The sequence below is a fragment of the Acinetobacter portensis genome, from assembly GCF_009372215.1.
GTDB classification, from domain to species: domain Bacteria; phylum Pseudomonadota; class Gammaproteobacteria; order Pseudomonadales; family Moraxellaceae; genus Acinetobacter; species Acinetobacter portensis.
This window is the reverse complement of the sequence record NZ_LWRV01000038.1, coordinates 1-57,671: the sequence shown is the minus strand read 5'-3', so window position 1 is coordinate 57,671 and position 57,671 is coordinate 1. Positions and strand designations below refer to the sequence as shown.

The 57,671-nt window shown below is 36.2% G+C and carries 54 protein-coding genes (1 of these 54 running past the window's edge); 21 read left to right on the top strand and 33 right to left on the bottom strand.

Features of this window, described 5'->3' with window-relative positions; translation table 11 throughout:
• Both A6M14_RS03595 and A6M14_RS03590 read right to left on the bottom strand, forming a co-directional pair.
• A protein-coding gene (locus tag A6M14_RS03595) for an NAD(P)H-dependent glycerol-3-phosphate dehydrogenase (RefSeq protein WP_152873648.1) crosses the window boundary here: on the bottom strand, window positions 1–144 show its 5' portion. Its footprint begins 930 nt before the window's first position; 144 of the gene's 1,074 nt are visible here — the first part of the coding sequence; the start codon lies at window positions 142–144; the stop codon falls past the left edge of the window.
• Window positions 145–169: 25 nt separating this feature from the next.
• Window positions 170–745, bottom strand: coding sequence for a nitroreductase family protein (locus A6M14_RS03590; RefSeq protein ID WP_152873647.1), 576 nt, complete (start codon window positions 743–745; stop codon window positions 170–172).
• Window positions 746–972: 227 nt separating this feature from the next.
• Here A6M14_RS03590 and A6M14_RS03585 point away from each other — a divergent pair, with 227 nt between their 5' ends.
• Entirely contained in the window at window positions 973–1,353 is a 381-nt protein-coding gene (locus tag A6M14_RS03585; protein WP_152873646.1) for a putative periplasmic lipoprotein, read from the top strand.
• Between the two features lie 71 nt (window positions 1,354–1,424).
• Here A6M14_RS03585 and rhlB read toward each other — a convergent pair whose 3' ends face one another.
• Together rhlB and A6M14_RS03575 are read right to left on the bottom strand one after the other, a co-directional pair.
• Entirely contained in the window at window positions 1,425–2,576 is a 1,152-nt protein-coding gene (gene rhlB / locus A6M14_RS03580) for an ATP-dependent RNA helicase RhlB (protein ID WP_152873645.1), read from the bottom strand.
• A 101-nt stretch (window positions 2,577–2,677) separates the two neighbouring features.
• Window positions 2,678–2,893 carry a cold-shock protein gene (locus tag A6M14_RS03575; protein WP_004280099.1) on the bottom strand — a complete coding sequence of 72 codons (216 nt, stop codon included), beginning with the start codon at window positions 2,891–2,893 and terminating at the stop codon, window positions 2,678–2,680.
• Window positions 2,894–3,271: 378 nt separating this feature from the next.
• Here A6M14_RS03575 and A6M14_RS03570 point away from each other — a divergent pair, with 378 nt between their 5' ends.
• The 5 genes from A6M14_RS03570 to A6M14_RS03550 all read left to right on the top strand — a co-directional run bounded on the left by A6M14_RS03570 (window position 3,272) and on the right by A6M14_RS03550 (window position 6,016).
• Window positions 3,272–3,505: a sulfurtransferase TusA family protein gene (locus tag A6M14_RS03570; protein ID WP_152873644.1), complete on the top strand. Its 234-nt coding sequence runs from the start codon at window positions 3,272–3,274 to the stop codon at window positions 3,503–3,505.
• Between the two features lie 125 nt (window positions 3,506–3,630).
• Window positions 3,631–4,500, top strand: coding sequence for an RNA polymerase sigma factor RpoH (gene rpoH / locus A6M14_RS03565; protein WP_152873643.1), 870 nt, complete (start codon window positions 3,631–3,633; stop codon window positions 4,498–4,500).
• Window positions 4,501–4,633: 133 nt separating this feature from the next.
• Entirely contained in the window at window positions 4,634–4,999 is a 366-nt protein-coding gene (locus A6M14_RS03560) for a DUF423 domain-containing protein (RefSeq protein WP_152873642.1), read from the top strand.
• 21 nt (window positions 5,000–5,020) lie between these two features.
• On the top strand, window positions 5,021–5,218 hold the full coding sequence (gene thiS, locus A6M14_RS03555; RefSeq protein WP_163123823.1) for a sulfur carrier protein ThiS: 198 nt from the start codon (window positions 5,021–5,023) through the stop codon (window positions 5,216–5,218).
• Between the two features lie 12 nt (window positions 5,219–5,230).
• The gene (locus A6M14_RS03550; RefSeq protein WP_152873641.1) at window positions 5,231–6,016 is read left to right on the top strand and encodes a thiazole synthase; all 786 of its coding nucleotides are present in this window, start codon (window positions 5,231–5,233) and stop codon (window positions 6,014–6,016) included.
• 125 nt (window positions 6,017–6,141) lie between these two features.
• Here A6M14_RS03550 and A6M14_RS03545 read toward each other — a convergent pair whose 3' ends face one another.
• On the bottom strand, window positions 6,142–6,753 hold the full coding sequence (locus A6M14_RS03545) for a glutathione binding-like protein (RefSeq protein WP_152873640.1): 612 nt from the start codon (window positions 6,751–6,753) through the stop codon (window positions 6,142–6,144).
• A gap of 218 nt (window positions 6,754–6,971) precedes the next feature.
• Between A6M14_RS03545 and A6M14_RS03540 the strand changes: the two genes are divergently transcribed.
• Together A6M14_RS03540 and trmB are read left to right on the top strand one after the other, a co-directional pair.
• A complete protein-coding gene (locus A6M14_RS03540; RefSeq protein WP_163123820.1) occupies window positions 6,972–8,411 on the top strand; it encodes a SulP family inorganic anion transporter in 1,440 nt (479 codons plus the stop codon).
• Window positions 8,412–8,549: 138 nt separating this feature from the next.
• Window positions 8,550–9,266: a tRNA (guanosine(46)-N7)-methyltransferase TrmB gene (gene trmB / locus A6M14_RS03535; protein WP_152873638.1), complete on the top strand. Its 717-nt coding sequence runs from the start codon at window positions 8,550–8,552 to the stop codon at window positions 9,264–9,266.
• A gap of 73 nt (window positions 9,267–9,339) precedes the next feature.
• Here trmB and A6M14_RS03530 read toward each other — a convergent pair whose 3' ends face one another.
• From A6M14_RS03530 to A6M14_RS03510, 5 genes are all read right to left on the bottom strand, one after another.
• On the bottom strand, window positions 9,340–10,113 hold the full coding sequence (locus A6M14_RS03530) for a Rossmann-like and DUF2520 domain-containing protein (RefSeq protein WP_152873637.1): 774 nt from the start codon (window positions 10,111–10,113) through the stop codon (window positions 9,340–9,342).
• 96 nt (window positions 10,114–10,209) lie between these two features.
• Complete coding sequence (locus A6M14_RS03525; RefSeq protein WP_152873636.1) at window positions 10,210–11,262, bottom strand: DUF1311 domain-containing protein; 1,053 nt, start codon at window positions 11,260–11,262, stop codon at window positions 10,210–10,212.
• A gap of 131 nt (window positions 11,263–11,393) precedes the next feature.
• Entirely contained in the window at window positions 11,394–12,161 is a 768-nt protein-coding gene (locus A6M14_RS03520; protein WP_152873635.1) for a hypothetical protein, read from the bottom strand.
• A gap of 143 nt (window positions 12,162–12,304) precedes the next feature.
• Window positions 12,305–13,540: a dihydroorotase gene (locus A6M14_RS03515; RefSeq protein ID WP_152873634.1), complete on the bottom strand. Its 1,236-nt coding sequence runs from the start codon at window positions 13,538–13,540 to the stop codon at window positions 12,305–12,307.
• A gap of 9 nt (window positions 13,541–13,549) precedes the next feature.
• Window positions 13,550–14,566 (bottom strand): aspartate carbamoyltransferase catalytic subunit, encoded by a 1,017-nt coding sequence (locus tag A6M14_RS03510; RefSeq protein WP_152873633.1) that lies wholly within the window; start codon window positions 14,564–14,566, stop codon window positions 13,550–13,552.
• A 542-nt stretch (window positions 14,567–15,108) separates the two neighbouring features.
• Here A6M14_RS03510 and A6M14_RS03505 point away from each other — a divergent pair.
• The gene (locus tag A6M14_RS03505; protein WP_152873632.1) at window positions 15,109–15,900 is read left to right on the top strand and encodes an rRNA large subunit pseudouridine synthase E; all 792 of its coding nucleotides are present in this window, start codon (window positions 15,109–15,111) and stop codon (window positions 15,898–15,900) included.
• 30 nt (window positions 15,901–15,930) lie between these two features.
• Here A6M14_RS03505 and A6M14_RS03500 read toward each other — a convergent pair whose 3' ends face one another.
• From A6M14_RS03500 to A6M14_RS03490, 3 genes are all read right to left on the bottom strand, one after another.
• Window positions 15,931–16,434, bottom strand: a complete 504-nt coding sequence (locus A6M14_RS03500; protein WP_152873631.1) for a hypothetical protein — start codon at window positions 16,432–16,434, stop codon at window positions 15,931–15,933.
• A 69-nt stretch (window positions 16,435–16,503) separates the two neighbouring features.
• Window positions 16,504–16,704, bottom strand: coding sequence for a hypothetical protein (locus tag A6M14_RS03495; RefSeq protein ID WP_152873630.1), 201 nt, complete (start codon window positions 16,702–16,704; stop codon window positions 16,504–16,506).
• A 90-nt stretch (window positions 16,705–16,794) separates the two neighbouring features.
• Window positions 16,795–18,498 carry a M61 family metallopeptidase gene (locus A6M14_RS03490; protein WP_152873629.1) on the bottom strand — a complete coding sequence of 568 codons (1,704 nt, stop codon included), beginning with the start codon at window positions 18,496–18,498 and terminating at the stop codon, window positions 16,795–16,797.
• A 179-nt stretch (window positions 18,499–18,677) separates the two neighbouring features.
• Here A6M14_RS03490 and A6M14_RS03485 point away from each other — a divergent pair, with 179 nt between their 5' ends.
• Window positions 18,678–19,982, top strand: a complete 1,305-nt coding sequence (locus A6M14_RS03485; RefSeq protein ID WP_152873628.1) for a D-alanyl-D-alanine carboxypeptidase PBP6B — start codon at window positions 18,678–18,680, stop codon at window positions 19,980–19,982.
• Window positions 19,983–20,136: 154 nt separating this feature from the next.
• On the opposite strand, the gene A6M14_RS03480 is transcribed toward A6M14_RS03485, so the two are convergent.
• Window positions 20,137–20,511 carry a hypothetical protein gene (locus A6M14_RS03480; RefSeq protein WP_152873627.1) on the bottom strand — a complete coding sequence of 125 codons (375 nt, stop codon included), beginning with the start codon at window positions 20,509–20,511 and terminating at the stop codon, window positions 20,137–20,139.
• 250 nt (window positions 20,512–20,761) lie between these two features.
• Between A6M14_RS03480 and rlmKL the strand changes: the two genes are divergently transcribed.
• On the top strand, window positions 20,762–22,978 hold the full coding sequence (rlmKL, locus tag A6M14_RS03475) for a bifunctional 23S rRNA (guanine(2069)-N(7))-methyltransferase RlmK/23S rRNA (guanine(2445)-N(2))-methyltransferase RlmL (protein ID WP_152873626.1): 2,217 nt from the start codon (window positions 20,762–20,764) through the stop codon (window positions 22,976–22,978).
• 123 nt (window positions 22,979–23,101) lie between these two features.
• Here rlmKL and clpB read toward each other — a convergent pair whose 3' ends face one another.
• The gene (gene clpB / locus A6M14_RS03470; protein ID WP_152873625.1) at window positions 23,102–25,681 is read right to left on the bottom strand and encodes an ATP-dependent chaperone ClpB; all 2,580 of its coding nucleotides are present in this window, start codon (window positions 25,679–25,681) and stop codon (window positions 23,102–23,104) included.
• A gap of 333 nt (window positions 25,682–26,014) precedes the next feature.
• A complete protein-coding gene (locus A6M14_RS03465; RefSeq protein ID WP_152873624.1) occupies window positions 26,015–26,437 on the bottom strand; it encodes an OsmC family protein in 423 nt (140 codons plus the stop codon).
• Window positions 26,438–26,583: 146 nt separating this feature from the next.
• On the opposite strand from A6M14_RS03465, the gene crp reads away from it, so the two are divergent.
• Both crp and A6M14_RS03455 read left to right on the top strand, forming a co-directional pair.
• Window positions 26,584–27,285 carry a cAMP-activated global transcriptional regulator CRP gene (gene crp, locus A6M14_RS03460; protein ID WP_152873623.1) on the top strand — a complete coding sequence of 234 codons (702 nt, stop codon included), beginning with the start codon at window positions 26,584–26,586 and terminating at the stop codon, window positions 27,283–27,285.
• Window positions 27,286–27,465: 180 nt separating this feature from the next.
• Window positions 27,466–28,515 (top strand): NADP(H)-dependent aldo-keto reductase, encoded by a 1,050-nt coding sequence (locus A6M14_RS03455; RefSeq protein WP_152873622.1) that lies wholly within the window; start codon window positions 27,466–27,468, stop codon window positions 28,513–28,515.
• A 156-nt stretch (window positions 28,516–28,671) separates the two neighbouring features.
• Here the strand turns inward: A6M14_RS03455 and A6M14_RS03450 are convergent, their stop codons facing one another.
• The 5 genes from A6M14_RS03450 to A6M14_RS03430 form a co-directional block, all read right to left on the bottom strand.
• Entirely contained in the window at window positions 28,672–29,454 is a 783-nt protein-coding gene (locus A6M14_RS03450; RefSeq protein WP_152873621.1) for a M48 family metallopeptidase, read from the bottom strand.
• A 114-nt stretch (window positions 29,455–29,568) separates the two neighbouring features.
• Window positions 29,569–29,877: a hypothetical protein gene (locus tag A6M14_RS03445; protein WP_152873620.1), complete on the bottom strand. Its 309-nt coding sequence runs from the start codon at window positions 29,875–29,877 to the stop codon at window positions 29,569–29,571.
• Window positions 29,878–30,042: 165 nt separating this feature from the next.
• Window positions 30,043–31,362 carry an adenylosuccinate synthase gene (locus tag A6M14_RS03440; protein ID WP_152873619.1) on the bottom strand — a complete coding sequence of 440 codons (1,320 nt, stop codon included), beginning with the start codon at window positions 31,360–31,362 and terminating at the stop codon, window positions 30,043–30,045.
• 70 nt (window positions 31,363–31,432) lie between these two features.
• Window positions 31,433–32,599 carry an ATP phosphoribosyltransferase regulatory subunit gene (locus A6M14_RS03435; RefSeq protein WP_152873618.1) on the bottom strand — a complete coding sequence of 389 codons (1,167 nt, stop codon included), beginning with the start codon at window positions 32,597–32,599 and terminating at the stop codon, window positions 31,433–31,435.
• A gap of 268 nt (window positions 32,600–32,867) precedes the next feature.
• Window positions 32,868–33,323, bottom strand: coding sequence for an Lrp/AsnC family transcriptional regulator (locus A6M14_RS03430; RefSeq protein ID WP_152873617.1), 456 nt, complete (start codon window positions 33,321–33,323; stop codon window positions 32,868–32,870).
• Between the two features lie 152 nt (window positions 33,324–33,475).
• On the opposite strand from A6M14_RS03430, the gene A6M14_RS03425 reads away from it, so the two are divergent.
• Together A6M14_RS03425 and A6M14_RS03420 are read left to right on the top strand one after the other, a co-directional pair.
• Complete coding sequence (locus tag A6M14_RS03425; RefSeq protein WP_152873616.1) at window positions 33,476–34,225, top strand: AzlC family ABC transporter permease; 750 nt, start codon at window positions 33,476–33,478, stop codon at window positions 34,223–34,225.
• On the top strand, window positions 34,222–34,524 hold the full coding sequence (locus tag A6M14_RS03420; protein ID WP_152873615.1) for an AzlD family protein: 303 nt from the start codon (window positions 34,222–34,224) through the stop codon (window positions 34,522–34,524). Before A6M14_RS03425 ends, A6M14_RS03420 begins: the two co-directional genes overlap by 4 nt.
• 87 nt (window positions 34,525–34,611) lie before the next feature.
• Here the strand turns inward: A6M14_RS03420 and A6M14_RS03415 are convergent, their stop codons facing one another.
• Entirely contained in the window at window positions 34,612–35,637 is a 1,026-nt protein-coding gene (locus A6M14_RS03415) for a type I glyceraldehyde-3-phosphate dehydrogenase (RefSeq protein WP_152873614.1), read from the bottom strand.
• A 458-nt stretch (window positions 35,638–36,095) separates the two neighbouring features.
• Here A6M14_RS03415 and alaS point away from each other — a divergent pair, with 458 nt between their 5' ends.
• The 3 genes from alaS (at window position 36,096) to csrA (ending at window position 40,622) form a co-directional block, all read left to right on the top strand.
• Window positions 36,096–38,789: an alanine--tRNA ligase gene (alaS, locus tag A6M14_RS03410; RefSeq protein ID WP_188110846.1), complete on the top strand. Its 2,694-nt coding sequence runs from the start codon at window positions 36,096–36,098 to the stop codon at window positions 38,787–38,789.
• Window positions 38,790–38,852: 63 nt separating this feature from the next.
• Complete coding sequence (locus A6M14_RS03405) at window positions 38,853–40,133, top strand: aspartate kinase (RefSeq protein ID WP_152873613.1); 1,281 nt, start codon at window positions 38,853–38,855, stop codon at window positions 40,131–40,133.
• A 234-nt stretch (window positions 40,134–40,367) separates the two neighbouring features.
• On the top strand, window positions 40,368–40,622 hold the full coding sequence (gene csrA, locus A6M14_RS03400; protein WP_152873612.1) for a carbon storage regulator CsrA: 255 nt from the start codon (window positions 40,368–40,370) through the stop codon (window positions 40,620–40,622).
• Window positions 40,623–40,689: 67 nt separating this feature from the next.
• Here csrA and rnhB read toward each other — a convergent pair whose 3' ends face one another.
• On the bottom strand, window positions 40,690–41,271 hold the full coding sequence (gene rnhB / locus A6M14_RS03395) for a ribonuclease HII (protein WP_152873611.1): 582 nt from the start codon (window positions 41,269–41,271) through the stop codon (window positions 40,690–40,692).
• A 66-nt stretch (window positions 41,272–41,337) separates the two neighbouring features.
• Window positions 41,338–41,709, bottom strand: a complete 372-nt coding sequence (locus tag A6M14_RS03390) for a hypothetical protein (protein ID WP_163123814.1) — start codon at window positions 41,707–41,709, stop codon at window positions 41,338–41,340.
• 211 nt (window positions 41,710–41,920) lie between these two features.
• On the opposite strand from A6M14_RS03390, the gene A6M14_RS03385 reads away from it, so the two are divergent.
• Window positions 41,921–42,475, top strand: coding sequence for a cytochrome b (locus A6M14_RS03385; protein WP_152873664.1), 555 nt, complete (start codon window positions 41,921–41,923; stop codon window positions 42,473–42,475).
• Window positions 42,476–42,535: 60 nt separating this feature from the next.
• Here A6M14_RS03385 and A6M14_RS03380 read toward each other — a convergent pair whose 3' ends face one another.
• From A6M14_RS03380 to A6M14_RS03370, 3 genes are all read right to left on the bottom strand, one after another.
• Window positions 42,536–42,904: a hypothetical protein gene (locus A6M14_RS03380; protein WP_152873610.1), complete on the bottom strand. Its 369-nt coding sequence runs from the start codon at window positions 42,902–42,904 to the stop codon at window positions 42,536–42,538.
• Between the two features lie 59 nt (window positions 42,905–42,963).
• Window positions 42,964–43,968 (bottom strand): adenosine deaminase, encoded by a 1,005-nt coding sequence (locus A6M14_RS03375; protein WP_152873609.1) that lies wholly within the window; start codon window positions 43,966–43,968, stop codon window positions 42,964–42,966.
• Window positions 43,969–44,033: 65 nt separating this feature from the next.
• Window positions 44,034–45,356: an NCS2 family permease gene (locus tag A6M14_RS03370; protein WP_152873608.1), complete on the bottom strand. Its 1,323-nt coding sequence runs from the start codon at window positions 45,354–45,356 to the stop codon at window positions 44,034–44,036.
• A 687-nt stretch (window positions 45,357–46,043) separates the two neighbouring features.
• Here A6M14_RS03370 and A6M14_RS03365 point away from each other — a divergent pair.
• Window positions 46,044–47,158 (top strand): IS3 family transposase gene (locus A6M14_RS03365; protein ID WP_152873607.1). Its coding sequence is split into 2 segments (ribosomal slippage): window positions 46,044–46,296 and window positions 46,296–47,158, totalling 1,116 coding nucleotides; the frame shifts between segments, so codons are not numbered across the junction.
• A gap of 316 nt (window positions 47,159–47,474) precedes the next feature.
• Here the strand turns inward: A6M14_RS03365 and A6M14_RS03360 are convergent.
• Window positions 47,475–49,706 (bottom strand): NADP-dependent isocitrate dehydrogenase, encoded by a 2,232-nt coding sequence (locus A6M14_RS03360; RefSeq protein ID WP_152873606.1) that lies wholly within the window; start codon window positions 49,704–49,706, stop codon window positions 47,475–47,477.
• A 945-nt stretch (window positions 49,707–50,651) separates the two neighbouring features.
• Here A6M14_RS03360 and A6M14_RS14060 point away from each other — a divergent pair.
• A complete protein-coding gene (locus A6M14_RS14060) occupies window positions 50,652–50,789 on the top strand; it encodes a hypothetical protein (RefSeq protein WP_171500232.1) in 138 nt (45 codons plus the stop codon).
• 264 nt (window positions 50,790–51,053) lie between these two features.
• Here A6M14_RS14060 and tssH read toward each other — a convergent pair whose 3' ends face one another.
• The 5 genes from tssH to A6M14_RS03335 form a co-directional block, all read right to left on the bottom strand.
• Window positions 51,054–53,684 carry a type VI secretion system ATPase TssH gene (tssH, locus tag A6M14_RS03355; protein ID WP_152873605.1) on the bottom strand — a complete coding sequence of 877 codons (2,631 nt, stop codon included), beginning with the start codon at window positions 53,682–53,684 and terminating at the stop codon, window positions 51,054–51,056.
• An 18-nt stretch (window positions 53,685–53,702) separates the two neighbouring features.
• Window positions 53,703–54,686 carry a type VI secretion system baseplate subunit TssG gene (gene tssG, locus A6M14_RS03350; protein ID WP_152873604.1) on the bottom strand — a complete coding sequence of 328 codons (984 nt, stop codon included), beginning with the start codon at window positions 54,684–54,686 and terminating at the stop codon, window positions 53,703–53,705.
• A 9-nt stretch (window positions 54,687–54,695) separates the two neighbouring features.
• Window positions 54,696–56,567: a type VI secretion system baseplate subunit TssF gene (gene tssF / locus A6M14_RS03345; protein WP_188110845.1), complete on the bottom strand. Its 1,872-nt coding sequence runs from the start codon at window positions 56,565–56,567 to the stop codon at window positions 54,696–54,698.
• A gap of 11 nt (window positions 56,568–56,578) precedes the next feature.
• Window positions 56,579–57,052 (bottom strand): type VI secretion system baseplate subunit TssE, encoded by a 474-nt coding sequence (gene tssE / locus A6M14_RS03340; RefSeq protein ID WP_152873603.1) that lies wholly within the window; start codon window positions 57,050–57,052, stop codon window positions 56,579–56,581.
• On the bottom strand, window positions 57,045–57,671 hold a 627-nt coding region (locus tag A6M14_RS03335), incomplete at its 5' end, for a type VI secretion system accessory protein TagJ (protein WP_206669618.1). The genes tssE and A6M14_RS03335, both read right to left, overlap by 8 nt.

Below are 57,671 nucleotides of genomic sequence, written 5' to 3'. Positions count from 1 at the left end.
AATGATCGTATCGCAACCATTACGCACAGCCGTATTTGCCATTGCCGTTCCGAAACTACCACCACCTAAAATCGTTACACGCAACCCTGTTTGCTTATTCAGATTTTCTGTACCCGCTAAGCTCGCAAAATCCAATTCAGACATTTATTTACATCCTAAAATTTATAATTTATTTATTCCAAAAACGAACAAAATCATGCGTATTTATTTCTGTACGTGGCGGAATTGCTTTAACTGCCGTGCCAATATAAATAATGCCCGAAATTAAATCATTCTCACCCAACTTCAAAGCTTGTTTGAAATGTTTAGATTCAACAACAGCTCCACTACGCCACATGGTCGAAAAACCTTGTGATTGTAAAGAAAGTAAAAAGTTTTGAATGGCAGCACCCGTACTTAAGGTTTGCTCAAAATAAGGTACTTTTGCATGATCAACAAATTGAGTTAAAGCCAAAACCAATAAAGGCGCACGATATGGATGATGCTTAACACGCTCTAATTGTGCAACTTCAGTCTGTCCCATATCTGCCAAAGCTTGTGACAACAACTCACCAAAAGCATCTCGCTGATCTTCTGGAATAATGACAAATCTGGTTGGTTTGAGTCTATGATGATCTGGTGCTGTAAGTGCCGCAAGAAATGCTTTTTCTAATTGTTCTGAATTTGGTGCTGGCTCAACCAAGTGACCAATAGACTGACGTTGATGAATATTTTGATGAATGATATCGACCGCTGTATCCGTCATTGACTTCTTAATCTGCTTAAAAATTTAATTAAGATTAGCATAAACTCATCCATACGCCACATGAGTTAATTTTTATTTGATCACCCAATAATGCATTAAAATAAATGTAAATTTAACTCAACCACAGTTTTCTACCATAATGTTTATAATTTCATACAATTACTTCACTATAAACACTAAAATCTATGTTCAAATAAATGAATAACACCACTTCGAGATAAAACAAAATGAAAAAAATACTTACAATCAGCTCAGCATTTTTAGCCACTTTAGTATTAAGTGCTTGTAGCTCAAACCCAACAATGAACACGCTTGCGATACAAAAAGCAGATAATCAATACGAAGTGACAGGTTTAGGTAAGTCTGAAGTCCTTGCTAAAAATAATGCTGTTATTGCTGCAAATAAAACCTGCGGAAAATTAACCGCTATTATTTCAGATCAGAAAACAACATATAACGGTGCTTTAAAAAGCATCGTCGATGAGCAAACAGGTAAAATGATTCAAGCTGCTGCAAGCGTACTTGGCACAATTGCAGGTAAAAGCGCAGATATTTCTAAAGATGATGATTACCAAACAACGCTAACCTTTAAATGTGAAGCAAAATAACTTAGCCACATAAATTACAAACATAAAAAAACCGCTTATTAAAGCGGTTTTTTAAAGCTAATAATTCGAAATTAACAATAACCATCTAAACGAGTAAGTGGCAATTTTTGACCAATTGCTTTTTCAATTTCAGGAAGATAGAACGCATCATCTTCAGATAAGAAACTAATACTTACACCACTTGTTCCCGCACGACCTGTACGACCAATACGATGTACATAATCATCAGACTGTTCAGGTAAAGTAAAATTAATGACATGTGAAACACCATCAACATGAATACCACGCCCTGCAACATCTGTTGCAATCATAATATTATGCTGACCATTTTTAAATTGATCGAGCATTTTCAAGCGTTTGTCTTGTGCAATTTCACCCGACAACATCACCACTTTATAGCCATCACGCTTTAAATGATCATACAATTTACGCACTTGATCACGTCGATTTGCAAAAATCATGACTTTTTCAATGGGTTCATCACGTAGAATTTCCTCTAACAGTTTATATTTATCTGTTTTAGCAACCATATATACACGTTGTTCTACGTCTGCATTGGTTTTCTTTTCAGGTTCAATTTCAACCGTTACAGGATCACATAGCCATTGCTGTGCAAGATTTAAAACATCATAGCTAAATGTTGCAGAGAACATGAGTGTTTGACGTTGCTCTTTACGTGGCGAATAACGAACAATACGTTTTACCGATGGAATAAAGCCCATATCAAGTAAACGGTCTGCTTCATCAATCACCAAAAATTCAATCTGATCTAACCAAACTTCTTTTTGTTCAACAAAATCGATTAAACGACCTGGTGTGGCTACAATAATATCGACAAAGTTTTTACTTAATTCTGCTTTTTGCTTTTCAAAATCTACACCACCCAATAAAGTGACTAAATGTAGATCTGTATATTTTGTTAATTCTTTCGCATCACTTTCAATTTGCAATGCCAATTCACGTGTAGGCGCTAAAATAAGTGCACGTGTTTCACCACGAAATCGTTGTTCTTTAATCGGGTTATTTAATAAGTCATTAATTACACTTACAAGAAAGGCAGCAGTTTTACCCGTGCCTGTTTGTGCACGACCAATTGCGTCATGTCCTGCTAACGTGAATTTTAAAACCTTTTCTTGAATTGATGTCATTTTAGTGAAGCCTAATGCATCAATTGCCTTTTTCAAATTTGGATGTAAATTTAAGGTTTCAAAACCAGCTGACATATTAATGTGCACTCACTCATAAATAGAAATATTTTAATCATTATAAACAAAAAAACGCTCCAATAAACATTGGAGCGTTTTTTATTAGTCTAATTTTTCAATTAGTCTAACGGCTGAACTTCTTCAGCTTGGAAGCCTTTTTGGCCTTTAACAACACTGAATTCTACGCGTTGGCCGTCACGAAGTGAACGGTGGCCATCGCCTTGAATAGCGCGGAAATGAACGAATACGTCATCACCGCCATTGCGTTGAATAAAACCAAAACCTTTAGTGTCATTAAACCACTTAACTACGCCTTGTTCGCGAGCAGCTGTCATAAGTTAATCCTCATAGACTTAATTGAAGGACCACCCGGTGTTGCAAGCAGCAGACCAACAAAGCCTAAAAATTTCATTCTTTCTAAACTTATAATCATTCTGTGAAACTATTAACAAAATCCGGTTACATCCATTTCTAACTAGGTTGCCCAATAACTTTATAGTTACCGTAACCCCTAATTCATTTCGAGCTTATCATGGGTTTCTGACAAATAATAGAGTTTTTTCATATATCTTATTCAGATTTAAGCCTATTTATTTATCATGAATTAATTTAAGCATTTAATCTTGTTCAGAATAAATAAAAAAATCACACTTTCGCTTTTTTATGCCATTTATTAGTATAATTGAAGCGTTTTTAAACGGTTTTAAAACTTAATGGAAGATGTAAAACAAGCAATAGATATCATTGATGCCATGGGGAAACCCTGCCCAATGCCACTATTAATGCTAAAACGTGCCTTAAAAAGTGCTTCGAGTCAGCAGTTTTTACTCAAATCATCTGACCCACATAGCCAACAAGATGTTCTACGTTATTGCCAAATTAACAATCTAAAATGTGATATACAGTGTATTTCAAAGCACGAATTTCATTATATAATTACGCGTTAATTGCATTTTTTGATCTATTGGCATAAAAAATTACATTTCTTCACCATTTCCACTTAATTTAGTCGGTTATTCGCATTAATATGAATGTCATTGATATTTCATCGACACATCCTAAAGGAGTTCCTATGAGTGACAGCAGCAATCAGTTGATGCCCCTGTCATTATCAGCGCCAGGTTCAAACCTTGGGGCTTATATTAGTACTGTCAATCAAATTCCAATTTTAACTGCCGAACAAGAAAAAGAGTTGGCTGATCGCTATTTTTACGATCAAGATTTAGACGCAGCAAAAATGTTAGTGATGTCTCACTTACGTTTCGTGGTTCATATTGCCCGTAGTTATGCAGGTTATGGCTTACCACAAGGCGATTTAATTCAAGAAGGTAACTTAGGTTTAATGAAAGCTGTAAAACGTTTTGACCCAACTATGGGCGTGCGTTTGGTTTCATTTGCTGTGCATTGGATTAAAGCCGAGATTCATGAATATGTAATTCGTAACTGGCGTATTGTCAAAATTGCGACCACAAAAGCACAACGTAAATTATTCTTTAATTTACGCAGCTTAAAAAAATCGAGTAAAAAACTTACTTTAGCTGAAGCACAATCTATTGCGAAAGACTTAAATGTGACCGCAGAGCAAGTGCTAGAAATGGAAGGTCGTTTAACTGCCTACGATGCTGCATTTGAAGCATCTGGCGATGATGACGATGAAGGTTCTACTTATGTAGCCCCTGCACTTTATTTGGAAGATAACCGTTACGATCCTGCAAATTTAGTTGAAAATGAAGATTATGAAGAACAAAGTACTGCCGCGCTTCATGATGCCATGGGACAACTTGATGATCGCTCACGCACTATCCTACAACGTCGTTGGTTAGATGATGATAAATCTACCCTACATGAACTTGCTGCCGAATATAATGTATCAGCAGAACGTATTCGCCAATTAGAAAAAAATGCCATGGAAAAAATTAAAGTTGCAATGTCTTCGAATTAATTTTCTTCAAAATAAAAATGGGCTTCGTGCCCTTTTTTATTGTTTAAAATTTGTTTTGAGCATCTATACCATTTAATCAAATAAGAAAATTATGCTAAGGTTAAGCGCAAATTTTGTATAAGTGAGATGACTTATGTGGCTTGCTATTTCCGCTTTAAATTTAGCATTTGCAGTCATACTTGGGGCATTTGGGGCGCACGGACTAAAAGCACATGCAACAGAAGCTCAATTAAGTTGGTGGCAAACAGCAACTGACTATTTTTTCTATCATGCTTTAGGGTTGTTGGCTTTAGCGATTATTGCGAAAGTTGTGCCAAACTTACCTATTAAAACCAGTTTTCTACTCATCCAAATAGGTATTTTCTTTTTCTGTGGTTCTTTATACATCATGGCTTTAGGCTTACCACGTGGTTTAGGTGCAATTACCCCTATTGGTGGCGCGTTGATGATTGCAGGATGGTTAATTCTTGCATGGAATGCATTTAAATACGCCAAATAATGGCAAATTAGGGAAACCAAAGTGCAAATTTACTTAAATGGCGAACTTCAAAATACTGCATGTTCCAACTTATTAGAACTTATTCAGGAACTTGCTCTAGAGGGCAAACGCTTTGCTGTTGAACATAATGAAATGATTATTGCGAAAAGCAAATTACAGCAAAGTATCATTAACGATAAAGATCAAATAGAAATTATACATGCCGTCGGTGGCGGCTAAATTGGAGCTTCCATGGAAGATACCCCCCTTATTATTGGTTCACGTACGTTTAATTCTCGCCTGCTTGTAGGGACAGGTAAATACAAAGATTTAAACGAAACCGATCTTGCTATTCAAGCAAGTGGTGCAGAAATTGTGACTGTGGCAATTCGACGCGTGAATATTGGTCAACATCCAGATCAACCCAATTTACTTTCTGTTGTGCCTCCTGAAAAGTATACAATTCTCCCAAATACTGCAGGTTGTTTCGATGCAAATAGCGCTGTGCGTACTTGTATGCTTGCTCGTGAATTGTTAGATGGTCATAACTTAGTAAAACTTGAAGTTTTGGGTGATGAAAAAACCTTATATCCAAACATCACAGAAACCCTAAAAGCAGCGCGTACTTTAATTGACGATGGCTTCGAGATTATGGTGTATACCTCGGATGACCCGATTGTTGCGCAAGAACTTGAAAGCATGGGCTGTGTTGCGATTATGCCACTTGGTAGTTTAATTGGTTCTGGTTTAGGTATTTTAAACCCACATACTCTTTCTATTATTAAAGAAAATGCGAAAGTTCCTGTACTTGTAGATGCAGGTGTAGGTACAGCAAGTGATGCAGCTATTGCTATGGAGCTTGGTTGCGATGGCGTATTAATGAATACTGCTATTGCTGCTGCGAAAAACCCTATTTTAATGGCTTCTGCCATGAAAAAAGCGGTTGAAGCAGGTCGTGAAGCATTTTTAGCAGGTCGTATGCCACGTAAACGTATGGCAAATGCAAGCTCGCCTGAAACAGGTTATTTTTTTAAATAGCTTTTTTAAATAATCATTTGAATATTTAAATGAAGAATAAATAAAAAAGGACTCATCTGAGTCCTTTTTTATTTCACAATATTCAATAGATTTCTTTCGCAAGAAAATGAAAGATCTTGAATAGATTAAGGAATTAAACCTTCATCTCGCATTGCAATTTGCACAGACTGACGTGCAGCCACTTTATTACGCAGCGCAACAACATTTTGGTATGGCGTTAAATCATGATGAATTAAGTTTGACCAATTGGTAATCACAAATAAATACGCATCTGCAGGGCCAAAATTATCATCAACTAAATATTCATTGTCAGATTTCGCAATCGTGTCATCGATATATTTCAACAAACGATCAATTTCAGCATAGGCTTTTTGCTTCGCTTCATCATCTAATGTTGCACCAAAAAATACGGCATAAGCATCATGTAATTCTGAGTTTAGGTAGCCTAGCCACTCTAAAACTTTTGCTCGCCCCAAACCCGATGGTGGAATAAGGTCTTGTTTAGGATCATGTTGTGCTAAAAAAGGAAGAATTGCGACATTTTCAGTTAAAATTAAACCCGGATTAATTTCCAATGCAGGCACATAACCTTTCGGGTTAATGGTGTAATAATCTGTGCCTTTTTCTGTGATATGTGTTTTTGTATTAACGCGCTCTAAATCAAAATCTACATTAATTTCATTTAAAATAATATGTGATGCAAGTGAACATGCACCCGGTGAATAATAAAGTTTCATTCTTGATCCTTGTTATATCTCTATACTCTGTTTTAAATTGCTTCTGTCAAACTTTCAAGTGAAGAAACTTACTTATTTTTAGAAAATCGTAACTGTTAACTGCACATTTACATCTTCAATATTGTTCAATTGAATGAATTAATCAAGTCGAATATTCATACTTTTTTAAACAAAGTTGATTTAACATAAGCGACTTTAAAGTTTATTGAATATTGCACGTGATTAGCTTAAAAAAAGATGAATGGTTTTCCAACATACGCACCGATGTTTTGGCAGGTTTGGTGGTTGGCTTAGCTTTAATTCCTGAATCAATTGCATTTTCTGCTATTGCAGGCGTAGATCCTCAAGTCGGTTTATACGCATCTTTTTGTATTGCTGTTTCTATTGCATTTTTTGGCGGACGCCCTGCCATGATTTCAGCAGCAACAGGTGCGCTTGCCTTGTTGATGATTACACTTGTAAAAGAACATGGTTTGCAATATTTACTTGCCGCAACCGTACTTACAGGCATTATTCAAGTGATTGCAGGTTATTTTAGAGTTGCCAAACTCATGCGTTTTGTTTCGCAATCTGTGGTGTATGGTTTTTTAAATGCTTTGGCGATTTTAATTTTTGTCGCTCAACTTCCTGAAATCAGTAAAATGGATACCACAGCATATCTATTTGTGGGCTTAGGTTTAGCCATTATTTATTTATTCCCCTACCTGCCTAAAATTGGAAAAACTATTCCATCACCGCTGATTTGTATTGTAGTTTTAAGCTGTTTAGCACTTTTTTTAGGCGCAGATATGCGTACAGTAAGCGATTTAGGTACATTCCCAGATACTTTACCTATTTTCCTCATTCCGCAAATTCCACTCAACTTTGAAACACTCAGCATTATTTTTCCGTATTCCATAACTTTAGCAACTGTTGGCTTACTTGAAACCATGATGACAACAACAGTGGTGGATGAAGTTACCCAAACCGAAAGTGACAAACATAAAGAATGTCGTGGTCAAGGTTTTGCCAATATTGTCAGTGGCTTTATGGGCGGTATGGCAGGTTGTGCCATGATTGGTCAATCGATTATTAACGTGAGTTCGGGCGCACGTACACGTCTTTCTACACTTGTTGCAGGTATATTCCTACTTTGTTTGGTTGTATTTTTAAAAGATTGGCTTGCTTATATTCCTATGGCTGCACTTGTTGCCATTATGATTATGGTGTCATTTACCACTTTCCAATGGCATTCAATTCAGCAATTTAAAAACCATCCATTGTCTTTTAATGTGGTGATGATTGCTGTGATTATTGTAGTCATTGCGACACATAATTTGGCACTTGGTGTATTTGTTGGTGTTCTACTGTCTGCATTATTCATCATTAATAAGCTAGAAAGTTCGGTAAAAGTTGAATCTACACTTCGTAACAATGAACGTAAATATATTGTTTCAGGACAGATTTTCTTTAGCAGTTCAGATAAATTTTTCCAATTTTTCGACTTTAAAGAAAATGTTAAATCTGTAGAACTTGATTTAACCCATGCACATATTTGGGATGTAACTTCTGTGAACATGTTTAACAGCGTGGTGAAGAAATTCAATGAGAAAAATATTGAAGTGAATATTGTTGGATTAAATGAAGCAAGTAGCACCTTAATAGATAAATATAATTAGTTTGAAAGAAGAAAAGAGCCTATTTGGCTCTTTTCTTGTATTTTTTGTTCAATTTTTAGATAAAGCCATATAAAAGTTTGACTTGTCAGGCTCAGCACTTAAAATATCGCATTCGTAGTTTTTAACATTGCCAAAATTATGTCGAACGATCAATTAGACCAGCAAGTCGTAGAGCTGGAAAACCTGAATGAGAACCGTGAAATCGTAACTTTCATGCGTCGTTCATCTCCACTAAATACTTCTCAACGTACTGCGCTTGAACAATACGGTCAGCTAATTTTGGAATACCCAGTGGGTGATTTACGCCAACACTTTGAACATCCAGAACGCCCGCTAACTGTGGAAATTGGTTTTGGTATGGGACGTTCATTGGTACTTATGGCAAAAGCCAACCCTGAACGCAACTATGTGGGTATTGAAGTACACATTCCTGGTATTGCACAGTGCGTATATGAAGCAGGTATGGCAGGCTTAACAAATTTACGCTTACTTGATGCAGATGCAATTCAAGTATTACGTGAAATGCCTGATAACAGTATTAATGCTATTCAATTGTACTTCCCTGACCCTTGGCAAAAGAAACGTCATTTCAAACGTCGTTTTGTTTCACATGACCGCATGCCATTGGTTGAGCAAAAGTTAGAGATGGGTGGTACATTCCATTCTGCAACTGACTGGGAACCATATGCTGAATGGATGTTAGATGTTTTAGACAACCGTCCAAATCTTGAAAATATGGCAGGAAAAGGCAACAGCTACCCTCGTCCAGATTGGCGCCCACAAACGAAATTTGAGCGTCGTGGTTTAGAAGAAGGTCATAAAATTAACGACTTCCTCTTCAAGAAAATCAAATAAGATTTAAGGGCTCAATAAGAGCCCTTTTTCTTGGATAAATTTTGCTACAACACAACTAAAAGCAATCTAATCTCTATTGATGTCGTTGTAAAATTTGCTGACTGAGCAATTGATACACCGCTTTTAAATCTTCTCGTTGATCTTGCTTTAACATATTTGTATGCATGTGAATGATATTTTCATCGCCACGCATTGCAGGCCCTGTTTGCATATCTTTAGGGTCATTGACCAATGCTTTATGGGCTGTTTCTTCAATTAAGGGATACAACAAACTGAAATCGACATGTTTATCATCTACAATTTGTTTTGCCATGTCACAACAATAATTACTAAAGTTACAAGCAAAGACAGCGGCTAAATGTAAACTTAACCGTTGCTCTGAACTGTAAGAATACACTCTATTGCTTAGGCTATTTGCTAAATCAAGCAAACATGCTAAATCTTGCTCATTCATAGCTTCCACAAATAATGGTGTATTTTTCCAATCTATTTCACGTTCCAAACTAAAGGTTTGTAGCGGATAAAAAACACCTGATTTTTCATGTTTTTCACCCAATATGTTTAAATGCGTACTTCCTGAAGTATGCACAATACAGACATCTTTCAAATATGGGCTAATTTGTCCAATGACATCTGCAATCGATTGATCACTTACCGCAATAATCATTAAATCAATATTGGCATGGATCGATTTAAAATCTGCAATGGCCTCTGCCTGAACTTGGTTCGCAAGCCACTGTGCTTTCTCTAAGTTTCGACTAAAAATTTGCACAATTTGATGATGCTCACTTAAAACTTTCGCTAAATGATTTGCAACACGTCCTGCACCAATAAAACTAATTTTCATAATTTCTACACAACATTCCTTTGTTACAGCATGCCAATAAAAAAAGGCCGAATCAATTCGTCCTTTTTTTTATGTTTAAATATTAACTTGCAAATATTAATTAGAAATTTCATCCAATACATCTGCACGTTCACTGGTACGCTCAATAAAGCATTTGTTGTACTGCATTTGCGTGTTTTGAGCTTCTAAAGCTTCATCCCAATAACGTGAATGTTTCTGATAAGTTTCTTTTTCAGAATCTGATAATTGATATACAGACTTTTGTGAAATCACTTTACAGTCTACATCTCGTTTTTCAAACCAAGTTACTTGCTCTTGTTTATACTTTGCTTTTAATTCAACACTTAAATTATCCCAAGATTGATTTAATCGCTCAACTCCAGATAATTTCTCTTTATCTAATTCTTTTTTACGAATTTCGAGTGCTTTCTTGGCTAAATCTTTTTGTTCAGCTTGCTCTTTTTGGCTCTTTTCAATTTCACGGTTTCCTTCAGCATTTTCTTTTACATAAGCTTCATACTGAGCTGCAGTTTTCGCAACAAACGCAATTGCATTAATTACCGCACTTTGAGATGGAACCGTTAAACTCAAACCGTCTTTGTCTGTTTTGGTAATGCTATATTTTAAACTACCCACCAGTTGATCATTTGCAAGACTTAAATCATTTTCTCTATCTTCAAGATAATCATGAAGGTTTGTATAGCCATCCCCTTCATATCGACCACCACAATATTCACCCTCATCTGCACATGGCATTTCTTTATATGCATTTTCAGAGCGCTTTTGTAAACCTTTGGGCAAATGAACAACCAACTGACTTGAGCACTCTAAAATATTGGTATTTTTAATATCTTGAGTAAGCGTGGTCACACCTTTTAGTTCAAATTTAATACCCTTTTGAATCGTCGCTAAAATATCTTGATTGGCTTCGTAATGAGAGTTTCGAAGACTACGATCTAATTCTTTTAAATAATCTTCTTTTAAACGGTTTTGAATTTGATCGATATTCGCCTGAGCTGTACAACTCCAATCTGAAACTTCTTCTTTTACCTCACTTGCAGCAACTTCCTTTTCTTTTGGTGTCGATTTATTACAACCCACCATTAAACTTGTTGAAATAGCTAAGCTATAAATTAAAAATTTATTCATTTTGATTTTCAACCATGATTGTCATTATTTTCATGCGCATTTAAGCAAACAATTGATTAAAAAACGAGTCATAGATATCAATAATTAACAAACTTTATTAAGATGCATTAATCAAAATTCAATAAGTCATTCTATTCTATAATTTTTTCTATTTCAGAACTTGATGCAGGTTGAACCGCTTTTTCTATTTCAGGTAATGGATTTTTAACCAATACTGTTGAAGCTGCTTGCTCATCTATTTTAGGTGCATATGGTTGAGATAAAACCTCAGATGCAACATCGTTATTTTTAAGCTCTGAACTTTCAGAATTATGCTGAAAAAGTGACTTAATCACCAAAATCAAAAGTGCAATGACAATGAACAGCACTACATATTGCAATGGAAATGGTTTTTTCTTTTTATTCGAACTTGTTGAAACAAAGGCTTCAGGCTTTTTCAATTCTTCCCGAATATTTTCTAATGAATTTTTTATACCTGCCATAGCAAGCAAATCGACAGACCAATGTGGTAATGCATTTAACACCAATGGCATTTGCCCTTTAATTAAATGTTCAATCACTTGAATATCACCCGATCCTGCTTCACTTACCAACAAATTCAGAACAGGTGCAAGAGATGCATTGAGATGATGATTAACCTCTTCTGTAGATGCCTCACCACTAATATAATTTAAGATCTGCTGTGTAATATCTGAGTTTTCATCAAAAATATCAGTGATATCTGGCTCAAGTTGATTACGTAGTTTTTCAAACAATTCAGGTTTAGAATTAATAGCTGCCAATAAAATTGGATAAAAGCTAGTGAGTGCTTGTTTTTTAAATAATAAATCATCTGTTTCTTTTACAAGAACGATAGGTGTAACGTGTTGTTGTAATAGATTAATTATATTAAAAGACATCTCGCCCCCACGATTTTTAAATGTCATTACATTGTAGTTATAGGATATTTTTTAATCTATGTAAAATATTTTATTAAGCTCCTTTTATATTTCTGTAACAAAAAAGTCAGCCGAAGCTGACTTTTCATTAAATCATTTCAAAATTACGCAGTAAAAGTACGCACTGCTTTTGCTTGAACAGTTTGATTAATTAACGGCGTATTTTTACCTTGAGAGATAATTGAATCTTTATTCAGTGTCAATTCAAGTTCAGGATCAATTAATACTAAACCAGATTCAGCCACCCAACGATCATACATATTGGCCACTTTTGCAGGTGCAACAGTCACTTTTTCAACCCACTCTAAAGGCTCGAACAAACCCTCTTTCACAAGTTGAATGCCAAATGGAATATAAGTATCAAATGCTGTAAAGCCCGGAAGTGTTTCAGCAAATGGCGCCATTTTCGCAGAGCTACTTAAAGGTTCATGATGTGTACAAATCGCATCAATTACACCATCTTTTACGCCTTGGCGAAGCAACTCTTTGTCTTTTTCAGAACGAAGTGGCGGACGTACATGTGCAAGTGAATTGAAGCCATCAATCAATTGATCGGTTAAATGCAATTGGTGCATTGCCACATCACAGGTGATATTTAAGCCTTTGTCTTTTGCAATTTTAATAAGCTCTACAGATGCGCCACATGACAATAAGCCAAAGTGAGCACGTACGCCTGTAGCTTCAATCATCAACAAGTATTTTGCAATTGCAATGGTTTCTGCCAAAGCAGGAATTGTTGGTAAACCTTGACGAGATGCAACAAAACCTTCATGTACACAACCATCCTTGGCAATTTGATGTTCTTCTGCATAGAACACGACAGTCATGTCTAAACCAGCCGCATATTCTAAAGTACGAAGTACAACATCATCATCTTCAAATGTTGCATAAGCATTTGAAACAGACGTACAACCGCCCTTTTTCAAACCTGCCATATTTGCAGGTTGCTTGCCTAATAAACCTTGAGTTTGTGCACCAATCACTTGTAAATAAATGCCACCATCCAACATTGCTTTTTCAACTAAGCCGTGGATTAAAGCACCATTATCTTGAACAATTGGTTTTGAATCTGGTGGAGTAAATACGTGCAAAATACCGTTTTCACGTGCCGCTTTACCTTCAGATTTTAACGTACCATGTTGTTGCTGACCCGGTTCACGTAAACGCGCACACAAATCTAACATGGTTGGCATTAACCATTTGCCTTCACCATTAATGGTTTCTGCAACATTGCTTGATTCAGCAACCAATTTACCATTTTCGATATATACAGTTTGTACGCTGTCCGTTTTAGCAATTGGGTCTAAGACACGTACATTTTCAATTTTAACAATACTCATGACTATCCCTTATACCGCAATCGCTTCTAATAAACCTTTTTCTTGCAATTGACCTTGCATAGACAACGCCAATACTGCCATACGAACAGCAATACCGTTTGTTACCTGATTCAAAATCACCGATTGCGTACCATCTGCAATGCTTGAATCGATTTCTACGCCACGGTTCATAGGTCCTGGATGCATCACGATGCAATCTGGTTTTGCTAATGCAAGACGTTCTTTATTTAAGCCGTACATTTTGTAGAATTCAGATTGTGACGCCAATGCAGGAGAATCGATACGTTCGTTTTGAATCCGTAAAGTAATAATCACGTCGCAATTTTGAATACCGTCTTCCATATTATTGAATAAACGAACACCTTCGCCATATTCACTAAAACCATAAGGAAGTAATGTATTTGGTGCAATCACACGAATGTCTTTACAGCCCAATGTTTGCAATGCTGCAACATCCGAACGTGCAACGCGTGAATGCTTAATATCACCAATAATGGCAATAGAGATATCTTCAAAGTTTTTCTTGGTTTCACGGCGAATGGTGAGCATATCTAACATTGCTTGCGTAGGATGTGCATGACGTCCATCGCCCGCATTAATAATGGCGATGTTTGGACATACATCTTTTGCAATGAAATGTGCTGCACCAGAAGATGAATGACGCACCACGAAGATGTCTGCCGCCATTGCTTCTAAATTCCAAAGCGTGTCACGTAAAGTTTCACCTTTAGATGTACTTGAACGTGCGATATCAATATTTAAAACATTGGCAGAAAGACGTTTTGCAGCGGCTTCGAAAGTGGTACGTGTACGGGTAGAATTTTCAAAGAAGAGATTCATTACCGTACGACCTTCCAGAAGATTGTTGGTAATAAGCTGATTTTGGTCATTAAAAAAGGACTGTGCAGTGTCCAATATTTTTGTAAGAGTTTCTTTAGATAGACCTTCAATGGTCAAAAAGTGCTTTAGGTTTCCGTTTTGGTTGAGCTGAATCTGGCTCGGGGTATGCAGTGCCGCCAAATACATGGTGGATTCCTTATATGCTAAGTCAACATATTATACAGACATTCACGCTAACTTTGCAGTGAAATAAGGCACCGAATGATCAAAATACATTTAACAATTACAATTAAAAACCCAATATCCAATAATAATTTCAATTAGATAGTTTTATCAAAATTTATAAGTATCGAATTTCAAACATGAATTTAAGTATACAGAGAATTTTGAGATAGGCTTATTTTGAATAAGGGTTCTGTTCAACATATTTTGCATCGTAAATCAAAAAATATGAACTTATAATCTTTTTACAATAAATCCGTTTTAATAGACCTCCACAATTTAATTGCCTAAATCGCCCCTATTTTATTGCTATTTATCGGATCTAAGCCGAATAATGAAGGAACTTTGAAAAAAAATTGGCGATATACAATACTTTCAAGCCATCTTAAAGCATAATAGCGTTATCCATATTTTGTATTTTTAAGATTTAATGAGAAATCATGTTATTTCTCCATCGAATAAATCTTAAGCATTTCTGTATTTATCCTTATTAAAGAAGCATTTTTATGAAAATCGTCATTCTTAATAAACCTTATGACGTTCTCTCTCAATTCCGTGCTGACGAAAAACATCAAACGATGGCAGATTTCGTTAACGATCCTGACTTGCGTCTTGCAGGTCGTTTGGACATGGACTCTGAAGGTTTAGTATTTTTAACCGATCACGGTGGTTTAAACCAATATATTACTAATCCTGAAAATAAGAAATTTAAAACTTATTTGGTTCAGGTTGAAGGTGATGTAACTGAAGAAGCGCTTGAGCAACTTCGTAAAGGTATCGAACTTAAAGATGGTATGACTTTACCTGCGAAAGCGGAAAAAGTTGAAGAGCCTGAATGGTTATGGGAACGTGTTCCTCCTGTCCGTTTCCGTGCTTCTGTGCCTACGTCTTGGGTTGAAATTTCTATTTGTGAAGGTCGTAATCGTCAAGTTCGTCGTATGACTTCTGCGGTTGGTTTCCCTACTTTACGTTTAATTCGTACTAAAATTGGTCAAATCGATTTAGTTCAAATGGCGTTAAAACCAGGTGAAACGAAAGAAATTGAGCCTTTGTTATATCCTGATTTTCAAAATGTTCCTGCGGAAGAGCCGTACCGTTCACGTTCTTATGTGAAGAAACCAGGTGGTACTGGTGGTAAGCCTATGGTTCGTAAGAATAAAGATGGTTCTGTGAAGAAGTCTTCTGGTACGAAGCGTATTTGGCAGATGGATGATAGCGAGAAACCGAAGCGTAGAACCAATGGTACGACTCGTCCAAATACGAAAGCGCCACGTGGTCGCGGACGTAATGCTCGTTAAGATTTAAAAATTTGTTATAAATTAAACCCCTCAATTGAGGGGTTTAATTTGAGTATATGAAATATCAATTTGATCACCATTTGGATTTTTCTGAATACTCATTTGCCAATATTTATTATAGTTTTTGCCATACCTATTCTTATAATTAAAGTTCAATTTCACACAAACACTTTGATAGTTTGAAATTCTCACTCTATCTTCATCTGATAAATCAATCGCTACCAGCTTAATCTCACCGCCCTCCCAAACTTCAGCTATAAAATGCTGACTGCCATTATTATCCTTAATTTTAGCTTTTCTCGCTTCTTTTCCTTTATTCATAATATCTAAATACACAATAAAACGTTCTTTGTGACCTATTAAGTCTATAGAATTTCCAAACTCATCATATTCATAAATATCATCTACAGTTTCTTCATAATGATAACCCTTGATTTCCCAACAAGGCTCTACACTTATATTCATTGCTTCATATTGCTTATTTTGTACATCCACCATTTCTCTCTGCTGTTGAACACTCTCTTTCATTTCCATGATTTGCAAATTCAGTGCTTCAGCTTGTTGTTTTAAAGAATCCGCTTGCTGATTAATCGCAATGGAATTTTACTCTAACTGCTTACTTTGTTGTAAATAACCTAAAATCAGCCAAAAAAATGCTATCGGCGCAACTATTCCTGCTAATGCATCGCCTAACTCATTTAAAGAGTTTGGTAACTCATAACCCTTTAGAACAGCAAATAGAAAAATAAGAAGCAACCAAGTAACTGTTCCAACCATTCCCCAAATCAAACTTTTAGAATTCACTTTATTTTTCTACTCATAAATAATTAATTTTAGGCAATAAAAAACCCATACCTAAGTATGGGTTTTACATGAACCTTCAACTATATGCAACTAAGCTTTAAGCCATTTTTCAGCTTTTGTCGCATCTTCAACTTTAAGTTCAACTTCTGTTAAAACAGAACCCGAAGCATTCACTTCAAACTGCATAAACTCATCACGGCGGAACGCATAAACAGTAAATACACCTTGTTCTTTCGCATATTGCTCAAGTAATTTTGCAGATGCTTTCACACCATCAATAGCAATAATCACATCTTGAGCAGAAAGACCTGCTTTCGCCCCCACACCATCACGACGCGCAGACTGAACCACAACACCTTCAGGCTTATCGGCAAGTTTCAAACCAAATGGCAAAGTCTTATCATTTTTTAAAGTATAAGAAACACCAAATTCAGGGAATAACTGATCTAAAGGCAATTCATCTGTTGTATTAATCAAGTGATTAATCTGCTCAGCCCAATCATCACCTGTAAGCGCATTGCACAATTCATAAATGGTACCTTCATTCACTTGAATACCATTTTGTGCATTTTCATACAATTTACGCATTAAGGCATCTAAGCTAGAACCACGTAAACGCAAGCCCAAATCTAAACAAAGCGCAACCAAACAACCTTTGTTGTAATAGCTTGTACCTGCATTATTCGAGTTTTCATCTTGACGATAAAACTTCACCCAAGCATCAAAACTACTTTCTGCAACCGTTTGAACTTCACGACCTGGGTTTTGTAAATAACGATCAATTTGTGCTCTTAACAATTTAATGTATGAATCTTGGTTAATTACACCGCTACGAAGCAAAATTAAATCATCGTAATACGAAGTGAAACCTTCAAAAATCCACAATAAAGACGTATAGCCTTCACGGTTTAAATCGTAATTCACAAAGTTTTCAGGACGGATAAATTTCACCAACCACGAATGAAAATATTCATGGCTACATAAACCTAAAAAGCGTTGATAATTTTCAGATGGTTCTACAGGCTCATTAGCTTTTGGCAAATCATCACGCGGGCTAATTAAGCTTGTACTGTTCGGATGCTCTAAGCCACCATAACTATTGGCTGTTGCCATGGTCATAAAAGTATAGTTTTCGAATGGCGCAGAACCAAACATTGAAATTTCAGTTGAACAGATTTTTTCAATATCTTGTTTCATACGTTCAGCATTCATTTTATGCTGACCCGAAACAACAAATTCGTGTGCAATACCATTTGTGTCAAAACTAAAACGCGTTTGATCTGCCAATTCAAATGGAGAATCGATCAATTGAGCGTAGTTTTTCGCTTTTAAAGTATAACGACCTTTCACCAAGCTTTTAGACTCTAAGCCCGTTGCCAATTGGAAATGTTTTAACTCAGGTGGTAAGAACACTTCAACTTCAACAGGTTTATCTTCCTGACCTTCTAAACCAATACATGCACAAGCAGGATTAATATATAAACGGTTTTGATCTACATATGCGCCACGTACAGATAAGTCATACGCATATACCTCATATTCAACCGTAATTAGCTCATGATCTGTATTAAACAAACGCCATTTGTTCTTTTCAAATTTGCTAATTTTTAAAAGGCGACCATCTTCATCCGATGCTTTTACAGATTCGATATGCTTAGAAAATTCGCGAATTAAATAGCTACCCGGAATCCAAGTCGGTAAAGTCAGAACTTGTGTCGGATCTGCCAAAAAGCGAAGTGTTACGTGTACAAGATGTTGACGATAATCGTCAAATTCGATTTGATAATGAAGCATAATAGGCAATTCGAAAAATATTTTACAAAACTTATATCTAGCTTATCATTTTTTTCAAATACAGTGCTGAACTGTATTAAATGTCTACATTTTTGACTAGTCAGCTTGAAAAAAAAAGCATAGCATTTACCCTCTTTTGCGCTACTACAGTCACGGCCTGACTTGACTAAGGATTTTCATTGAAAGCTGTTATTTACGTGCTCACAATTTTGAGCTTATTGTGTTCAACTTTAACCCAAGCTGGGTTAATAAATATCGTTCCACAAAGTGTGGAAGCCGAGGCTTGGACCATTTTAGACCCACAATCAGGTCAAGTGATTGCAGAACATAACAGCCATGTGCAAAGAGCACCCGCATCTATGACCAAAATGATGGTCGCTTATATTGCATTTAAAGAAATTGAAGCAGGTCGTTTGTCTAAAGATGAAATTATCACGGCAACACCTGTAGTGAATATGGTGCAATGGGATGAGTCTCAAATGTACCTCAAGCCGACTGAAACGATTTCTGTAGATCAGTTACTTGCAGGTTTAATTGTAATGTCTGCAAATGATGCTGCGGTAACACTTGCAGAACGTATTTCAGGTTCTGTTCCTGCATTTGTTCAGCGCATGAATAAAGAAGCACAAGCTTTGGGCATGAAAGATACGCATTTTTCAAACCCTGCGGGCATTACTATGGATGATCACTTTTCATCTGCATACGATATGGCGCTTTTAGGTCAAGCCGTAACAAAACAAACGCCTGAATATTTACATTATTCAGTAATGCCAAGTTTTAGCTATAACCAACGCTTTCATCGTGCAACAAACTTAGCTTTAAAAACTGACCCAAGTGTAGATGGTTTAAAAACAGGTTTTACCCGTGCAGCAGGTTATAACTTAACTTTAACTGCACATCGTCCAACCGGTGATTTAAATGCGCCTGAACGTCGTTTAATTGTGGTGGTGATGGGGGCTAAAAGTGCCGTAAAACGTGCCGAAGTTGCGCAAACTTTATTAAACCTCGCTTATACCTACACACGTAACGAAGTTGTGGTAAAAGAAAAACAAACTATTGCAGATATCCCAGTGGTTAAATCGACATTAAAAATGTTTAAAGTGACTGCAAATCAACCGAAATTAGTTACAACATCTTTATATAACCAAACTTATGCCATCGATCTTCAAACTTACGACAAAGTAAATCAACGTGTGATGTTAAATACAGGCAATGGAACAATCCAACAAATTGACCCTTTAACTGAAACCAATACTCGTGCTGAAGTTCAAGTCAAAGAAAATCAAATCATTGCGCCTATTGCAAAAGTCATGCAACTTGCAACAGTTCAGGTTTATCAAAATAACGTACTGATTAATACGCTTCATTTAGATCAAAATGTTCAAGTTGAAGAAGCCAATATTTTCCAAAAAGTGATGATGTGGTTCTCTAGTCTATTTTCTAGCAATGCCAGTAAAGCAACAGTTTATCCAATTCAACTTTAAATGCTCATCTAATCATTCAAAAAAAACTCAAGTAACTGTCTAAGGTTACTTGAGTGGCTTAAACTTTAATTTGTATTTATTTTTCTTTTGTTTTTTATCGTTATTTATCTATTTCACTTCATTTAAAATTCATCTAAACATAAAGAGTTTAGTATTAACGTAAGCTTCCAATATAGTGATGTGATACTTGTGCTTGATACACCTCTTCTTCCGTGGCTTGATAACTTGGTTCAAGTTCCTGCGCCTCTGTTAACGGAGATTTTTTTTGCGTAGACAATACGTTTTGCTCTTCAACAAAATCATCACCAAAACCTAAGGCATGTTTTAATTTTTCAATATACTTCAATAATTCTGCATCACCACTTGATTGAATAAGTGCATCAACATGTTGAGCATATTGAATATTTTCAGATAAATATGATGCATCGACCACACGACCTGTAACGCGTCTTAAACGTGTATAAATTAAAATTGCTGTATTAAATGCACTATTTTTAGCGACTAATCCACCCAATAAATCATCTTCCATTTATATCCCCCGAAAACAAATAACGCTTTAAAATATTTATGTTTTTAATGAAGCAAAAGCTATACCAATTTATGAATTTTCATAAAATTTTTAGCATTAATAGAAGTAAATTTAAAAAATATTTTTATCTTCATTTCATCATTTGCATAACAAGATTTGAATTTTCATACATATCTTCGAAACTTCATCAGCCCAAAAGCCCTAAAATACGTTAAAATAGTCGATTGCTTTTTTGCTTTTGGAAATTTACATGAATTCGAAACCCCGTCTCTCTACATATTGGGTTACCTGTGCAGATGGACTTGAAACCTTACTCCAAGAAGAAATGGAAGGTTTAGGTATTCAAAATATAGAACGTCTACCTGGTCGTTTAATTTTCCAAGGCAATCAAGAAAACGCATATCGTATTTGTATGTGGTCACGATTGGCTTCTCGTGTGCTTATGCCTGTTCATAAACATGAACTTGATTTCACTCACGATGCTCGTGATGTTGCAGAAGAGCTTTATGAAGGTGCAATGAACTTTGATTGGTCGCTTCTTTTTGCACCACAAAGTACCTTTGCTATTCGCTTACACGTTGAACGTGATATTAAAGTGAATACTCAATTTGCTACGCTTCGCACCAAAGATGGCGTGGTCGATTCATTTATGGAAGCGGTTGGTCGTCGTCCTAGCATCGATACAAAACAACCAGAAATTACTTTATTCGTTTTAGCAGGTAAAACTGAGCATACTTACTGCCTAGATTTATCGGGTGATTCTTTGCATAAGCGCGGCTACCGTCAATACATGACAGATGCGCCTATTAAAGAAAACTTAGCTGCTGCAATCTTACAAAAAGCAAAATTAAGCGAAAAAAACCCAGATATCATTCTTGATCCAATGTGTGGTTCAGGCACATTTATTATTGAATCATTATTTATTTTCACAGACCGCGCACCTGGTTTAGTTCGTCGTTTTGGTTTCAATGGCTGGAATGGTCATAACCATGACTTGTGGATGTCTATTAAAAATGAAGCTGCTGAACGTCATGCTGCTGCATTAGAAAAGCCTCTTCCAAAATTTTATGCATACGATGCAGATTGGGAAGCAGTTAAAGCAACCAAACAAAATATTATTGCGGCTGGTTTTGAATCAATTCTAGATCAAATTCGAATTGAAGAACGTACGCTTGCAGATTGGCCAAACTTTGAAAATGAAGGTAAAACGTCATTCATCGTTACCAATCCTCCTTATGGTGAGCGCTTAGGTGAAAAATCATCGAATCGTGCATTATATTTAGGTTTATCTGCTTTATTACAAAAGCATTTCCCAAATCAAACTGCGGCAGTTATTGCATCGCAAGTTGAACAAGCCGATGTTCTTGCTTTCAGTGATCCACAACTTTTACGCTTGATGAATGGTAAATTACCAATTTACATTCGTTTTGGCACAATTAAGCCTGCACCTGTAGCGAAACCATTCCTTGAAGAATGGCAGCCACAACAATTTGAAGAAATTGAAGGTGCAATGGAGTTTGCAAACCGTTTAACCAAGAACATGCAAAACCTTAAAAAATGGGCTGTAAAAGAAGGCATTTACTGCTTACGTTTATACGATGCAGATTTACCTGACTTTAACGTTGCAGTCGATTTATACGGCGATCGTTTACACGTTCAAGAATATGCGCCACCAAAAATTATCGATCCTGAAAAAGCAAAACGTCGTTTTAACCTTGCATTACAAGCAATTCGTTCTGTAACAGGTTTAGGTCGTGATGCAATTTTCATCAAAACACGTGCGCGCCAAGAAGGTAAAAACCAGTACACGAAACAAAGTACTGCATCTAAGCGCTTTATTGTGCAAGAAGGCAAAGCTAAAATTTTAGTGAACTTAACAGACTATTTAGATACAGGCTTATTCCTCGATCATCGTCAAATGCGTTTACGTATTGCCGCAGAAGCGAAAGGTAAGCATGTTCTTAACCTTTATAGCTACACATCTACTGCAAGCTTACACGCTGCTTTAGGTGGTGCTGCAAGTACAACAAGTGTCGACTTATCAAACACGTACTTAAACTGGTCTAAAGAAAACTTTGTATTGAATGGTTTAACTGTAGATCATGCAGATCAACAGCATCAATTCTTTGCTAGTGACTGTTTTGAATGGTTAAAAGAAGGTCATGAACAATATGAATTAATTTTCATCGACCCTCCTACATTCTCAAACTCTAAAAAGTTCTACGGTACTTTCGATATTCAACGTGACCATTTGTCATTGCTCAAACGTGCAATGAACCGCTTAACCACAGAAGGTACACTGTACTTCTCGAATAACTATCGTGGTTTTGAAATGGATGAAGAAATTTTGGCATTCTACGATGTAGAAGAAATTTCTAGCGAAACCATTGGTCCTGACTATAAACGTAATACAAAAATTCACCGTGCGTGGAAAATTTCACATCCACAAAATGAGCAGAACAAATAATAAAGTTTAGCTTTGCATAAAAAAACCGAGCCAAGGCTCGGTTTTTTTATCTTTTAAATTTAAGTAAACAGAAGCAAGCTATAAATAAGTTAATTACTTACTATTTAATAGTTACTTTCTAAATTAATTTAGTTTTAACTTCTGAAAACTTAAATGACCATCTTCAGATTGAACCAAAATTGTATCTCCTGCAATAAAGTCAGCAGCTAATATTTTCTGAGCCAATGGATTTTCAATTTGCTGTTGAATTGCACGTTTTAACGGACGCGCACCATAAACAGGATCAAATCCAGCATCAATCAATAAATCAAATGCAGAATCATCTACAGTTAAACTTAAATCACGTTCGGCTAAACGCGCACGTAATCGATCTAACTGAATATCAGCAATGCCGCGAATTTGTGATTTTTTCAACGAATGGAAAATCACCAGTTCATCAATACGGTTAATAAACTCTGGACGGAAGTGTTGATTTACAGCACCTATTACAACAGTACGCACTTCATCCTCAGATGCACCCTCGCCCAATTCACGAACATCTTGTGAACCTAAGTTCGATGTCATCACAATCACCGTGTTTCTAAAATCGACCACACGACCTTGCGAATCTGTTAAACGACCATCATCCAATACTTGAAGCAAAATATTAAATACGTCTGGATGTGCTTTTTCCACTTCGTCAAATAACACCACGCTATATGGTTTACGACGTACAGCTTCAGTTAACACTCCACCTTCTTCATAACCGACATAACCCGGAGGTGCACCTACTAAACGACTTACACTGTGCTTTTCCATAAACTCTGACATGTCAATACGAATCATCGCATCATCACTATCGAATAAGAAATTCGCAAGTGCTTTAGTCAGCTCAGTTTTACCCACACCTGTTGGGCCAAGGAATAGGAATGAACCACTTGGACGGTTCGGATCAGACAAGCCTGCACGTGAACGACGCACTGCATTCGACACTGCAACCACAGCTTCACTTTGACCAACCACACGTTTATGTAAAAAGTCTTCCATTTGAAGCAGTTTTTCACGTTCACCCTGCATCATTTTTGCCACAGGAATACCTGTTGCAGCACTCACTACTTCTGCAATTTCGTTGTCTGTGACTTTATTACGTAAAAGTTTTGGTTCAGGTTTATCTTCAACAACTTCTTCTTCACTTAAACGTTTTTCAAGCTCAGGAATCACACCATATTGCAAACGTGCCATTTCAGATAAATCGTTTTCACGTTGTGACTTTTGTAGTGCAACTCGTGCTTGATCTAGTTCTGCTTGGGTTTGCTGATCACCTTGAACCAAACGCTTTTCAGCAATCCAAATTTCTTCTAAATCGCTATATTCTTTTTGCACTTCATCAATCTGATTTTGAAGATGCGTTATTTCAGCTTTACTGCCTGCATCTTCATCTTTTTTCACTGCTTCAAGTTGAAGCTTCAATTGAATAAGACGACGTTCAAGCTTGTCTAATGGCTCAGGTTTTGAATCCAATTCCATTTTAATACGTGAAGCCGCTTCATCAATTAAGTCGATGGCTTTGTCAGGTAATTGACGATCTGTAATATAACGATGCGACATTTTCGCAGCAGCAATAATCGCTGAGTCTAAAATTTTTACACCATGATGCACTTCATAGCGCTCTTTTAAGCCACGTAAAATTGCCACTGTATCTTCTACAGAAGGTTCATCGACCTGAACTTTCTGGAAACGACGTTCAAGTGCAGCATCTTTTTCAATGTATTGACGATATTCATCAAGCGTTGTTGCGCCCACACAGCGAAGCTCACCACGTGCCAATGCAGGTTTAAGCATATTACCTGCATCCATTGCGCCATCGCCTTTACCTGCGCCTACAAGCGTATGTAGTTCATCAATAAAGAGGATAACTTCGCCATCTTGTTTCGCCAGATCACTCAAAACTGCTTTTAATCGTTCTTCAAATTCACCACGGAATTTTGCACCCGCAAGCAATGAGCCTAAATCTAAAGATAAGACGCGCATCCCTTGTAAACTTTCAGGCACTTCACGATTAATAATACGTTGCGCCAAACCTTCAACAATGGCTGTTTTACCTACACCCGGCTCACCAATAAGAACTGGGTTGTTTTTTGTACGACGTGATAAAACCTGAATGGTACGACGAATTTCATCATCACGACCAATAACAGGATCAAGTTTGCCTGCCGCTGCACGCTCAGTTAAATCTATGGTGTATTTACTAAGTGAGTCACGCTGATCTTCATGATTATTACTCATCACTTTGTCATTACCTCTCATTTTTTCAATTGTACTGCGTAAGTTGTCTTTGCTTACACCAACGCTTATTAACAATGATTTCGTTATACTCACTTCAATAAATGCAAGCATGACCCAATCTGTCGAAACAAATTCATCACCTGCTTTTTGTGCATAGCGATCTGCTAAATTTAAGATTTTTACAGCATCTGGGCTTAAATGTAGATCACCTGTTGGATTTGCCAAGGTCGGTGCATCGGCAATCGCTTGTTGAAGCTTTTTTTGCAATTCTGGGAGATTTGCACCTGCTTGCTGCAACATGCTTAGGTTAGATGCTTCTTCTAATAAGATGGTGAGAATATGAATTCCATCTATAGAAGTATGGTCTTTACCCATCGCAAGAGATTGAGCATCTGATAGAGATTGCTGCAGGCGGTTTGTAAATTTTTCAAAACGCATTTTTGTTTTACCTCACAACAAATTTTCACTTGAATCTTATATGGAGGTACTTTTAAAAATTTCAAATCCATTAAACTTAATTTAAATTATTTTTTATTTATATTTTTCAAATATTTATTTTATAAATTTAGGCAAATAATACAGTTTTAATATGGGTATTCAATTTATTAATTTCAAGGCTCATTATTATTTTTATTATTGCATCATCTAACTTTATTTAATTATCTTGACGACTACTTAGCCAATTTCCTTAGAATAATCCATCATATAGCCTAAAAAAAGACCGATTAAAAACCGATCTTTTGCAATTATTACAAACTGTTACAATTTCTATTATTCAACATCAATAATTTCAAAATCATGTGTAATTTCAACACCACCATCTGATAACATTTTGCTAGCAGAACAGTATTTTTCTGCCGAAAGCTCAACTGCTTTTGCGACCTGCTTCTCTTTAACAGCACGACCTGACACAACAAAATGCAAATGAATTTTAGTGAATACAGCAGGAATGGTATCAGCACGATCAGCCTTCAGTTGACATACAACATCCGTCACATCTTGGCGAGATTTCTTTAAAATAGTCACGATATCGAATGAAGCACAACCACCAAGACCCATTAATATAAGTTCCATGGGACGTGGTCCTCGGTTTTCACCACCATATTCAGGCGAACCATCCATAGTAATTGTATGACCGCTATCCGATTTTGCCTCGAAAGCAACATTCTCTAACCAATGAACGCTTGTTTGCATTGCAAGTCCCTAAAAAAAGCTATAAATTTACAGTGTACTGTACACTAACATAATTTGGGTTGATACGGAATTTCAGCCCATGTGTGACACGCGTTCATACTAGGTCTTGTGCGATCTACTATTTATCCATTTTCGGAACTGTTAGCATGACTTCAAATTTTTCACAACTAAGCACCGATGCCCTCTCACCAGGTCAATTGCCTGACTCAGTTAAAGCATTACTAAAGCGTGCATATATTAACCGTTATCCAAAGCGTACAACCATTATCGATTCGGGGTCAGAATCTAAATCTTTATATTTAATTCTTAAAGGTTCTGTGTCTATCATTCTTCGTGAAGATGATGATCGTGAAATTGTTGTTGCTTACTTGAATCCGGGGGACTTTTTTGGGGAAATGGGTCTATTCGAATCGAATCCACAACGTACTGCAGAAGTTCGCACTCGAGACGTATGTGAAATTGCCGAAGTGACTTATGAAAACTTTCATGAACTAAGCAAGCAATATCCAGATTTAAGCTATGCGGTATTTGCTCAACTTGTTCGTCGTTTAAAAAATACAACACGCAAAGTAACAGACTTAGCATTTATTGATGTTTCTGGTCGTATTGCACGTTGCTTGATTGACCTTTCATCTCAGCCTGAAGCTATGATTTTACCGAATGGTCGTCAAATTCGTATCACGCGTCAAGAAATTGGTCGTATTGTGGGTTGTTCTCGCGAAATGGTTGGTCGCGTTCTTAAAACATTAGAAGAACAAGGCATGATCGAAACTGATGGCAAAGCAATCTTAATCTTTGATGCTTCTTTAGAAGCCGTTGAAGATGCGTATGCAGATGCTGAGAAATAAGCGATAAACGCTATATAATTCTCTAAGTAAAAAAAGCAAATCAAATGATTTGCTTTTTTTACACCCATCATTGTTCAGCTATTTTTTTCACAAACTTTTAACAATTTATGATTTCAATATATACATTGACTCCATTAGCCTAGAACATCAAAAATACATCTAAATTAAGAGCCATATCACATGCAATTTCGACCACTTGCTAATACAGGTATCCTTTTACCTGAAATCTGTTTAGGTACCATGACTTTCGGTGAACAAAATACACAAGCTGAAGCATTTCAACAACTTGATTATGCTTTAGATCGTGGATTGTATTTTTGGGATACTGCAGAAATGTACCCTGTTCCCCCAAAACCTGAAACACAAGGTTCAACTGAAAGCATCATTGGAAATTGGATTCAGCAACATGGTGGTCGTGAAAAATTATTTTTAGCTTCAAAAATTGCAGGGCCATCACAAGGTGGTAGTCATATTCGTGATGGTCAAACACGCTTTAATGCTTCAGACATCTCTTCTGCTTTAGATGGTAACTTGAAACGCCTACAAACAGATTATATCGATCTTTATCAATTGCATTGGCCACAACGCCCCACTAATTTTTTCGGAAAATTAGGTTATGACAATCAAGAAGCTGAAAATACAAAAGAAGTCACATCTTTGGAAGAAACGCTCAGTGCTTTAAGCGATGAAATTAAAAAAGGTCGTATTCGCTATATTGGTCTTTCCAACGAAACACCTTGGGGTACGATGAAGTTTTTGCATTTGGCTGAAAAATTAGGCTTAGAAAAATTTGTCAGTGTACAAAATCCATATAACCTATTAAACCGAACTTATGAAGTAGGCATGTCTGAAATTGCGAAATATGAAGGTGTGGGCTTACTTGCTTATTCCCCCCTTGCATTTGGCTACTTAACAGGAAAATTCCGTAATGGTGCTCGCCCTGAGAATGCACGTGTAACACGTTTTTCTCGTTTTAGCCGTTACAGCAACCCAGAAAGCGAATTGGCAACTGAACAGTACGCACAGCTCGCTGAACAGCATGGTTTAAGCCTAACGCAACTTTCACTCGCATTTATCAAACAACAGTTCTTTGTAACATCAACCATTATTGGTGCAACAAATTTAGACCAACTAAAAGAAAACATTGATGCATTTGATGTCAATTTATCTGAAGAGGTTCTAAAAGGCATTGAAGCCATTCACAAGCAACAACCAAACCCCGCTCCCTAATTTAAATTTGAGGACTCCTTCAAATTTAAATTAGAAATACAAAAAGTACTGCTTTAATTTATTTTAGAAACACACGAAAGCTGTTTTAAATTTAAGTTAGCAATAAAAAAAGGATGCCATGGCATCCTTTTTTTATCATCAAAATAGACTTATTTTTTAACGTTTAATTGCGCTTTTGCTATATAAAGCTTGTGCAGCTGGCAAATTCTCACGCATTGCTTGAATACGTTGTGAATTTGATGGATGCGTCGACAAGAATGATGAATTACCACCACCCGATTGTTTTTGCATTTTTTCCCAAAGTGTAATGGCTGCTTGTGGATTATAACCTGCTCGCGCCATCAACATTAAACCGCCTTGGTCTGCGCGGCTTTCTAAATTACGTGAATACGGTAAACCCACACCAATTTGGCTACCCAATTGCGCTGCAGCTGCTGCACCCTGACCCGCACCCGCAGCACTTAAACCAACGCCTAATGCGATATTTGTAAGTGCATCAGCACCAATTTTTTGCTTAGAATGCTCTTCTAAAGCATGCACCATTTCATGCCCCATTACAGCAGCAATTTCAGCATCGGTAAGATTCAGCTTATTCACAATACCTGTATAGAATACAACCTTACCGCCTGGTGCAACATAAGCATTCACTTGATCAGACTTTAATACAGCCAATTGCCAATTAAACTTCACCCCAGTTTGATTCAACTGATCTGCATAAGGTTTCAAATTTAAAAATACAGCATTAATACGCTTATAAACAGCAGATGAAGTATCTAAAGTATTTGCTGAACGCGCCTCTGTTAAAGTTTTATTAAAACCTTCTGTTGCAACCGCATTTAATGTTGTTGTATCTGCACCTGCCATTTCAGCAAAAGTAGCACACCCCGAAATTGTTACTACACCCGATGCACACAGCGCCATCCACAGTTTCTTATTCATTGTATTTTTCTCCACAATATCAAACTTATTTTTAAATTATAGTCAATTAATCATATACAAAATAGGATATTCAACAAGTATTTATTATATTTCAGTATCATATTTGTGCTTAGATTAGAGCATAAATTGAATTACCAACCAAAACACCAAACACAATGCATTTAACACAAAATAAAACTGTGAAAATGGCTTAATTTTTTGCTCTAAATTTTGATCTTTTCGCTTAAATAATAAATAGGCATTTTGAATTAAAACTAAAGGAACAAGGATACAAGCAATCATCACTGTCAATCCAATAAAAACCTGATAAAACACATTTGGATCGACTTGTTGAGTTTTAATCATCAACATTGCGATGGTTGGCGCACCGCCCATTGCAAACAATAATGAATAGAAAATTGTGCTCGCGATATTGTTCTGCATCCTGCATATCTCAATATTTATTTAAATTATAGAAGATGCCTATTGTAGCAACTGTTCATGTTTTGCATAGCCGAAGAACTTGCAACTTTAGTCGGCTTGCTCAAACTATTCACATAAAAAAGCCCCACAATTGTGAGGCTTTTAATGTCTTACATTCTTTGCAAATTATGCATCAAATGGATGACGTAATACGATAGTTTCATCACGATCAGGACCAGTAGAAACGATATCGATTGGACATTCGATTAACTGCTCAATACGTTTGATGTAATTGATTGCTGCTTCAGGCAATTGGTCTAAAGATTTAGCACCAAAAGTAGACTCAGACCAACCTGGCATAGATTCGTAAATTGGTTTTAAAGTTTCGAATGCAAGCGCATCAGAAGAACCAACACAACCAGAATCTGCAGCTTCATAACCTACACAGATTTTCACTTCTTCTAAACCATCAAGAACGTCAAGTTTAGTTAAGCAAATACCTGAAAGTGAGTTAACTTCTACAGAACGACGTAGAATTTCAGCATCAAACCAACCACAACGGCGTTGACGACCAGTAGACGCACCAAACTCAGAACCAACAGTACCAAGGTGTTTACCAATTGCATCACCAACATCGTTAGCAGCATCGTAAACAAGTTCAGTTGGGAATGGACCTGCACCTACACGCGTTGTGTATGCTTTAGTAATACCCAATACATAGTCAAGGTGCAATGGACCAAGACCAGAACCTGAGCTTACGCCACCCGCTGTTGTATTCGATGAAGTTACATACGGATAAGTACCGTGGTCAACATCAAGAAGTGAGCCTTGAGCCCCTTCAAACATGATGTTTTCACCCGATTTACGGTATTTATGAAGCTCACCTGTTACATCAATAACTAATGGAGCAACCACTTCACGCCATTGGTCGCAAAGTGCAAGTACGTCTTCTAATTTAACCGCTTCTACACCGTAGAATTGAGTCAATTGGAAGTTATGGTATTCAAGAAGCTCTTCTAATTGAGCTTTAAGATGATCACCACCACGAACCAAGTCAGCAACACGAACAGCGCGACGAGCAACTTTATCTTCGTACGCTGGACCAATACCACGACCAGTTGTACCAATTTTCGCGTTACCACGTTTTTTCTCACGCGCTTGGTCAAGTGCGATGTGGTTCGGCAAAATTAAAGGACAGTTCGGTGAAATACGTAGACGTTCTTTAACAGGTACGCCTTCTTTTTCAAGAACAGCCATCTCTTTAATTAGCGCTTCAGGTGATAAAACAACACCGTTACCAATTAAGCAAAGTACGTTTTCACGTAAAATACCAGATGGAATGAGGTGTAATACAGTTTTCTTACCACCAACTACGAGAGTATGACCTGCATTATGTCCGCCTTGATAACGAACTACCGCAGTCGCTTGATCCGTGAGCAGGTCGACGATTTTACCTTTACCTTCGTCGCCCCATTGGGTACCAAGTACCACAACATTCTTGCCCATAATAGCCTCATTACATCATGCTGTTAAAATTGAAAACTCAACTGAATGACAGAAACATTCAGTAAAGTGATTAAATTACCGTGATTGTCCACTCGTCATTTACACTCACCAATTGATGAGTAGCATATGGAATAGAGTTTAAATCATCATTACCTAATAATTGAATTACACTTAAGCCTTGTGCACGAGCATTTTGAATTGCATTTTGTAATGCTTCATCTAGGCCTCTAGGTGCAACAACAACTTGAACTTGATCGAACTTACCCACACTTAGTGCATACAAGTCACAAGAGAAACCTGTTGCTGGACGCGCACGACCAAAGTGTTCACCAATACCATCGTATCGACCACCTTGTGCTACAGGTGCCGCACGATTTGGTGCATATACTGCATACATTAAACCAGTGTGATAATGATATGAACGAAGTTCAACAACATCTATACCAATATCTAAATCTGGCCAACGTGATTGAATTTCTAGTTTCGTCGTAAGTAGCGCATTAAATGCTTGTTTAAATGCTTCATCTGCAAGAAGTTCAGCACTTAAATTTGCTTGTAAAGCATCTAAATCACTAGAGAAGCGACCTAACGTATAGAAATCTGAACCGAATTTAAGATCTTGAGTGAATTCTGCAAGTTCTGGTAAAGCTTTACGTTGGTATAAATCTGACAATTGATTTTCAGTCGACTTACTTAAACCCGCATGCTTAACCAAGCTACGGAACAAACCAACATGACCTACATCTAGATGGATGCCGTGATCAAAACCAGCTGTTTTAAGTAAATTCAGCATTACGTCGATCATTTCTACATCGGCATCAATACTGTCTGAACCAAAAAGTTCTGCACCCAATTGTAATGGCGCACGTGTGGTATTAAACCCTTGAGGTTTCGTATGTAAAACCGTTCCTGCATAGCAGTAACGAGCAACACCTTGAACTTGATGTACATGTGCATCAATACGAGCCACTTGTGGTGTCATATCGGCACGCACACCAAGTAAGCGACCAGACAACTGATCGATCACTTTAAAAGTGGCTAAGTCTAAATCTTGATTCGATTCTGAAAGAGAAGATAGAGATTCTATGTATTCGATGAAAGGCGTGTACACCAATTGATAACCTCGAGATGCGAGGAAATCCAATGCGTCACGTCGCAAAGTTTCGATAACTTGCGCTTGCTCTGGTAATACATCAGCTACACCATCAGGTAATAACCATGTCTCTGAAATGGGCATGTTGTAAACCTAAATCCTGTCAGTGCGGAACTAATCCGCATAAAAAAATCGGGAACACACCCGATTCCTCTAAGTCTAGCACGATAGTTTTAGCTCTGCACCGACTTTTTAAAAATTCCACAAGATTTAACCAAAGTTTAATCAACCCTGATATTTAATGAATTAAACATTTAATTCATAATCATTTTATGACATAAAAATCAAATAAATATCTCTTATTTTACGTGTCTTTTGAATATCAAAATTGAATGGATGTTTGAGTTTTCAATTAATAAAGGGGCAGCTCTGTTGTTTTTTTAATACCTTGCAATGGAATTTCTGTTTTAACATTTTGAATACTCGTAATTTTATTTAAATTGTTAATTTGAAATGTTCTATAAGCATCTAAATCAGCAACAACAATTCTTAAAAAAAAGTCACAGTCCCCTGCCATTAACTGACATTCCACAACCTCAGGCATATCATGAATAGCTTCTACGAATTGATCGACTGTTTTTGCATCTTGTTCTTTTAACCAAATACGGGCAAATACTGTTAGTCCCAAATTAATTTTATTGGCATCTAACAAAGCAACATATTGTTGAATGACTCCGCTATCTTCTAGTTGCTTCACGCGCCTTAAACATGGTGATGGAGATAAGCCAACTAAGTGAGCCAAGTCATTATTTTGGAGTTTGCCATTGCGTTGAAGCTCTTTCAGTATTTTTTTATCAATTAAATCCATTTTCTCAAACCAGTGAAGCATAATATATTAACAATGTAATATTTTATAAAATAAAGTTCCAATAATAACAATATATAAACCCAACAAAGACCACACATTTCAACTTTAAAACAATATAATTCTCACACCCCAAACCCAAGTTTCTTAAACCCATGCAAACTTTAAAGAATCTAACTCAAACACAACTTTCTATCGTTGAATTCTCAAACTTTAAACGTGGCATAAGAACATCTATTCCCATGCTTCTTGGCATTATTCCTTTTGCTTTAGTACTTGGTGCACAAGCCACAAATAAAGGTTTTAACTTAATTGAAGTCCCGCTATTTACGGGTTTAAATTTTGCAGGGGGTTCTGAGTTTGCAATTTTGGAAATATGGACAAATCCACCGAATATTTTAATGCTGATGTTTATTACCTTCTTAGTGAATAGTCGGCATTTATTAATGGGCGCAAGTCTAGTGCCTTATTTAAAACATCTTCCAAACAAGAAAGTCTTTCCTGCTTTATTCTTTATGTGCGATGAAAGTTGGGCTGTTTCATTAGCAGATGCACAAATTAAACAACCACACAAAGGTTTCGAACACGCATTTTCACTACCATTTTATGCAGGATTATGCTTCGCACTTTATATCATGTGGGTCAGCTTCACGACACTTGGCGCTGCCATAGGACCAATACTGGGTGACATTAGCCGTTTTGGCTTCGATATGGCATTTCCTGCCGTTTTTTTAGTCTTGCTACGTGGTATGTGGAAAGGTGCTCGTGCTGCACGACCATGGCTTGTTAGTTTAATTTGCGCAGCTTTGGCTTATTTATATTTACCTTCAGGATGGTATGTTCCAATTGGCGCAATCAGTGGAATTATTTCAGCTTTTTTCTTTTTAGGTGATGACAACACATGATCCACACACCCACCTTAGTTGCCATTTTATTTATTGCAGGCACAACCTATTTGACGCGAGTTTTAGGCTATATTTTATTGAAAAATAAAACTTTAAATAACAAGCAAAGACAAATTTTGGAAGTGATTCCCGGATGTGTGCTTATTTCAGTTATTACACCCTATTTTGTAAAAGATAATCCTGCCGATTTAATCGCTATATTTATCACCGTGCTTGTAGCAACACGCTTTTCACTTTTACCAACGGTAGTTATCAGTATGGCTTCTGCAGCGCTATTAAGAATGTTTTTAATATTTTAGATATTCAAACGAAGTATAAAAAAATGCCCTCATCTTTTAGGGCATTTTTTATCTAAAATATTCAATGAAGATTCTTGAAAAATTCATTTAACTATTAAAAGACTCACACAAATCAAGTAAACGATTCGCATAACCCCACTCGTTGTCATACCAAGCAAATACTTTTGCTTGTTTGCCTACCACCATGGTTTGCGTTAAATCGACAATTAAAGAATAGGGAGAGTGATTAAAATCGCTTGAAACCAATGCTTCATCGGTCACTTGCATAATTTCAGCATAATCATGTCGTGCAGCAGCAACCAATGCATCATTCACCGTTTGTGAGTTTATGTCCGATTGGGCAATAAAAGTTAAATCAATTGCTGCCACATTAATGGTGGGTACACGAATTGAATAACCATCTATTCTATTTTCCATTTTAGGCATAACACGCTTAAGCGCGCCCAAAGCTGAAGAAGTGGTTGGAATAATATTTTGCCCTGATGCGCGCGCACGTCTTAAATCTCGATGTGCGTGATCAAGCACAGATTGATCGGCCGTTACCGCATGAATTTCGGTCATAAGTGCGGTATCAATACCAAATGCATCATCTAAAATTTTAACAAGTGGTACCAAGGCTTGAGTTGTACACGAAACGCCTGAAATGATTTGATCAGTCGCCTTTACTTCATGATGATTTACACCATACACAATCGCAGCATCTACCGTATCGAATGGCGCAGCACCAATAATTACACGTTTTGCACCTGCAGTAAGATGCTTGGTTGCTGCTTCACGTGAACGAAACAAGCCTGTACATTCCAAAACCACATCGACCTGAAGCTTTTTCCACGGAAGCTGTTCAGGATCTTGGCAGTTATATACCTGAACATTTAACGTTAAAGATCCTGCGGAAATTTTCAAATAAGCTTGCTGATCGATATAACAAAGCTCTACATCACCTTGAAATCGACCATGCGTTGTATCGTATTTAAATAAATGAATTAAAGTTTCTACATCTGCAACATCATTAATCGCAACAATTTCAAAAGCAAAATTTTTCGGATTTTCAAACCATGCGCGTAAAACATTACGCCCAATTCGACCAAATCCATTTATCGCCACGTGTTGCATGAAGAGACCCTTTAACCATGTGAAGTATTACAGCTACAACTATATGTTAATAGATTTCGTCTGAATACAGATATAAATTCTGAGTTTAATACAAGTCAGTAAAATTGATTTAACGCATTAATTCTTATCAACACATTGTATTTGTAGAAAGTATGGCAAATTTTAAGCGCCATGTTCACTTTAAAAACAATATTTCTTTGCTAAATAACGGGAATGTTAAACAAATTAAAGACTTTTATTCATTCTTGTCTTTATCAATTTTACCAAACATTGTATAAAACTATGCGTTAAATAGAAAAGTCATCAAAAGACCTTAAAATCATTGGTGAGACGTATATTTTCCGTTATAATTTGGCGTTTTAAAATTTTTAAGCCCCCGTGTGCTGTGGTGAATCATTTTTAGATGAATTTACACAGTTACGCATTAGCCAATACAGAATCTATGGAGTGACTTGGTTGTGAGTACTCGTTTTATGACATCAGCTGAAATTCGTGAAGCATTTTTGCGTTACTTTGAATCGCAAGGGCATACACGTGTCGCGTCGAGTTCACTAGTACCCGCCAACGACCCGACCTTATTATTTACAAACGCAGGGATGAACCAGTTTAAAGACTGCTTCCTTGGTTTGGAAAAACGTGACTATGTTCGCGCAACATCTTCACAAAAATGTGTACGTGCAGGCGGTAAACACAACGACTTAGATAACGTTGGTTATACAGCACGTCACCATACTTTCTTTGAAATGTTAGGTAACTTCTCGTTTGGCGATTACTTCAAACGTGATGCAATTACTTTCGCTTGGGATTTCCTTACAGGCGACAACTGGTTAGCACTTCCTAAAGACAAACTTTATGTCACTGTTTATCACACAGATGACGAAGCTTTTGATATTTGGAATAAAGAAGTTGGTTTAGATGCAAGCCGTATTATCCGTATTGGCGATAATAAAGGCGAAAAATACGCATCAGATAACTTCTGGGCAATGGGCGACACTGGTCCTTGCGGTCCTTGTTCTGAAATCTTCTTTGACCATGGCGACCACATTTGGGGCGGTCTACCAGGCTCTCCTGAAGAAGATGGCGACCGTTTCATTGAGATTTGGAACAACGTATTCATGCAGTTCAACCGTACTGCTGATGGCGTGTTACACCCTCTTCCTGCCCCATCTGTAGATACAGGTATGGGCTTAGAACGTATTTCTGCGGTTTTACAACACGTAAATTCAAACTACGAAATTGATCTATTCCAAAACTTATTAAAATCTGCTGCTGAAATTATTGGTTTAGATACCTCTGCAATTGAAGCTGAAGCTGCTGCAAACAACAAACCTGTTGAATATCCAGCATCTTTAAAAGTGGTTGCAGATCATGCACGTTCATGCTGCTTCCTTATTGCAGATGGCGTAAACCCTTCAAATGAAGGTCGTGGTTATGTACTGCGTCGTATTATTCGTCGTGCAGTTCGTCACGGTAACAAATTGGGTGCAACAGGTTCATTCTTCCACAAAATGCTTCAACCATTAATTGATGTAATGGGTGCAGCATATCCTGAACTTGAAGCTCAAAAAACACGTATTGAAGCGCAACTCCTTAAAGAAGAAGAGCAATTCGCAAAAACTTTAGAGCAAGGTTTGAAATTGCTTGAAGGTGAACTTGCGAACCTTAAAGGTTCTGTTATTCCAGGTGAAACAGTATTTAAACTATACGATACTTACGGTTTCCCAACAGACTTAACTGCCGACATCGCACGTGAACGTGATTTAACCATTGACGAAGCTGGTTTTGAAGTTGAAATGGCTGCACAACGCCAACGTGCACGTGATGCCGGTAAATTTGCTATCGACTACAACTCAATTGTAAATGTAGATGGCGAAACTCAATTTGATGGCTACGATGCAACTCAAGGTCAAGGTCAAATTGTTGCAATCTATAAAGATGGCGAGCAAGTTGATGAAGTAAATGAAGGCGACGAAGCCCTCATCGTATTGAACCAAACACCTTTCTACGCAGAAAGCGGTGGTCAAATTGGTGATACAGGTATCTTCAAAAATGAAACAGGCATTTTTGAAGTTCAAGACACGAAAAAATCTGGTGGTGCATTTGTACACCAAGGTATCGTGACGATGGGTAACTTAAAAGCGACTCAATTAGTTGAAGCAATTGTTAAAGCAGATTTACGTGATGCAACTGCACGCAACCACTCTGCAACGCATTTATTACATGCTGCCCTTCGTCAAGTATTGGGTACGCATGTCCAACAAAAAGGTTCATTGGTTGCATCTGATATTTTACGTTTCGATTTTGCAAACGATCAACCTGTAAGCTTTGAACAACTTCAAGAAATTGAACGTATTGTTAACCGCGAAGTGATTGCAAATACCGCTGTTTCAACTGAACTTTTAGATATCGAATCTGCGAAATCTAAAGGTGCGATGATGTTGTTCGGTGAAAAATACGGTGAAGAAGTTCGCGTACTTTCTATGGGTTCTATCAGCGATGATAAAAACTTCTCGATTGAACTTTGTGGTGGTATTCACGTAAAACGTACAGGTGATATTGGTTTATTCAAAATTACCTCTGAAGGCGGTGTTGCTGCTGGTGTACGTCGTATTGAAGCAGTTACAGGCACTAAAGCAATTGAAGTAGCTCAAAAAGCAGATCGCGACATTCATGCAATTAACGATTTACTTAAAGCGCAAAAAGATCAAACTTTAGAAAAAGTTGAAAACCTTGCGTCTACAGCATCTAGCTTGCAAAAACAAATCGAACAATTGAATCAAAAGCTTGCAAACTTCCAAGCATCTGAACTTTTAAGCCAAGTTCAAACAATTGCTGGTCGTTCAACATTAATCACTACCGTTCAAAATACAGATGCGAAATCACTTCGCAATTTACATGACGGTGTGAAATCTAAATTAGACAATGCAGTCATCGTACTTGCAGCTGTAGATGGCGATAAAGTAAGCCTTATTGCATCTGTAACGAAGGAATTTACTGCGTCTATTAAAGCGGGTGACATCATCAAACACTTAGGTCAAGAACTAGGTGGTAAAGGTGGTGGTAAACCTGACTTGGCACAAGGTGGCGCGCCACTTAACGAGAAGTTAGAACCTGTTATGGCAAGCTTAGTTGCTTGGCTTGAAGCAAAATAACTTCACCTTTTGTGTAACTGACCCTGATAGGTAAATCAGGGTCATGGCTTTTATGGAACAACTATGGCACTAATCGTTCAAAAATATGGCGGTACCTCAATGGGTACTCCCGAGCGCATTTTAAATGTTGCTCGTCGTGTGAAGCGCTGGCACGATCATGGTCACAAGGTAGTGGTTGTGGTATCAGCAATGAGTGGCGAAACCAATCGTCTACTTGCTTTAGCGAAAGCCATAACCGAAACCCCCGACCCACGTGAATTAGACCAAATGGTGTCTACAGGTGAACAGGTAACGATTTCCATGTTAGCGATGGCACTTAATACCATTGGTGTTAAAGCAACATCGCTTACTGGTCGCCAAGTCGGTATTCAAACAGACAGCGCTTTTACAAAAGCACGTATTGAATCCATTGATACAGATGTCATGACAAGCTACTTAGATGCGGGTCAAGTCATTGTAGTTGCAGGCTTCCAAGGTTTCGATGCAAATGGCAACACGACAACTTTAGGTCGTGGTGGTTCGGATACTTCAGGTGTCGCACTTGCTGCCGCACTTAAAGCAGACGAATGCCAAATTTACACAGATGTTGATGGTGTTTATACCACCGACCCACGTGTAGCACCAAAAGCTAAAAAAATTGATCGTATCTCTTTTGAAGAAATGCTTGAAATGGCATCTCTTGGCTCTAAAGTTCTTCAAATTCGCTCGGTAGAATTTGCAGGCAAATACCAAGTGCCTTTACGCGTATTATCTAGTTTTGATAATGACAATGATGGCGCATTCGACGAAGACTTCAAACAAAATGTCGGAACACTAATCACTACTGAAGCGGAAGACAACATGGAACAACCAATTATCTCAGGTATCGCGTTTAACCGTGACGAAGCAAAATTAACGATTCTTGGTGTACCAGACGAACCTGGTATTGCTGCGAATATTTTGTGCCCAATTGGCGATGCTAATATTGAAATCGACATGATCATACAGAATGTTGAAGAAGATGGCACAACTGATTTCACGTTTACCGTAAACCGTGGTGAGTTAAACAAAGCGAAAGCAATTCTTGAAGCAACAGCACAAGAAATTGGCGCTCGTGAAGTTGCAACACGTTCAGATATCGTAAAAGTATCTATCGTTGGTGTTGGTATGCGTTCACATGCAGGTGTTGCAAGCAAAATGTTTACTGCACTAGCAAAAGAAGGTATTAATATTCTGATGATATCGACTTCTGAAATAAAGATTTCAGTCATCATTGATGAAAAATACTTAGAACTTGCTGTTCGTGCACTTCATACAGCTTTCGATTTAGATCGTGAGAGCGGTGAATCAAGCGTTCGCGCTTAAACATAATAGTATTTAACACTACTATGTAACATTTTATATATAAAACCAACAGAGCCTCTAGTATTTATATTCGTGGCTCTGTTATATTCAATTATAGCTTTATAAAAAATTTAAGCAGTTTTGTATCAGACACCATGTTTGCGACAGGATTTCTGTTAAAATTTAATCGTTTTAGGGTTGTGTAATTTCCTATTTTAAATATTTGCACGTTTAGCACATTGCAAGGAGATAAACATGCTGATTCTTACCCGACGTGTCGGTGAAACATTAATGATTGGGGATCAAGTCAGTGTTACTGTTCTTGGTGTTAAGGGCAATCAAGTCCGTATCGGTGTAAATGCTCCCAAAGAAGTATCGGTTCATCGTGAAGAAATTTATCAACGCATTCAACATGAACGCGCTATGCATGAACATCTTCAACATATCGACCAAGATTATCAACCTTCTGTAGAAGATGATAATATCCAACAAAATGATTTTAATCGTTAAGATAATTTTATTTTGTGAGTATAAAGCGGCTATATTGCCGCTTTAAATTTGCCTAAAATTTACAGAACTATCTATTTTCCATTGCTTCCAATACTTTACGCACTGGTCCAAAGCTTCTACGGTGTTCATCAATCACACCATGTTCAGCAATTGCTTCAAAGTGTGCTTTGGTCGGATAACCTTTATGTTTAGCAAAACCAAATTGCGGATATTTTTTATCTAACTCAACCATATCATGATCGCGTGTGACTTTTGCTAAAATACTTGCAGCAGAAATTTCAGCATGAATTGCATCTCCACCAACCACAGCTTCACAACTCATCTGTAAACCTTTCGGTTCTTTATTGCCATCGACCAATACATGATCTGGTTGAATTTGCAGTTTTTCAATAGCACGACGCATTGCCAATAATGATGCTTGTAAGATATTCAATTCATCAATTTCTTGCGCACTCGATTCTGCAATTGCCCATGCTAAAGCTTTTTCTTTAATTTCAATAAATAGTTTTTCACGTTTTTTTTCCGTGAGTTTTTTTGAGTCGTTTAACCCTTCAATTGGATTATTAGGATCTAGAATAACAGCCGCCGCGACCACTGAACCAACCAATGGTCCACGCCCCGCTTCATCTGTTCCTGCAATTTTACGCATAATTTATAACCTTAAAAAAATAGGCTGAACATGTCAGCCTATCTTATAACAATAATAAAATTTTAATTATTTTACAGATTCAGCAACACATGCATTTATTGTTTTAGTTACTGCATTTGAAACAATTGTAGTACGTGCAGCAGGATCTAATGCAGCTGTTGCTAAATCCACAGCAGTTACACTTTGTGGTGCTTTTTCACTAACACAACCACAAATTTCAGATTCAATGCTTTCCTTTTTCTCAGCAGTCATTAAAACAGTCGCTGCTTTCCATGCTTGGATATTATTAAGTTCAGTTGTACATTTTGCATTTACTGCAATTTTAAGTGCAGCTGTACCCAATTGTTGAGTTGCTGATGTAGTGCCCGTTGTATCCGTTGTCGCACATGCAGATAAAATAAGTGCCATTGGAGCAAGTACAGCAATTAACTTTTTCACAGAATTATCCTTTTTATACAAAATAAATGTAATGCCATTTTGCCCAAATTATACCAATTAAGGAATAAGTAAATTCAGCTTTTGAATCGTCTGAATAATTTCCCAACAAGTTTAATCGTTTCAGAATATTAACGATGCGTTGCATAAATACTATTTTTAAGACAATCTAAATTCATTAGCATACAGAATGCGCATCAAACAACTTAATATTATGAAAAACAATTCTGAATACTACACTCGAACAGCCCAAATTTTGCATTGGTTAATGGCCATTATTTTTATTGTTGCATGGATTATTGGCTTTTACAGTGGTAATTTTTTAAGCTATGACGTAGATGGCAGCTTTAAAGGCAGTGTGATTACACTGCATAAAAACATTGCAACCACGATTATCTTTTTAGTCATGATTCGTATTTTTTGGCGATATACACACCCAGCACCCGAACTACCCAATACAATGTCACCAATAATGAAACGTTTTGCTCATTTAGGGCATTTAGCACTGTATTTCATGCTTTTAGCATTGCCTATTACAGGTTGTTTATTTAGCTGGAGCGCAGGACATCCTGCACCTGTTTTGTATTTATTTAACCTACCAACACTCGTTGCAGAAAACCCAGCAATTACCGCTATTGTTAAGCCTTTACATGTTTATATTTCATGGGCAGCAGGCTTATTACTTGCAGGTCACATTCTTGCAGCCTTAAAACATCACTTTGTAGATAAAGACAATGTTTTAAATAGCATGGCCAAACAACCCAAATAAATGTTTACTCACGTAATTTAGAACAATAAAAAAGCCACATTCAATGTGGCTTTTTTTGATTTAATTTTTATCTAATGCTTGTACAACACATCCACGAATACTATTCACAATGGCTTTAGATACAAGTTGATCTTTGGCTTTTTCATCAATTAATGCATTGAATAATTCTTTAATCGACACATCATCGGACGCGTGTTCCGACACACACCCACATACCTGAGATAATGTTTGATTACGATCATCTTCAGTCATAAAGATTGAGGCAGTTTTCCAAATTTTGGTTGTCTGTAATTCCGCCTTACATTGATATTCAACCACGGGCTTAAGTGCTGTTTTGGTCATAACTGTAGGATGAGCTATTGCCAAATATGCAATTACAGCGACAATTAAAAATATTATCATCAATAAAAATTTAAGAATTTTTTTCATATCTATTTATACAACCAAAAAAGGCAGCAAGAAAACCGACTGCCTGAAATACCAAATAATTAAACCACTAAGTTTTGGATTTTACTTATCCACTTTTCTTTATCTTCACGTGAAATAAAAGATGCTTCAAAAGAATTAATTGCGAGTTGCTTTAATTCATCTGTAGTTAAATCTAATGCTTCTGTAATCGCAATAAAGTTATCATTCATGTAGCCACCAAAGTACGATGGATCATCTGAATTTACTGTTACATGCACACCTTGCTGTAATAAACGACGAATATTGTGTTTCGCCATATCATCTACAACACAAAGCTTCAAATTACTTAATGGACAAACAGTTAGAGGCATTTTCTCTGCAACCAAACGCGCCATTAATTTTGGATCTTCCTCAGAGCGAACACCATGATCAATGCGATTTACTTTAAGTAAATCTAAGGCTTCCCAAACATATTCGGCAGGACCTTCTTCACCAGCATGAGCAACAATCAAGAATCCTTCTTCACGTGCTTGAGCAAAAACACGCTCAAACTTAGATGGCGGATACCCTAATTCACTTGAATCTAATCCGACACCAATAATTTGCTCTTTATATGGTAGTGCTTGTTCAAGTGTTTTAAATGCAGCCTCTTCACTTAAATGACGCAAGAAACACATAATCAAATGCGATGTAATCCCTAGTTTTACTTTCGCTACATCACAAGCACGTTGCAAACCATTGATGACTGTTGCAAATTCAATCCCACGATCTGTATGTGTTTGGGGATCGAAAAACATTTCTGTATGCACCACTTTATCTTGTGCACATTTTTCAAAATATGCCCAAGCAAGATCATAAAAATCTTGCTCATGAATAAGTACATTTGCACCCGCATAATAAATGTCTAAAAAAGACTGTAAATTATGAAAATTATAAGCTTGTTTTACTTCTTCTACAGATTTATACGGGATTTCAATTTGATTACGTTGCGCAATTGCAAACATAAGTTCTGGTTCAAATGTCCCTTCTATATGCACGTGCAACTCAGCTTTTGGCAATGCACGGATAAAATCTAATTGACTCATTTATATCCCTCAAAAATAAAAAAGGGTGCAAACAAAGTTTACACCCTTTGCATTCATTGGTGTATTTAGCCACCAAATAATGCGAACTTCAATGTCCAAAGTAGCGCAACAATCCAAACCATATATGGAACAGATTTCGCTTTACCTGTGAACAATTTAATTAATGCATAGCTAATAAAGCCCATCGCAATACCATCTGCAATTGAATATGCAAAAGGCATGAAAATGATGGTTAAGAATGCTGGAACAGCTTCTGTAACATCATCCCAATCGATGTTGGTAATGCCTTGAATCATCAAAACACCAACAAATAATAATGCTGGTGCAGTTGCAAAACCAGGAACAGATTGAGCCAATGGTGCCAAGAATAAGCATAAAACAAATAGAACACCAACAACAACCGCAGTTAAGCCTGTACGACCACCTGCCGCAACACCCGCTGAAGATTCAATATATGGTGTTGTTGAAGAAGTACCTAAAGCAGCACCCGCAACAATAGCTGTCGAATCGGCAAATAATGCTTTTTTCAAACGTGGTAATTTACCATCTTTAAGTAAGCCTGCACGATGAGAAACCCCAACTAAAGTACCCGTTGAATCGAATAAGTCGACCAAGAAGAATACGAAAATCACCCCCACCAAACTTGCTGTAAAGAGTCCTTCAAAGTTCATTTGCATAAATGTCGGCATAATCGATGGAATTTCACCAACCACGCCTTGGAACTCGTTATAACCCATGATTGTTGAAATGGCTGTAATTGCAAGGATACTAATTACTATTGCCCCACGCACTTTAAAATTATGCATGATTACAACAAGAAGGAATCCTAAAAGGGCAAGTAAAACAGAAGGTTGCTTCAAGTCACCCAAACCGACTAAAGTCGCTGGATTATCAACAATAATTCCTGCATTCTTTAGTGCAACCAATGCAAGGAATAAACCAATACCACCACCAATTGCAAGTTTCAAAGACATTGGAATCGCATTTACAATGGCTTCACGAATCTTAAACATGCTGATTGCAATAAAGACAATCCCTGACACAAAAACTGCTGCTAAAGCCGTTTGCCATGGCACTCCCATACCCAAACAGACTGAATACGTAAAATACGCATTTAAGCCCATACCTGGTGCAAGAGCGATAGGATAATTTGCAACAATACCCATAACTAAGCAGCCAATTGCAGCTGCAAGACATGTTGCTACAAAGACAGCCCCATGATCCATCCCTGTTTCGGATAAAATCATCGGATTGACAATGATAATGTAACTCATTGCTAAAAATGTCGTTACACCTGCTAGAACTTCTGTACGAAAATTTGTTTTATTCTCGCTGAGCTTAAATAAGCGCTCTAGCATACTCTCTGAAGACGGATTAGGAGTCGTCATGACCTAGCCCCTGTTTAATGAATAAACTTAATGCCAAGAATTTAGGCAAATATGCATCTAAATGAATATTGCGTGAAATACTTATCTGCAATGGTTATGCCAAATATTTAAAAAATGAAGTATCGATTAACTTAGGAACAAGTTTTTATCAATAAAACCAAAAACTATTGATTTACCAACAAGGTTTCACTTAAAAAAGCGAACAAAAAAGCTGCATATAAATTATGCAGCTTCACCTACCTTCATGAAATCAAATACTTAATTTTTGAAATATTTTGATTGAACCATCCTATATATAAATTATATCACATTGATTTTTTAAAGTTTCTAAAATTTTAAAATTCATGTTTTTGATATTTTCACTCAACAAATATTCCACTCTTATCAATAAGGTTCAACAACTCTATCCCTTTGCTTATTTGGAATATAATAATGCTTATTTTTTTCAATGTTATTAATTGAATACTTAGCACTGTCAATAAGTTGCTTTATCTCTTGATGACGTTTTTCTTCAATGTCTCGATAGACCAAAAAACCCAAGACAAAAACAATAGAAAGAATGCCTATTATATAATATTTCAACGCAACCCCCTAGATAGTGATGTGGATCTATGATTTTAGACCACGTCTATAAGTGATAATCTACTCCCCAATAAGCATGGGAAATGCTTGTTTCTGGAGTCAACCATGACACGAAGAAAACGTCGTAATCACTCAGCAGATTTCAAAGCTAAAGTTGCTCTCGCAGCAATTAAAGGCGACCACACACTCGCTGAGCTTTCTACTCAATTCGATTTACATCAAAATCAAATCATTGATTGGAAAAATCAACTGCTTGAGCAATCGATCAATATTTTTTCACGACCAACAGCACAACAAGAACCAGAGATTGATCTTAAAGCTTTACATGCCAAGATAGGACATCAGGCATTGCAAATTGATTTTTTAGAAGGTGCACTCAGAAAAACAGGGCAACTGAGCGGCAAAAAATGATCGATAAGACCCATCAACTTTCGGTACGACAACAATCGCAATTGATTCAAATCAATCGCAGCACGTTGTATTACAAGCCCAAAGAGATTTCATCAACTGATTTGAGTTTAATGCGTCTGATTGATGAAATTCACATCGACTACCCATTTATGGGCAGTCGAATGATACGAGACATGCTACAGCGTCAAGGACATCAAATAGGTCGGCGTAAAGTCCGACGTTTAATGCGCTTGATGAGAATACATGCCTTGTATCCAAAGCCCAATACCAGTAAGCCTAATCTTGCACACCGTATTTTTCCATATCTTTTGAAAAACATGGTTATAGATCACTCTAATCAAGTCTGGTGTACAGATATCACGTACATTCCTATGGCTAAAGGCTTTGTCTATCTGTGTGCAATTATAGATTGGCATAGTCGTAAAGTACTGGCTCATCGAGTATCGATAAGTATGGAAACAGACTTTTGCATAGATGCGTTGCAAGAAGCAATTGTGAAATATGGTTGTCCAGAGGTGTTTAATACAGACCAAGGCAGTCAATTCACAAGCGAGGCATTTTTGAATGAGTTAAAATTGCGAAATATCCGTATCAGTATGGATGGGGATAATGTAATGATTGAGCGTTTATGGCGCAGCGTGAAGCATGAGGAAGTCTATTTGAAGGCTTACGATACGGTTAAACAAGCGAAACAATCAATTGCTGAATATTTGGATTTTTATAACATGATACGTCCTCATTCAAGTTTGAATAAGGCAACACCGGATGAATTTTATGATCAACATTTACTAAAAGTAATGGCAGCATAATTTAAATATTTAGAGCGGATTTATCACTTATAAAACTGAATTGAGTGGTCTAATTAACGGAACCACATTAATAGCACCAATTATTACTATCCTTAATTACATAACTATTCTTTTAATTAAGTTTAAATTTATAGTTTTCAAAAAATTAATTTATTGTGTTTTATATCACAAATATAAAGTATTTCAAAACCCATTCATCTTAATAATTATTTTATCTCAATATAAATAGGATTCGTTTTCACATAAAAAAGCCGATGCGAATGCACCGGCTTTTCAACATCATCAACTTAAGCGTTAATAATGAATATATGCTTACTTAAACTGCAGCAAGAATCGCGTTAAGTGTAGCACTTGGACGCATTACAGCATCTACTTTCACTTGATCTACAGCGTAATAACCACCAATATCTGCAGCTTTACCTTGAACAGCAGCAAGCTCAGCAACGATTTTGTCTTCATTTTCAGCAAGTGCTTTTGCAAGTGGAGCAAATTTTGCTTTCAATTCAGCATTTTCGTCTTGAGCAGCAAGTTCTTCAGCCCAGAATTTTGCTAGGTAGAAATGACTGCCACGGTTATCAAGCTCACCTGTACGACGTGATGGAGACTTATCGTTATCAAGAAGTTTGCCTGTTGCTTGGTCTAAAGTTTTAGCCAATAACTTCGTAGCAGCATTGTCTTCTTTAATACCCATTTCTTCTAAAGAAACAGCCAAAGCCATGAACTCACCTAAAGAATCCCAACGTAAGTGGTTTTCTTCAACAAGCTGTTGTACGTGTTTAGGAGCTGAACCACCAGCACCAGTTTCGTACATGCCGCCGCCTGCCATTAATGGCACGATAGACAACATTTTCGCAGATGTACCCAATTCCATGATTGGGAACAAGTCTGTTAGGTAGTCACGTAGGATGTTACCTGTTACAGAAATGGTGTCTAGACCACGCGCAACACGTTCAAGCGTATAACGCATTGCACGTACTTGTGACATGATTTGAATATCTAAACCATCAGTGTCGTGATCTTTCAAGTATTCTTCAACTTTCTTGATCAATTCATTTTCGTGTGGACGGTACGGGTCAAGCCAGAAGATTGCAGGCATGCCTGAGTTACGCGCGCGAGTTACCGCAAGTTTTACCCAGTCACGAATCGGAGCATCTTTAACCTGACACATACGCCAGATATCGCCTTCCTCAACGTTTTGCGACATCAATACTTCACCTGTTTCTAAGTCAACGATGTTTGCAACACCATCTTCAGAAATTTCGAAAGTTTTGTCATGAGAACCGTATTCTTCAGCTTTTTGCGCCATCAAACCAACGTTAGGTACAGTACCCATAGTACGTGGATCGAAGTTGCCATTCCATTTACAGAAATTGATCATTTCTTGGTAAATACGTGCGAAAGTTGATTCTGGCATTACTGCTTTACAATCGTAAGGTTTGCCGTCAGCACCCCACATTTTACCGCCACCGCGGATCATTGCAGGCATTGAAGCATCTACAATCACGTCGTTTGGTGAGTGGAAGTTTGTGATGCCTTTTGCTGAGTCAACCATCGCTAAAGCAGGACGGTGTTCTTGGCAAGCGTGTAAATCTGCAATGATTTCTTCACGTACAGATGTTGGTAAAGTTGCGATTTTCTCGTAAAGACCAGCCATACCGTTATTTACGTTAACGCCTAGCTCATCAAACAATTTACCGTGTTTTTCGAACGCTTCTTTGTAGTAAATTTTCACACAGTGACCGAATACGATCGGGTGTGAAACTTTCATCATGGTTGCTTTAACGTGTAAAGAGAACAAAATGCCCGCTTCACGACAATCTTCAAGTTCTTTCTCGTAGAAATCGCAAAGTGCTTTTTTGCTCATGAACATTGAATCGATGATTTCGCCATCTTTCAATGCAACTTTTTGTTTAAGAACGATTGTTTCACCATTCTTAGTAACAAGTTCCATCTTCACATCACGTGCGCGATCAAGTGTCATAGACTTCTCACCATGGTAGAAGTCACCTTCATCCATATGTGAAACGTGAGTCTGTGACCATTGCTTCCACTCGCTCATAGAATGCGGGTGTTTTTTCACGTAGTTTTTAACTGCAGCAGGTGCACGACGGTCTGAGTTACCTTCACGTAAAACAGGGTTTACAGCAGAACCTAAACATTTGCTGTAACGCACTTTAATTGCTTTTTCTTCTTCAGTTGTTGGATTTTCTGGATAGTCAGGAATCGCAAAACCTTTAGATTGAAGTTCTTTAATACATGCCGTTAATTGGCCAACAGAAGCACTAATATTAGGAAGTTTGATAATGTTAGTATCTGGGTCTTGTGTAAGACGACCTAGCTCTGCAAGAGTATCAGGTACTTTTTGTTCGTCTGTTAAATAGTCTGCAAATTCTGCGAGTACACGTACAGCTACAGAAATGTCACTTTTGACAATCTCTACGCCAGCTGGCTTAGTAAAGGTCTCAATGATCGGCAGTAGTGAGTAAGTTGCCAATAATGGCGCCTCGTCGGTCAGTGTATAAATGATTTTTGACTTTCCACCAGCCATATATAGCCCCTTGAGATAGATTAAGTTTTTTAGAAGCGAGCTTTTGACTCAGCTTCCGTGAACCGGTTTGCTTGAATAAAACATAAAGAGTATCGATGCTCAAAGCATATCAGTCAACGAAATATCATTTCATATTGTGATGTAACTTGTTGTTTATTTGCATCTGTACCACTTTCTTGTACCCATATTCTACTCGATTCCTTACCCTTTTCGAAGTGCAAAATGTTAGGTATTCTCAAATGTGATAGCACTAAAAATTTAAATACTTATAAAGCAAGTTGTTAATTAATATAATAATATAATTAAAACTTTTATTCAGCGCATAACATACACTGTACATAAAATGAACAATCTAAAAGCTTGTTTTTATCACACTAAAGTCTATATAGACTAAAGTTCTTCAATTTTTTAACAAAAACTAGCATTCACCAAATAAATGTTTGCACAGATTTAAAACATATTTTTTAAATTAATAGAAAAAGTGTCTTATAAATAGATGTTTATTCTTCATTTTTTCTTGCATCTGACAAAGCGTCAGAAATTGGATATTCATTAATCATTACTTAATTTAAAAATTAAAGACTTTTTATGACCTTTAACTGAAGAATAGATTCAGCAAAAGAATGAGGCATTTTTTAGATACCCTCTTCCGATTCTTGCAGGTAAAATACCCGCCGTCTTTGTCAATTTATTCATGCTCAAAAAAATAAAAATAATTACGGGTTCATAAAATATATTTAAACCAACTTATTTACTATAGTATTAGCAATAATTATAACAACAAATAAAATATTTTTTTTAAAAGATATAAATACATATATTTAAAAAACAAATAATATTAACAATGTATTATTTAAGTGTAAATAATAAAATTTATATTAATATTGAGTCACAAACAATCAAGAGGGTTTTAAAATGAAAAAATTATTATTTTTATCGATAATTATGAGCTTTAGTTGTGTTACTTTTGCTGGGCAAAGTAAACAGAATAATTGTGTAGCAACAGGCGTACCAAGTAAAGGGTGTATCTGTTGGCCAGATGGCGTATGCGTTGATGTTGGTGATATTGGCACGCATCCTTAATATATTAAACATATAAAATTTAAATGATATGTGAGTAAAAGAAATTTATATGCTTTTACTCACAACCATTATTTACTCAATTAAAATTTCTATTTAAAATATTCCTACAAAATAAAAATAATCAAAATTATTTTAAATATTAAGTAAAATATAAAACTAACAATATTATTAAAAATACAAATCAACATTAAATTTTAAAATAATATTATTAAATTTATTTATCAACCAAAAACACTTTGAAAAATGATATTTGTTATCACATTCCTATTTATATTGATATTTTAATTGGTCATTCTCAACGTAAATTGATACTACATTAATTTTAACATCACAAGCCATATTAGATAATAATGTCAAACTTATTTCAGGAAGAATACTATTGGTTAATAATGAATCGATCATACGCCCACCAGACTCCAACTCTGTACAACGCGCGACTATATAACTCAACACATCCAAACTATATTCCAGTTTAATTTCATGGTTGTTTTTAATGCGTTTGACAACTCTATTTAGCTGTATATCAACTATTTTTTCTAACATTTCAGTTGAAAGTGGATAGTACGGAATTGTTTGAATACGTCCCAATAAGGCTGCTGGGAAAACTTCAAGCAAAGGCTCTCTTAATGATTTTTGTAAGCCTTCAACTGTTGGTTTTAACTCATCATCTTGACATAAATCCATGATCAATTCTGAACCAACATTCGTAGTCAGAATAATCACCGTATTTTTAAAATCGATATAACGCCCTTCTCCATCTTCCATCCAACCTTTATCAAACACCTGAAAAAAGATTTCATGTACATCAGGATGTGCTTTTTCAATTTCATCTAGTAATACAACGCTGTATGGTTTACGTCTCACAGCCTCAGTTAAAACACCACCTTCACCATAACCAACATAACCAGGAGGAGCACCTTTTAATGTAGAAACTGTATGTGCTTCTTGGTATTCACTCATATTAATAGTAATTAAATTATGCTCACCACCATAAATGGTATCTGCCAATGCTAATGCTGTTTCTGTTTTACCAACACCAGATGGCCCTGCAAGCATAAACACACCAATCGGCTTGTTTGGATCATCAAGCATGGCACGTGATGTCTGAATACGCTTAGAAATCGCATCTAAACCATGTGCTTGCCCTATCACTCTCTGATTCAATACAGAAGACAGTTCGAGTACACGTTGTACTTCATCTCCAATCATTTTGCCCACGGGAATTCCTGTCCAGTCTGCAACAACTTGTGCAATGAGTTCACGATCAACTACTGAAAACACCAATGCACTAGAGTTTTGTACTTCACGTAATTCCGCTAATAATCGAGTTTGCTCATCTTTTAATGCCTGTGTTTCATCTTCTGAACGTATTTCTGATAAATCAGAAGGAACATGTAGTTTTTCTCGAACTTGAATTAATTGATCAACAAATTGTTTTTCTTTTTCATACTGCTGAGTCAAGACATCACGTTCTTTATTGTACTGCTCAATTCTATAATTAATATCATCTAAAGCATGTTCTTTAATACCATGCCCGAAATCTTGCTGTTTAAGTAAATCTTGCCTTTCTATTTTTAAACTCAGTTGCTTTTGTTCAATTTCATTTAGCAATTGTGGTGTAGCCGTTAAACTCACCGAGACTCTTGCACAAGCAGTATCTAATAATCCAATAGCTTTATCTGGCAACTGTCGCGCAGGTATATAACGTTTTGATAATTTAACCGCTTCTACAATTGCTTCATCTAAAATTTTGACTTGATGATGTTCTTCTAAATGAGGAACTAAGGCTCTTAACATCGAAGCTGCAATTTTTTCTGATGGCTCTGCAACCTGAACAGTTTGAAAACGACGAGTTAAAGCAGCATCTTTTTCAAAATACTTTTTATATTCTGCCCAAGTTGTTGCACCAATGGTCCTTAACTCACCACGTGCTAAAGCTGGTTTTAGTAAATTTGCTGCATCACCTGTTCCAGCAGCCCCACCAGCTCCTATCAACGTATGAATTTCATCAATAAATAAAATAATGGGTTGAGGACTATTTTTTACTTCTTGCATAATCGCTTTTAAACGATTTTCAAATTCACCCGAAACACTCGCACCCGCTTTCAATACTCCAATATCCAGTAAGTAAATTTCCACATGTGCTAATGCTGGAGGAACTTGTTGCTCTGCAATTTTTAATGCAAGACCTTCAACAACTGCTGTTTTTCCAACACCTGCTTCACCTGTAAGTAAGGGGTTGTTCTGTCGCTTACGCAATAGAATATTGATCATCTGTAAAATTTCACCATCACGAGCAGTTACAGGGTCTAATAAACCATCTCGGGCTTGTTGAGTTAAATTTGTGCCATATTTTTCCAGTGCTGAAGCTGTAGATGACATCCCCTGAACACTATGATCAACTGAATTTGAAACTAGGTTTTCTGCTGAGTCTTTACAAATATTTAAGAATTCTTCTGCAAGTTGATCTGCATGAATTTTTCTAAATTCTTGTGAAATATTAAAAAGTGTATTTTTAAATTGTGTTGAAACCAACAACGTATAAATTAAGTGTCCACTTCTAATATAATGCTGATTAAATTTGAGTGAAGTATAAAGCCATGATTCTTCAATTAGTGTAACAACGTCATCTGAAAAATCATTAATTTCGTATCCTGCTTTTAAATTATCGAGGTACGAAGAAAAATCATTCATTAAAACATCGTAATTTATACTGAAATACTTCTGTATAAAAAACAGATCACCATCATTTTGTTGTTCTAATTGATAAAGCCAATGCACAATATCAACAAATTTATTTTCACGTATTTTTGCAAAAAAATATGCATTTTCAATACTTTTATAAAGTGTTTTATTTAACTTTGTAAATAATGCTGATCTACTCACTGAAGACATCTTTTTAAGCCTCTTATATTAATATTTAATTCTTACCACTGGATTTTTATTATTTTGACCAAGCCAGGAAGTTAAACCTAATGAAACTCCGCCAGATAAACTACTTACAGGTATTGTTTTATAATCAACAATAAAATCTACGTCCCAATCAAGTTGATGACGTGTATATTGCCCGACCCATTCAATGAGTTGATTCGCAAATTTCTGACCGCGTATAAACTTTAAATATTTCTGTAAATCTATAGGTCCAATAACTAATCTTATTTTCTGAGTGATATCAAAAATTTTATCGCCAACCAAAAAACCTTGCCCTAAAGTGACCTGATTTTTATTTTCTAATGTAATACTAAATGCAGATGCATCTATCCACTGACCGATATACTCTTCAATTTCGACGTCTGTTTCAAAAAAATTCGTTAAAATTGCCTTGAAGTTTTCTAAAGGCATGTTTTTATTCAATAACAAACTTGAATTATAAAATTGGTCATAATGATGTAATGAACGTTTCGATTCTTTTTGATTTTCAATACCTAAAATACTGGCAATATATTTACTAAACTTCCAAGCATCTTTATTTTCTAAAGATGTAATATCTTGAGCATCACGCCAAGCCTTATAAAATAAGGAAATTAATCTATTGTGGAAAATATCTACAAAATCATTAAATAATGTGTCTTTTTGATGAATTTTTCGTTCATAAATCATCTCTGTAATATGTATCGGTAAAGAACCATTTGGACCAAATAATCCAAATCCTTTTACATCAACATTAAGAACACCATCTTTAATATTTATTGAATTAATTTGTTTATTTGGGAAATTTAAAAATGCTGTTTGCTTAAATCTAACAGAAGTATCTGCAAAGCGGATTTCATCGCCAATACCGTATTTAAAGTCACATAAAGACTCCACACCTCGAATAAATGCAAATAAATGTATCTGAGAAACTTTTGATTCTGTATAGAAATCTGAATACTGAACGATGGGTTGTAATGGACTCATAATCTACACCTACAAAGTGGTATAAGCAGAAATTAATTCATTAGTAGAATTTTTAAGCTCCAACTCAATGAATTGATTCATTGGAGAAAAACCTTTCAGGTACTCAAGCAATACTCTTCCCCACAAATAAGGATGAACATGGCTCATCAGCATTTCATCAATCTGAATGACAAATTTCATTCCCGATACTGGAGATAAGTGATTCTTAACGCGTATGACTTTTCTAATTTTTTCCGCTTCGATACTTTGAATAGCGTTAACCTGAGATTTAAATGAAATACTGTTTGTAATTTCATAAAATAAATAAAGATTATTTTTGATTTGTTGCGTTAGTTCATCTGTATTTTCATAATTTAAGGAAATAAAATTAGAAGAAACTAAATTTAATAAACGCCATAAAGATGCATTCTCTATTGGTGCCGGAATAGGCGTTGTAAAACTTGAATGTCGCTTAATTTTTTTAATCTTTAACGAATCATCAGCCATCTTTAAGTCTTGATCAAGACTCCAACTAATTTCACTTGGCAATGCTCTATTACTACACCATGTATCTACTGAAATTTGGTTTAAATTGTTTTCGACACCATACTTAAGTTGATTCGTTAAAAGGATATAACACTCACTTCCTTTATATGAGTTTTTCTTCCCTACAGCATGAGATTGACGATATGTCTCTGAAAAAAAGCCATACGTTGCTTCGTTAAAATGATCAGTATTATTATTGAGTTTATAAATCGGTTCAAAAAGCTTAATTTGATGATTTGACTTACTATAACCTTCAACTCTTTCAACTGAGATAACCTCATAATCACGTGGCCGTAATCGATCAATAACAATATGCTGTTCATTAGATAGTTGATCAACCAATACACGTGTACTTTCAGAAAAAGCATTATTTAAAATCACAGAGTTTAAACTAAGACTTTTATCATCGAGGTATTTATTTAACAGCTCAGATGTGTCATTGAAGATAAAATTTAAATCTAATACAACTTCTTTAGATAAAATTGTACCTAATTCAGTTTTTTGAAATTCTAGAAGACCATGATCTTTCAATGAATCTATTACATCAATTAAGTTATTTATTTTGAAAAATAAATACTTATCTGGAAGAACTGCATAATCGACAATATGCTTTAAATAACTTGTACTTCGCTTGTTAAAAAAAGAAATGAATTCATTAAATCCTGACATAGTAAAATCTGGTTTTAATCTATGTTTCCAATCTACATTACCGTTTAAGTCAACTTGAATCGATTGACACTTTTCAGCAATAAAAAACAATAATTCAGAACTTACTTTTAAGTCATGTGAAGAAATAAACCATTGCAAATTGGATATTTGAAAATTTTCTACAAAAAAACCAGATGGTATTTTTAAGGAAATTTTTAAAATGGATTTATAATCTTTTCTTTTCTGTTGCAGTGAATTTAAGTCACTGATGTTATGACTATAGTTAATTTTTTGAATCTGAAATGGGAAAATCTGAGTTTTACCACACACACTAAATTGACAAGTCGCTTGACCTTGTGTTTTAGCCTTCGTAATAACCCCCGACCCTTGATCAACCACTATAGAGCTTAAATCTGAGGGACATAACTCAGCCACAGCTACACTAGGATATGGCTGAACTAAATCCGGATGAATTACTTTCAATAAATGATGTACAAATCTAGGATACTCGGCATCAATTTTTAGATTAATACGAGCAGTAAGAAAACTAACAGCTTCAATTAATCTTTCAACATATGGATCTTCAATTTCAGGTGCAGCGAGCCCAAGTCTTGGAGCTGCTTGTGGATGCTCTTCCGCAAAAGCTTTAGCTGCATCTCTAAAAAATTTTAATTCTTGATGGTATTTTTCTAAAAATATTTTATTCACTTCTAATACCCTTACTCGAGCATACTAAAATTATCATTTTCAATATCAATGTTTGCGTGAAGAACAAATCTTTCAGGTATAGGATTAGTTTGTATATAACCAGAAATTAATATTTTGACTTCATTTGAGTTCAAGTCGCTCTCTGTTTCTAAATCACATTTAACCTGTAAGCTTTCACCAAGTACTCTAGGTTCAAACAATTTGATTGCTGTTTTTATATTTCTTTCAATATATGCCCAATCCACATCTGAACTTTTCTTTCCAGAAATAGTTTCTATACCAAAATTTAAAACTGACTTTTCATATTCATAAGTTTCCTCAGCATTTGTATAGTAATAGCTCGTTGTATTTAGAAGAAATAGTAAATCTCTAATCACCATTTCTTTCATTTTTTTATTACTAATACCTTGATGAGTCGAATAGTCACCATCTTCGCTTAGACGATCAAACAACGATGGAATGTTCTTATTTGTATGATTAGTCATTATTTTTATAATCTATCTTTTTGATATCTAAAATTCCGAAATCAATTTCATCATTCAGCTCAAACGTTTTTTGTCCAATACCGCAAAATAAATTATTCTTATCGGATGTCCATTGAGTCTTCTTTGCTAAAATTAAATCGTCATCATCAACATCTAAGTTCTTTGAAAAGTATCTTACAGGAACAAAACAGGGCAATTGCTTCCCATTTTGCATCGTGATAATAGCTCTTCGCCAAATAAGGTCTACCAAAAACTGATTTTCATAAAATTCAATACTTTTAATATTATGAATTGAGATCCATGCATACTTATCATCAACAAATATTTCTAGAATATTTTTAATTCGATCATCGGTATCCCTAAGAGCTCCCTCTAAGACATCATTATTATTTAAAGTGACCCTAAACTCATGAATAACTTCATCCCAAAATTCTAATTTTTCAATTGTTCTACTCTCTTGAGAAAAAGCATACTTATGAAATATTTCATATTGATGTTTACTGTAATGATTAATATCAACATCTACAAAATAAGCATCTAATTCATTATTAAAAAATGCTTTCCTTTGTATTTCACAAATAATATTATTTCGAAATAATTTAGGCTCTAGACTAGCAGA

Excerpts from the sequence above, each read along its gene's own strand:
- csrA (WP_152873612.1), top strand. The coding sequence starts at position 40,368 with ATGCTGATTCTTACCCGACGTGTCGGTGAAACATTAATGATTGGGGAT.
- A6M14_RS03420 (WP_152873615.1), top strand. The coding sequence starts at position 34,222 with ATGATCCACACACCCACCTTAGTTGCCATTTTATTTATTGCAGGCACA.
- crp (WP_152873623.1), top strand. The coding sequence starts at position 26,584 with ATGACTTCAAATTTTTCACAACTAAGCACCGATGCCCTCTCACCAGGT.
- A6M14_RS03550 (WP_152873641.1), top strand. The coding sequence starts at position 5,231 with ATGGAAGATACCCCCCTTATTATTGGTTCACGTACGTTTAATTCTCGC.
- A6M14_RS03510 (WP_152873633.1), bottom strand. The coding sequence starts at position 14,566 with ATGTATTTGGCGGCACTGCATACCCCGAGCCAGATTCAGCTCAACCAA.
- A6M14_RS03440 (WP_152873619.1), bottom strand. The coding sequence starts at position 31,362 with ATGGGCAAGAATGTTGTGGTACTTGGTACCCAATGGGGCGACGAAGGT.
- A6M14_RS03480 (WP_152873627.1), bottom strand. The coding sequence starts at position 20,511 with ATGGAAGATGATTTATTGGGTGGATTAGTCGCTAAAAATAGTGCATTT.
- A6M14_RS03385 (WP_152873664.1), top strand. The coding sequence starts at position 41,921 with ATGAAAAACAATTCTGAATACTACACTCGAACAGCCCAAATTTTGCAT.
- A6M14_RS03465 (WP_152873624.1), bottom strand. The coding sequence starts at position 26,437 with ATGCAAACAAGCGTTCATTGGTTAGAGAATGTTGCTTTCGAGGCAAAA.
- A6M14_RS03435 (WP_152873618.1), bottom strand. The coding sequence starts at position 32,599 with ATGCCCATTTCAGAGACATGGTTATTACCTGATGGTGTAGCTGATGTA.
- A6M14_RS03455 (WP_152873622.1), top strand. The coding sequence starts at position 27,466 with ATGCAATTTCGACCACTTGCTAATACAGGTATCCTTTTACCTGAAATC.
- clpB (WP_152873625.1), bottom strand. The coding sequence starts at position 25,681 with ATGCGTTTTGAAAAATTTACAAACCGCCTGCAGCAATCTCTATCAGAT.
- A6M14_RS03545 (WP_152873640.1), bottom strand. The coding sequence starts at position 6,753 with ATGAAACTTTATTATTCACCGGGTGCATGTTCACTTGCATCACATATT.
- A6M14_RS03560 (WP_152873642.1), top strand. The coding sequence starts at position 4,634 with ATGTGGCTTGCTATTTCCGCTTTAAATTTAGCATTTGCAGTCATACTT.
- A6M14_RS03570 (WP_152873644.1), top strand. The coding sequence starts at position 3,272 with ATGGAAGATGTAAAACAAGCAATAGATATCATTGATGCCATGGGGAAA.
- rpoH (WP_152873643.1), top strand. The coding sequence starts at position 3,631 with ATGAGTGACAGCAGCAATCAGTTGATGCCCCTGTCATTATCAGCGCCA.
- A6M14_RS03520 (WP_152873635.1), bottom strand. The coding sequence starts at position 12,161 with ATGTCTTTTAATATAATTAATCTATTACAACAACACGTTACACCTATC.
- A6M14_RS14060 (WP_171500232.1), top strand. The coding sequence starts at position 50,652 with ATGAGCTTTAGTTGTGTTACTTTTGCTGGGCAAAGTAAACAGAATAAT.
- A6M14_RS03360 (WP_152873606.1), bottom strand. The coding sequence starts at position 49,706 with ATGGCTGGTGGAAAGTCAAAAATCATTTATACACTGACCGACGAGGCG.
- A6M14_RS03530 (WP_152873637.1), bottom strand. The coding sequence starts at position 10,113 with ATGAAAATTAGTTTTATTGGTGCAGGACGTGTTGCAAATCATTTAGCG.
- A6M14_RS03405 (WP_152873613.1), top strand. The coding sequence starts at position 38,853 with ATGGCACTAATCGTTCAAAAATATGGCGGTACCTCAATGGGTACTCCC.
- A6M14_RS03525 (WP_152873636.1), bottom strand. The coding sequence starts at position 11,262 with ATGAATAAATTTTTAATTTATAGCTTAGCTATTTCAACAAGTTTAATG.
- A6M14_RS03375 (WP_152873609.1), bottom strand. The coding sequence starts at position 43,968 with ATGAGTCAATTAGATTTTATCCGTGCATTGCCAAAAGCTGAGTTGCAC.
- A6M14_RS03515 (WP_152873634.1), bottom strand. The coding sequence starts at position 13,540 with ATGAGTATTGTTAAAATTGAAAATGTACGTGTCTTAGACCCAATTGCT.
- rlmKL (WP_152873626.1), top strand. The coding sequence starts at position 20,762 with ATGAATTCGAAACCCCGTCTCTCTACATATTGGGTTACCTGTGCAGAT.
- A6M14_RS03380 (WP_152873610.1), bottom strand. The coding sequence starts at position 42,904 with ATGAAAAAAATTCTTAAATTTTTATTGATGATAATATTTTTAATTGTC.
- A6M14_RS03370 (WP_152873608.1), bottom strand. The coding sequence starts at position 45,356 with ATGACGACTCCTAATCCGTCTTCAGAGAGTATGCTAGAGCGCTTATTT.
- A6M14_RS03575 (WP_004280099.1), bottom strand. The coding sequence starts at position 2,893 with ATGACAGCTGCTCGCGAACAAGGCGTAGTTAAGTGGTTTAATGACACT.
- tssG (WP_152873604.1), bottom strand. The coding sequence starts at position 54,686 with ATGAGTCCATTACAACCCATCGTTCAGTATTCAGATTTCTATACAGAA.
- tssE (WP_152873603.1), bottom strand. The coding sequence starts at position 57,052 with ATGACTAATCATACAAATAAGAACATTCCATCGTTGTTTGATCGTCTA.
- A6M14_RS03590 (WP_152873647.1), bottom strand. The coding sequence starts at position 745 with ATGACGGATACAGCGGTCGATATCATTCATCAAAATATTCATCAACGT.
- A6M14_RS03585 (WP_152873646.1), top strand. The coding sequence starts at position 973 with ATGAAAAAAATACTTACAATCAGCTCAGCATTTTTAGCCACTTTAGTA.
- A6M14_RS03415 (WP_152873614.1), bottom strand. The coding sequence starts at position 35,637 with ATGCAACACGTGGCGATAAATGGATTTGGTCGAATTGGGCGTAATGTT.
- A6M14_RS03445 (WP_152873620.1), bottom strand. The coding sequence starts at position 29,877 with ATGCAGAACAATATCGCGAGCACAATTTTCTATTCATTATTGTTTGCA.
- A6M14_RS03425 (WP_152873616.1), top strand. The coding sequence starts at position 33,476 with ATGCAAACTTTAAAGAATCTAACTCAAACACAACTTTCTATCGTTGAA.
- rhlB (WP_152873645.1), bottom strand. The coding sequence starts at position 2,576 with ATGTCAGCTGGTTTTGAAACCTTAAATTTACATCCAAATTTGAAAAAG.
- rnhB (WP_152873611.1), bottom strand. The coding sequence starts at position 41,271 with ATGCGTAAAATTGCAGGAACAGATGAAGCGGGGCGTGGACCATTGGTT.
- A6M14_RS03505 (WP_152873632.1), top strand. The coding sequence starts at position 15,109 with ATGAAAATCGTCATTCTTAATAAACCTTATGACGTTCTCTCTCAATTC.
- trmB (WP_152873638.1), top strand. The coding sequence starts at position 8,550 with ATGTCGAACGATCAATTAGACCAGCAAGTCGTAGAGCTGGAAAACCTG.
- A6M14_RS03490 (WP_152873629.1), bottom strand. The coding sequence starts at position 18,498 with ATGCTTCATTATCAAATCGAATTTGACGATTATCGTCAACATCTTGTA.
- tssH (WP_152873605.1), bottom strand. The coding sequence starts at position 53,684 with ATGTCTTCAGTGAGTAGATCAGCATTATTTACAAAGTTAAATAAAACA.
- A6M14_RS03500 (WP_152873631.1), bottom strand. The coding sequence starts at position 16,434 with ATGGAAATGAAAGAGAGTGTTCAACAGCAGAGAGAAATGGTGGATGTA.
- A6M14_RS03450 (WP_152873621.1), bottom strand. The coding sequence starts at position 29,454 with ATGAATAAGAAACTGTGGATGGCGCTGTGTGCATCGGGTGTAGTAACA.
- A6M14_RS03430 (WP_152873617.1), bottom strand. The coding sequence starts at position 33,323 with ATGGATTTAATTGATAAAAAAATACTGAAAGAGCTTCAACGCAATGGC.